Source organism: Euzebya sp. (assembly GCF_964222135.1).
Lineage (GTDB): Bacteria > Actinomycetota > Nitriliruptoria > Euzebyales > Euzebyaceae > Euzebya.
In genome coordinates this window covers 55,297-107,729 of record NZ_CAXQBR010000021.1, presented here as the reverse complement: position 1 = coordinate 107,729, position 52,433 = coordinate 55,297, and the positions used below count along the sequence as shown (strand labels likewise).

The 52,433-nt window shown below is 73.6% G+C and carries 42 protein-coding genes and 1 tRNA gene (1 of these 43 running past the window's edge); 24 read left to right on the top strand and 19 right to left on the bottom strand.

All coding sequences use genetic code 11. From position 1 onward, the window contains the following. From ACEQ2X_RS05700 to ACEQ2X_RS05670, 7 genes are all read left to right on the top strand, one after another. Positions 1-745 (top strand): type I glyceraldehyde-3-phosphate dehydrogenase (locus ACEQ2X_RS05700; RefSeq protein WP_370324821.1); only part of this gene is annotated, 745 nt, incomplete at its 5' end. Between the two features lie 25 nt (positions 746-770). After that, the gene (pgk, locus tag ACEQ2X_RS05695; RefSeq protein ID WP_370324820.1) at positions 771-1,979 is read left to right on the top strand and encodes a phosphoglycerate kinase; all 1,209 of its coding nucleotides are present in this window, start codon (positions 771-773) and stop codon (positions 1,977-1,979) included. Between the two features lie 47 nt (positions 1,980-2,026). Beyond that, positions 2,027-2,782 (top strand): triose-phosphate isomerase, encoded by a 756-nt coding sequence (gene tpiA, locus ACEQ2X_RS05690; RefSeq protein WP_370324824.1) that lies wholly within the window; start codon positions 2,027-2,029, stop codon positions 2,780-2,782. 82 nt (positions 2,783-2,864) lie between these two features. After that, the gene (locus tag ACEQ2X_RS05685; protein WP_370324819.1) at positions 2,865-3,272 is read left to right on the top strand and encodes a BlaI/MecI/CopY family transcriptional regulator; all 408 of its coding nucleotides are present in this window, start codon (positions 2,865-2,867) and stop codon (positions 3,270-3,272) included. A 48-nt stretch (positions 3,273-3,320) separates the two neighbouring features. Beyond that, entirely contained in the window at positions 3,321-4,775 is a 1,455-nt protein-coding gene (locus ACEQ2X_RS05680) for a M56 family metallopeptidase (RefSeq protein ID WP_370324818.1), read from the top strand. Positions 4,776-4,874: 99 nt separating this feature from the next. Further along, positions 4,875-5,105 (top strand): preprotein translocase subunit SecG, encoded by a 231-nt coding sequence (secG, locus tag ACEQ2X_RS05675; protein WP_370324817.1) that lies wholly within the window; start codon positions 4,875-4,877, stop codon positions 5,103-5,105. Positions 5,106-5,185: 80 nt separating this feature from the next. After that, positions 5,186-6,814 (top strand): ABC transporter substrate-binding protein, encoded by a 1,629-nt coding sequence (locus tag ACEQ2X_RS05670; RefSeq protein ID WP_370324816.1) that lies wholly within the window; start codon positions 5,186-5,188, stop codon positions 6,812-6,814. Positions 6,815-6,836: 22 nt separating this feature from the next. On the opposite strand, the gene ACEQ2X_RS05665 is transcribed toward ACEQ2X_RS05670, so the two are convergent. Together ACEQ2X_RS05665 and ppk1 are read right to left on the bottom strand one after the other, a co-directional pair. Beyond that, on the bottom strand, positions 6,837-8,336 hold the full coding sequence (locus ACEQ2X_RS05665; RefSeq protein ID WP_370324815.1) for an ABC transporter substrate-binding protein: 1,500 nt from the start codon (positions 8,334-8,336) through the stop codon (positions 6,837-6,839). A 9-nt stretch (positions 8,337-8,345) separates the two neighbouring features. Further along, positions 8,346-10,502, bottom strand: coding sequence for a polyphosphate kinase 1 (ppk1, locus tag ACEQ2X_RS05660; protein WP_370324813.1), 2,157 nt, complete (start codon positions 10,500-10,502; stop codon positions 8,346-8,348). A 104-nt stretch (positions 10,503-10,606) separates the two neighbouring features. Between ppk1 and ACEQ2X_RS05655 the strand changes: the two genes are divergently transcribed. Beyond that, on the top strand, positions 10,607-12,202 hold the full coding sequence (locus ACEQ2X_RS05655; protein WP_370324812.1) for a sulfite oxidase: 1,596 nt from the start codon (positions 10,607-10,609) through the stop codon (positions 12,200-12,202). A 6-nt stretch (positions 12,203-12,208) separates the two neighbouring features. Here the strand turns inward: ACEQ2X_RS05655 and ACEQ2X_RS05650 are convergent, their stop codons facing one another. Together ACEQ2X_RS05650 and ACEQ2X_RS05645 are read right to left on the bottom strand one after the other, a co-directional pair. Next, on the bottom strand, positions 12,209-13,453 hold the full coding sequence (locus tag ACEQ2X_RS05650; RefSeq protein ID WP_370324811.1) for an MFS transporter: 1,245 nt from the start codon (positions 13,451-13,453) through the stop codon (positions 12,209-12,211). A gap of 80 nt (positions 13,454-13,533) precedes the next feature. After that, a complete protein-coding gene (locus ACEQ2X_RS05645; protein WP_370324810.1) occupies positions 13,534-13,701 on the bottom strand; it encodes a hypothetical protein in 168 nt (55 codons plus the stop codon). Positions 13,702-14,199: 498 nt separating this feature from the next. Here ACEQ2X_RS05645 and ACEQ2X_RS05640 point away from each other — a divergent pair, with 498 nt between their 5' ends. Beyond that, a complete protein-coding gene (locus ACEQ2X_RS05640; RefSeq protein ID WP_370324809.1) occupies positions 14,200-16,719 on the top strand; it encodes an EAL domain-containing protein in 2,520 nt (839 codons plus the stop codon). Positions 16,720-16,749: 30 nt separating this feature from the next. Beyond that, on the top strand, positions 16,750-17,958 hold the full coding sequence (locus ACEQ2X_RS05635; protein ID WP_370324808.1) for an acyl-CoA dehydrogenase family protein: 1,209 nt from the start codon (positions 16,750-16,752) through the stop codon (positions 17,956-17,958). A gap of 16 nt (positions 17,959-17,974) precedes the next feature. Here ACEQ2X_RS05635 and ACEQ2X_RS05630 read toward each other — a convergent pair whose 3' ends face one another. Beyond that, positions 17,975-19,960 (bottom strand): AAA family ATPase, encoded by a 1,986-nt coding sequence (locus ACEQ2X_RS05630; protein WP_370324807.1) that lies wholly within the window; start codon positions 19,958-19,960, stop codon positions 17,975-17,977. A gap of 207 nt (positions 19,961-20,167) precedes the next feature. Between ACEQ2X_RS05630 and ACEQ2X_RS05625 the strand changes: the two genes are divergently transcribed. Then, complete coding sequence (locus ACEQ2X_RS05625; protein ID WP_370324806.1) at positions 20,168-21,250, top strand: saccharopine dehydrogenase NADP-binding domain-containing protein; 1,083 nt, start codon at positions 20,168-20,170, stop codon at positions 21,248-21,250. A 17-nt stretch (positions 21,251-21,267) separates the two neighbouring features. On the opposite strand, the gene ACEQ2X_RS05620 is transcribed toward ACEQ2X_RS05625, so the two are convergent. Further along, entirely contained in the window at positions 21,268-22,782 is a 1,515-nt protein-coding gene (locus ACEQ2X_RS05620; protein ID WP_370324805.1) for an SGNH/GDSL hydrolase family protein, read from the bottom strand. A 275-nt stretch (positions 22,783-23,057) separates the two neighbouring features. On the opposite strand from ACEQ2X_RS05620, the gene ACEQ2X_RS05615 reads away from it, so the two are divergent. Continuing rightward, positions 23,058-25,394, top strand: coding sequence for a CapA family protein (locus ACEQ2X_RS05615; protein WP_370324804.1), 2,337 nt, complete (start codon positions 23,058-23,060; stop codon positions 25,392-25,394). A gap of 122 nt (positions 25,395-25,516) precedes the next feature. On the opposite strand, the gene ACEQ2X_RS05610 is transcribed toward ACEQ2X_RS05615, so the two are convergent. After that, positions 25,517-25,960, bottom strand: a complete 444-nt coding sequence (locus ACEQ2X_RS05610) for a hypothetical protein (RefSeq protein ID WP_370324803.1) — start codon at positions 25,958-25,960, stop codon at positions 25,517-25,519. Positions 25,961-25,978: 18 nt separating this feature from the next. Then, positions 25,979-27,424, bottom strand: coding sequence for a PspC domain-containing protein (locus tag ACEQ2X_RS05605; protein ID WP_370324802.1), 1,446 nt, complete (start codon positions 27,422-27,424; stop codon positions 25,979-25,981). Positions 27,425-27,596: 172 nt separating this feature from the next. Here ACEQ2X_RS05605 and ACEQ2X_RS05600 point away from each other — a divergent pair, with 172 nt between their 5' ends. Together ACEQ2X_RS05600 and ACEQ2X_RS05595 are read left to right on the top strand one after the other, a co-directional pair. Next, positions 27,597-28,838, top strand: a complete 1,242-nt coding sequence (locus ACEQ2X_RS05600; RefSeq protein WP_370324801.1) for a PspC domain-containing protein — start codon at positions 27,597-27,599, stop codon at positions 28,836-28,838. Then, positions 28,835-29,548 (top strand): LuxR C-terminal-related transcriptional regulator, encoded by a 714-nt coding sequence (locus ACEQ2X_RS05595; RefSeq protein WP_370324800.1) that lies wholly within the window; start codon positions 28,835-28,837, stop codon positions 29,546-29,548. The genes ACEQ2X_RS05600 and ACEQ2X_RS05595 overlap by 4 nt, the downstream gene beginning before the upstream one ends. Positions 29,549-29,570: 22 nt before the next feature. Here ACEQ2X_RS05595 and ACEQ2X_RS05590 read toward each other — a convergent pair whose 3' ends face one another. Then, positions 29,571-30,545, bottom strand: coding sequence for a GNAT family N-acetyltransferase (locus tag ACEQ2X_RS05590; RefSeq protein WP_370324799.1), 975 nt, complete (start codon positions 30,543-30,545; stop codon positions 29,571-29,573). A 53-nt stretch (positions 30,546-30,598) separates the two neighbouring features. Here ACEQ2X_RS05590 and ACEQ2X_RS05585 point away from each other — a divergent pair, with 53 nt between their 5' ends. Beyond that, on the top strand, positions 30,599-31,339 hold the full coding sequence (locus tag ACEQ2X_RS05585; protein ID WP_370324798.1) for a glycosyltransferase family 2 protein: 741 nt from the start codon (positions 30,599-30,601) through the stop codon (positions 31,337-31,339). A 3-nt stretch (positions 31,340-31,342) separates the two neighbouring features. On the opposite strand, the gene ACEQ2X_RS05580 is transcribed toward ACEQ2X_RS05585, so the two are convergent. Both ACEQ2X_RS05580 and ACEQ2X_RS05575 read right to left on the bottom strand, forming a co-directional pair. Next, the gene (locus ACEQ2X_RS05580) at positions 31,343-31,579 is read right to left on the bottom strand and encodes a hypothetical protein (protein ID WP_370324797.1); all 237 of its coding nucleotides are present in this window, start codon (positions 31,577-31,579) and stop codon (positions 31,343-31,345) included. Between the two features lie 18 nt (positions 31,580-31,597). Further along, the gene (locus ACEQ2X_RS05575; RefSeq protein ID WP_370324796.1) at positions 31,598-32,434 is read right to left on the bottom strand and encodes a sulfurtransferase; all 837 of its coding nucleotides are present in this window, start codon (positions 32,432-32,434) and stop codon (positions 31,598-31,600) included. A gap of 107 nt (positions 32,435-32,541) precedes the next feature. Between ACEQ2X_RS05575 and ACEQ2X_RS05570 the strand changes: the two genes are divergently transcribed. Together ACEQ2X_RS05570 and ACEQ2X_RS05565 are read left to right on the top strand one after the other, a co-directional pair. Further along, on the top strand, positions 32,542-33,900 hold the full coding sequence (locus ACEQ2X_RS05570; protein ID WP_370324795.1) for a mycothione reductase: 1,359 nt from the start codon (positions 32,542-32,544) through the stop codon (positions 33,898-33,900). Between the two features lie 5 nt (positions 33,901-33,905). Continuing rightward, entirely contained in the window at positions 33,906-34,466 is a 561-nt protein-coding gene (locus tag ACEQ2X_RS05565) for an MOSC domain-containing protein (RefSeq protein ID WP_370324794.1), read from the top strand. 221 nt (positions 34,467-34,687) lie between these two features. Here the strand turns inward: ACEQ2X_RS05565 and ACEQ2X_RS05560 are convergent. From ACEQ2X_RS05560 to ACEQ2X_RS05550, 3 genes are all read right to left on the bottom strand, one after another. Further along, a tRNA-Leu gene (locus ACEQ2X_RS05560) sits at positions 34,688-34,770 on the bottom strand. Between the two features lie 48 nt (positions 34,771-34,818). Further along, positions 34,819-36,303 carry a M15 family metallopeptidase gene (locus tag ACEQ2X_RS05555; RefSeq protein ID WP_370324793.1) on the bottom strand — a complete coding sequence of 495 codons (1,485 nt, stop codon included), beginning with the start codon at positions 36,301-36,303 and terminating at the stop codon, positions 34,819-34,821. Between the two features lie 132 nt (positions 36,304-36,435). Continuing rightward, a complete protein-coding gene (locus ACEQ2X_RS05550) occupies positions 36,436-37,017 on the bottom strand; it encodes a DUF1802 family protein (RefSeq protein ID WP_370324792.1) in 582 nt (193 codons plus the stop codon). 21 nt (positions 37,018-37,038) lie between these two features. Here ACEQ2X_RS05550 and ACEQ2X_RS05545 point away from each other — a divergent pair, with 21 nt between their 5' ends. The 7 genes from ACEQ2X_RS05545 to ACEQ2X_RS05515 all read left to right on the top strand — a co-directional run bounded on the left by ACEQ2X_RS05545 (position 37,039) and on the right by ACEQ2X_RS05515 (position 48,912). Further along, positions 37,039-39,597, top strand: coding sequence for a CocE/NonD family hydrolase (locus tag ACEQ2X_RS05545; protein ID WP_370324791.1), 2,559 nt, complete (start codon positions 37,039-37,041; stop codon positions 39,595-39,597). 13 nt (positions 39,598-39,610) lie between these two features. Continuing rightward, positions 39,611-40,813: an ATP-binding protein gene (locus tag ACEQ2X_RS05540; protein WP_370324790.1), complete on the top strand. Its 1,203-nt coding sequence runs from the start codon at positions 39,611-39,613 to the stop codon at positions 40,811-40,813. Continuing rightward, on the top strand, positions 40,810-41,676 hold the full coding sequence (locus tag ACEQ2X_RS05535; protein WP_370324789.1) for a tRNA (adenine-N1)-methyltransferase: 867 nt from the start codon (positions 40,810-40,812) through the stop codon (positions 41,674-41,676). Before ACEQ2X_RS05540 ends, ACEQ2X_RS05535 begins: the two co-directional genes overlap by 4 nt. A 136-nt stretch (positions 41,677-41,812) precedes the next feature. After that, positions 41,813-44,386: a S8 family serine peptidase gene (locus ACEQ2X_RS05530; RefSeq protein ID WP_370324788.1), complete on the top strand. Its 2,574-nt coding sequence runs from the start codon at positions 41,813-41,815 to the stop codon at positions 44,384-44,386. A gap of 84 nt (positions 44,387-44,470) precedes the next feature. Beyond that, the gene (gene arc, locus ACEQ2X_RS05525) at positions 44,471-46,219 is read left to right on the top strand and encodes a proteasome ATPase (protein ID WP_370324787.1); all 1,749 of its coding nucleotides are present in this window, start codon (positions 44,471-44,473) and stop codon (positions 46,217-46,219) included. A gap of 52 nt (positions 46,220-46,271) precedes the next feature. Then, on the top strand, positions 46,272-47,453 hold the full coding sequence (locus ACEQ2X_RS05520; RefSeq protein WP_370324786.1) for an EAL domain-containing protein: 1,182 nt from the start codon (positions 46,272-46,274) through the stop codon (positions 47,451-47,453). Between the two features lie 70 nt (positions 47,454-47,523). Next, positions 47,524-48,912 carry an APC family permease gene (locus ACEQ2X_RS05515; RefSeq protein ID WP_370324785.1) on the top strand — a complete coding sequence of 463 codons (1,389 nt, stop codon included), beginning with the start codon at positions 47,524-47,526 and terminating at the stop codon, positions 48,910-48,912. Positions 48,913-49,080: 168 nt separating this feature from the next. Here ACEQ2X_RS05515 and ACEQ2X_RS05510 read toward each other — a convergent pair whose 3' ends face one another. The 5 genes in view from ACEQ2X_RS05510 to ACEQ2X_RS05490 are tightly spaced (at most 57 nt apart) and all read right to left on the bottom strand, a layout consistent with a single transcriptional unit that may run on beyond the window. After that, the gene (locus ACEQ2X_RS05510; protein ID WP_370324784.1) at positions 49,081-50,358 is read right to left on the bottom strand and encodes an O-acetylhomoserine aminocarboxypropyltransferase/cysteine synthase family protein; all 1,278 of its coding nucleotides are present in this window, start codon (positions 50,356-50,358) and stop codon (positions 49,081-49,083) included. Between the two features lie 7 nt (positions 50,359-50,365). Further along, entirely contained in the window at positions 50,366-50,575 is a 210-nt protein-coding gene (locus tag ACEQ2X_RS05505) for a hypothetical protein (RefSeq protein ID WP_370324783.1), read from the bottom strand. A gap of 16 nt (positions 50,576-50,591) precedes the next feature. Continuing rightward, the gene (locus tag ACEQ2X_RS05500) at positions 50,592-50,882 is read right to left on the bottom strand and encodes a hypothetical protein (RefSeq protein ID WP_370324782.1); all 291 of its coding nucleotides are present in this window, start codon (positions 50,880-50,882) and stop codon (positions 50,592-50,594) included. Positions 50,883-50,916: 34 nt separating this feature from the next. After that, complete coding sequence (locus ACEQ2X_RS05495; RefSeq protein ID WP_370324781.1) at positions 50,917-51,756, bottom strand: hypothetical protein; 840 nt, start codon at positions 51,754-51,756, stop codon at positions 50,917-50,919. Between the two features lie 57 nt (positions 51,757-51,813). Further along, positions 51,814-52,433: the 3' portion of a LuxR C-terminal-related transcriptional regulator gene (locus ACEQ2X_RS05490; RefSeq protein WP_370324780.1), read on the bottom strand. It continues 661 nt past the right edge of the window; only the last 620 of its 1,281 coding nucleotides appear in the window; the start codon falls outside the window, past its right edge; the stop codon is at positions 51,814-51,816.

The window sequence follows — 52,433 nt, the reverse complement described above, 5'->3', positions numbered from 1 at the left end:
CGACCTCGGCGCCGAGGACGTCATCGAGTCGCCGGGCCTGTTCACCGCCCGCGACAAGGCGGCCGCCCACCTGGAGGGCGGCGCGAAGAAGGTCATCATCTCCGCGCCCGCGAAGGGGCCGGACGCCACCCTCGTCCCGGGCATCAACCTGGACACATACGACCCGGGCTCCCACGACGTCGTGTCGATGGCGTCCTGCACCACCGGGTCGGTCGTGCCGCTCGCGAAGGTCCTCGAGGAGGCCTTCGGCATCGAGAACGGCTTCATGACGACGATCCACGCCTACACCAACGACCAGGGCACCCAGGACGCGCCGCACAAGGACCTGCGCCGCGCCCGCGCCGCCGCGGTCAACATCGTGCCGACCACCACCGGTGCGGCGAAGGCCGCCTCGGAGGTCCTGCCGTCGCTGAAGGGCAAGCTCGACGGCATGGCGGTCCGCGTGCCCGTGCCGGACGGCTCGGTGACCGACCTGGTCTGCAACCTCAGCCAGGAGGTCACCGTCGACCAGGTCAACGAGGCGTTCACGGCCGCAGCTGACGGCGACCTGAAGGGCGTCCTCGAGGTGGCGACCGACCCGATCGTGTCGTCCGACATCGTCGGCAACCCGCACTCCTGCATCATGGACAGCATCGCCACGATGGCGAGCGGCCGGATGGTGAAGGTGCTCGGCTGGTACGACAACGAGTGGGGCTACTCGAGCCGCCTCGTCGACCTGTCGGTCTTCATCGGCTCGAGCCTGTAGCCACGCCGCACCCCGAGGAGCAGCCATGACCGGCCGTGTCCCCGGCCTGGACCAGCTCGACGCCGCCGGTCGGGTCGTCCTGGTCCGCGCCGACCTCAACGTCCCCCTGGCGGGCGATCCGCCGGAGATCACCGACGAGCTGCGCATCGTCGCCTCGCTGCCGACGGTCCAGCGGCTCCGCGAGGTCGGGGCTCGGGTGGTCCTGATGAGCCACCTCGGCCGCCCGAAGGGGCCCGACGACGACGCGCTCCGCCTCGGACCCGTCGCCGCCCGCCTGTCGACGCTCCTCGAGACCGACGTCCGCTACGCCCGCGACATCGTGGGGGAGGAGGCGCGGGCGACCGTGGCCGACCTCGCCGACGGCGACGTGGCCCTGTTGGAGAACCTGCGCTTCGACCCCGGCGAGACCGCCAACGACCCCGACTTCGCCGACGCCCTGGCCGGGCTCGGGGAGATGTACGTCAACGACGCGTTCGGGGCCGCCCACCGCGCCCACGCGTCGGTGGTCGGGATCCCCGAGCGGCTCGACCAGCACGTCGCCGGGCACCTGCTGACGAGCGAGCTGGACGCGCTGTCCCGCCTGCTCGACGCCCCGGAGAGCCCCTTCGTCGCCATCCTCGGCGGCGCCAAGGTCAGCGACAAGATCGCCGTCATCGAGAGCCTCCTGCCTCGCGTCGACCACCTCGTGATCGGCGGGGCGATGTGCTTCACCTTCCTCAAGGCGATGGGTGCCGACGTCGGCGCCTCGCGCGTCGAGGAGGACCACCTGTCCACCGCCGAGGACCTCGTCCGCAAGGCGGAGGCCGCCGACGTCCGGCTGCACCTCCCCGTCGACGTGGTCGCCGCCGACGGCTTCGCCGAGGACGCCGACCACGAGGTCGTGGGCGCCCAGGTCGTGCCCGACGGCCGCATGGGCCTCGACATCGGCCCGGAGACCACCGCCGCGTACGCCGACGTCGTGGCCGGCGCCAAGATGGTCTTGTGGAACGGCCCGATGGGCGTGTTCGAGTGGGACGCGTTCGCCGCCGGCACCCGCGGGGTCGCCCGAGCCCTCGCAGACCTGGCCCTCGCCGACGCGGATGCGTTCACCGTCATCGGCGGCGGCGACAGCGCGGCCGCGGTGCGCCAGATGGGCCTGTCCGACCGGATGAGCCACGTCTCCACCGGCGGCGGGGCCTCCCTCGAGTTCCTCGAGGGCAAGGACCTCCCCGGCGTCGCCGCGCTCCGCGCCTGACCGACAACCCCGCCACCGAGAGGACACCCGTGCCCCGCAAGCCGCTGATGGCCGGCAACTGGAAGATGAACCTGACCCACCTCGAGGGCATCCAGCTGGTCCAGAACCTCGTGTACCACCTCACGCCGGAGGACTACGAGTCGACCGACGTGGCCGTGATCCCGCCGTTCACTGCCCTCCGCTCGATCCAGACGCTGATCGACGGCGACGGCCTGTCCCTCCAGCTCGGTGCGCAGAGCTGCCACTGGGAGGACTCCGGCGCCTACACCGGCGAGATCGCCCCGTCGATGCTGGCCGCGCTCGCGTGCGACTACGTCCTGGCGGGCCACTCCGAGCGCCGCACCCTGTTCGGGGAGACCGACGAGGTCGTCAACAAGAAGGTCAAGGCGATCCTGGCCGCCGGGATGACCCCGATCCTCTGCGTCGGCGAGACCGAGGCGCAGCGGGACGCCGAGGAGACCGAGGAGGTGCTGACCCGGCAGGTCACCGACAGCCTGGCCGGCATCGGCGCCGACGCGGTCGCGGGCATGGTGATCGCGTACGAGCCGATCTGGGCGATCGGCACCGGCCGGACGGCGCTCCCATCCGACGCCGACGCCGGCTGCGGCACGGTCCGCGCGACCGTCCGGTCCCTCCACGGCGACGCCACGGCGGACGCGGTCCGGATCCAGTACGGCGGCAGCGTGAAGCCCGGCAACGTGCGCGAGCTGATGGACCAGCCCGAGATCGACGGCGCGCTCGTCGGCGGGGCGAGCCTCACCGCCGACGACTTCGCGGTGATCGCCCGCTTCGCCCGGCTCTGACGCCTGCCCCGGGCCGCCGGTCGGTAGTAGGCTGTGGTTCGCGCGCGCGCGCCACCACCGCACGACGACCGGGGTCATGACCATGGCGAAGCGAAACAAGCCCCTCCAGGGGCTGCTGGGTCCGCTCGAGACCGACGTGATGGAGACCGTCTGGCGCCTCGGGGACGCCACCGTCCGCGATGTGCACGCCGAGCTCGTCGACCGGCGCGACCTGGCCTACACGACCATCATGACGACGATGGCCCGCCTGGCCGCCAAGGGCCTGCTCGAGCGCGACACCTCGGGGCTGGCGCACCGCTACCGCCCGACCGTGAGCCGCGAGGACTACGCGCGGTCCACGGTCACCTCGGTCGTGGACTGGCTGGTCCAGTCCTTCCCCGAGCCGGCGATGAGCTACTTCGTCGAGAAGATCGACGACACGGGGGACGCGACCACGCTGGCGACGCTGCGGGCCAGCATCGACGCCAAGCGGGCCGAAGAGGGGGAGTAGGCCCGATGTCCGCGCCCTCGACGTCGAGCTGCGGAGACCGCTGACCGGATGGAGAGCTCCCCGGCCGGGATCGCCGACATCGCCGAAGGCCTCGGCGTGGCCATAAGCATGCAGTCCTTCGCTGCGCGCGCCCTCCTCGGGTCCGTCGTCGCCGCGGTGTTGGCGGCGGTGGCGGCCAAGCTCGGGGTGATCAAGAGCGGGCGTGCGCGCCGGACGCTGGTGCTGGCGCCGGTGATCGCCGCCGCCGCGGCCGCGCTGGCCTGCACGGCCCCCGGATCGAGCTTCCTGCCGGCGCTGCTCGTCAGCTCGGCCGAGGGCCAGCCGATCGAGGTGTTCGGCGCCGAGGTGACCGTGCGCCGCCTCGAGTGGCTGCTCGTCGCCTACGTCGGGATCGCGTCGTATCTCGTGATCCGCCGACTGCTCGGCCACTGGGTGATCGCCCGGTACGTCGCGCTCGCCCAGCGCTGCGACGACCCGCAGATGACCGCGCTGGTCCGGCGGATCTCCTCGAAGCTCGGGATCGAGGCACCGCCGCTGCTGCTGGTCCGGCGCTGCCCCGGCGGCGCGTTCACCGCCCGGCTCCGCCGTCCCGTCGTCGCGGTCGACCCCGACCTGCTCGACGAGCTCGACGCCCGCGAGCTCGAAGGCCTGCTCGCCCACGAGCTCGCCCACCTCGCCCGCCGCGACGTGCTGGTCAACACCGTCGTCGGCGTCATCCGCGACCTCACCTTCTTCATCCCCCCGATGAACCTGGCGGCCCGCTGGCTGCGCCACGAGCAGGAGCACTCCGCCGACGACCTGGCGTCGGATGCCACCGGCCGACCGGCCGCGCTGGCGTCGTCGATCCTCAAGGTGTGGCAGGGCTCCAAGGACCACGCCAGACCCCAGGTCGCGGCGATGGCCTGCGCGACGATGGTCCCCTCACCGGCGTTGCCGGTGCCCGCGGGTCTGCCCACGCGCCTCCTCCGGCAGGGATCGCTGTCGCGCGGCGCGAAGCAGATCGCCGAGCGCGTCGTGCGCCTGATCGAGCGCGGGGCACCGCTGACCCTCCGGCGCCAGCGCATCGAGTTGACCGCCGCCATGGCCGCCGTCGTGGTCGCGACCGGGATGACGGTCCTGCTGCCCGCGCAGGTGAACGGCGAGCTGCTGCTGGCCCAGTGGACCCGCCCGCCCGCCCAGCCGGTCGTCTCACCCGCCATGGCCACGTTCGGGGCGCTGGCCGCCAACCCCTCGCCGCTGGCCGAGGCGTCCGAGGCGGTCGCCGGCTACACGGCCTCGACGGCCGAGACCTGCACCGACTGCGTGCTGCTCGAGTCCGGGGCCGAGTGGCGTAGCCAGACCGCCCCGACCCTGCCGCCGCGCGCCCCGGGCTGGCAGGCCGGCGGGCGGGTGTGGCAGCCGTCGGTGGGCGGTGCGCCGACGCCGCCGAGCGCCCAGCCGCTGTGGGGGGTCGAGGCATCCGGCAGCCGCGTCGGCTTCTTCCTGGTGCACCCCCAGGGATGACCGGCAGGGGGTGACCGGCAGGGGGTGACCGACGGCGCGTGCTCGGGCTAGGATCGACGGTCGCCCGTCGACCCGCCATCCCGCCGAAGGCCGTCCCAAGTGCTCACCATCGCCCTCGTCGTCCTGCACGTCATCGTGTCCCTGCTGCTGATCCTCTTCATCCTGCTCAAGTCGGGGAGGGGCGGCGGGCTGTCGGACATGTTCGGCGGCGGCGCGGTGGGCAGCGCTGGCGGGTCCACCATGGCGGAGAAGAACCTCGACCGCCTGACCGTCATCACCGCGGTCGTCTTCGCGATGACGACGATGGTGCTGGCGCTGCGGCTGGTGTAGGGACCAGGTCCGCGGGTGGGCCGCCCCCCGGCGTGATCCCTCCGCGGGGTCGCGGGTGCAGGGGCTGGCGCGCCGTCGCCGTGCTGGTCGCGCTGGTCGCCACGACCGCAGCCTCGTGCACCGCGGCGCCTGACGGCCCGGCCGTCCCGACGGGGCGCGACGAGCCGATCGCGACCCCGACCGGACCCGGCGGCGGGACGTTCCGCTACGGCATCGGGTCGCCGACGGCCATCGTCCCCCCGCTCGCGGCGACCCCGGACGACCAGGCGGTCGTGGACGCGGCCTTCGACTCCCTGACCGCCTGGGACGACGCCGGCAGCCCGCAGCCGTCCGCGGCGACCACGTGGTCGGCTGACGACGCGTTGGTGGAGTGGCGCTTCACCCTCCGGCCGGGCGCGTCGTTCCACGACGGGACATCGGTCACGGCGGCCGACTTCGCCGCGGCTTGGGCGACGCTGGTGGCCGAGGGCGGCTACGGCTACCTGCTCGCCGACGTCGTCGGCTACGAGGCCGCGCGCGACGGGGACGGCGTCGACCTGGCCGGCGTCCGCGTCGTGGACGACCTGACGCTCGAGGTGTCCCTCACCCGGCCGCGCGCGGACTTCGCCACCGTGGTCGGGCACCCGGCGCTGGGTCCGGTGCACCGCGGCCAACGCGAGCGGGACGAGGAGGGGTGGCGCAGCCAGCCGCTCGGCAACGGCCCCTTCGCGCTGACCGAGCCCTGGGCGAGGGGTGACTTCATCCGCGCCGCCGCGTGGGAGGGGTGGCGCAACGGCGATCGGGCCGAGGGCGGCATCGCGGAGGTGCTGTTCCGCATCGGCGACCTCGACATCAACTACCTCGCGTTCACCCAGGGACGACGGGACCTCTCGCCGGTGCCGAGCGACGCGCTGGCGCTGGCCGCCGAGGAGTACCCGGCACGGGGAGGGGAGTGGGACGGTCCGGGTCTGATCACCGGGCGGCGGCCGGAGGTGTACCTCCTGGCGATGAACCCGGCGGTGCCGCCGTACGACGACGTGGCCGTCCGCGAGGCGGTCAGCCTGGTGGTGGACCGGGCGGGCCTGGCGGCGGCGAACGAGGGCGGCAACCTCGACCCCGCCACCGGTCTGCTGCCCCCGTCCCTCCCCGGCGCCCGTGCCGACACCTGCGAGCTGTGCACGTTCAACACGACGGGTGCGCAGCAGCGGCTGGAGGACGCCGACGTCGACGAGCTGGCGATCTGGTTCAACGCCGAGGGTGGCCACGAGCGCATCCGCAACGCGATCAGGGCGGCGCTGAGCGGCATCGGGGTCCGCCTCGTGTCGAACGGCCGACGGCCCCCGCCGGACCTCGCGGCGTACCAGGACCTGCTCGAGACCGGGGAGGCCGGTCTGTTCCGCCTGCCCCTCGTCGCCGACGTCCCGTCGGGGCTGTCGGTCCTGTACCCGCTGCTGCACGGCGACGAGGTGCCGGCTCGCGGCGGGATGAACTACATGCGCTACGACAACGCCCAGGTCAACAGCCTCCTGGACCAGGCCGCCGCGACCGGCGACGACCAGCAGCGCCAGGACCTCCTCCGCCGGGTCGAGTCGCTGGCCCTCAACCGCGACCACGTCGTGGTCCCGCTGTTCACCTACCGCCACGCGGTGGTGGTCGCCGAGCGTGTGCGGGATCTGCGCTACGGGCCGATGGGGCTGGTGGACCTGACCCGCGTCAGCCTGGTGGGCTGACGGGGTCCCGTCCGCCGCACGGTCATCCGCCGAGTGCGGTCCAGTCCAGCCGGCCGGCGCCGTCGAGACCGACCCCGGTGACGTCGGCCGAGGCGGCCAGCGGGATCGTCGAGAACCACAGGGGGATGACCGCCACCTCGTCGAGGACGGCCTGCTCGACGGCTGCGTAGCCCGCGAGGCTGTCGTCCAGGTCCCGCTCGCCGCCGGCCCGGGCCAGGAGGTCGTCGATCGCCTCGTCGCGGAGCCTGACGTCGTTGGCCGCTCCCTGGGAGGCGAACAGCGGCTCGAGGACCCGGACGGCGGCGGGCACGTCGGCCTGCCAGGTGAGCCGGAACGGACCGGTGACGTCGCCGTCGGCCAGCCGGCCGAGCAGGTCCGCGCCGGGTTCGCTGGCCAGCTGGATGTCCTCGACGCCGAGCACCTCCCGCCACGCCCCGGCGACGGCGTCGACCAGCTCGTCGTGCCCGCCGTCGCTGGCGAACCACAGGGTGAGGGGGCCGTCGATGCCGTCGCCCCACAGCTGCCTCGCCCGCTCGGGGTCGTGCCGGCAGGCCGCGCAGGTCACGTCGTCATCCCTGGGGAGGCCCGGGCCGATCAGGCGGTCGGCCGGGATGACCGCGTCGCCCGCCACGTCGGCAGCGATCGCCGGGACGTCGAGCGACAGCGACAGGGCCGTGCGCACGTCGACGTCGGCGAAGGCAGGTTCGTCGAGCGGGAGGCCGAGGTGGGCCAGCTGCCGTCCGGGTGCGCGGACCAGCGCAGGCCGGTTGGCGGCGCCGATGCCCGCCGGCGGGGTCGGCTGACCGTCGTCCCCGACGGCCACGTCGACGTCCGGGCCGGGCTCTCGTGTCGTGTCCACCAGGATGGGGGTGGCTGCACCGTCCGCGGCGAGCGGGTGGTCGGCCACGAGGGCCAGGACGAGCCGGTCGTCGGATGTCTCGACGACCGCGTAGGGCCCGTCGCCGATCGGCTGATCCTCCGCCGCCTCGGGGTGCACCGGCAGGAAGGCCTGGTCGCCGAGCAGCAGGGGGAGCTGACCGAACGGTGCGGTCAGGCGGACGGCGACCGTCCGGTCGTCGACGGCGCGCAGCCCCTCGACCGTCGACAGCAGGGGCACCCCGCGGTCGATGGACCGCTCCCACCCCCGGACCAGGTCGGCGGCGGTGATCGGGGTGCCGTCCGCCCACCGGCGCCCCTCGGTGATCGTCAGCTCCCAGCGCTGCAGATCGGGGCTCGAGATGGCGGAGAGCAGGGCTCCGGGCACGTCGGGGCCCCAGGTGGGCAGTCGGCTGGCCGGATCGGTGGCGACCAGCGGGGTGGCGATCGCCGCGGCGAGGTGCGGGGAGGTGTCCTGGGGGTGCAGGCTGTCCTGGGGACCCAGCCACACGGTCAGCTCGGCGGTGCGGTCACCGACGATCCCCGTGCGGAGCGACGTCCGGGGCGGCGGTTCGGAGCACGCCGCCGTGCCGAGCGCCAGGGCGGTGCCCACGACCAACCCGACCAGCGCACGTGGTGGCGGCACGGCGGTCCCTCATCCCTCGCCGTGGGCGGCCTGCGCGGCGGCCGTGGCCTCCGCCATGAACACCTCCTGGCTGGCGGGCCCGGCGCTGGCGTCCGGACGGGTCCAGGACCCGTCGGAGCGGAGGTGCCACGCCTGGCGGCCGTCCTCCCAGGTGCGGTCGAGGATCTCGCGCAGCTCGTCGCGGAGGTCCGGGTCGACGATCGGCACCATGGCCTCGACGCGGCGGTCGAGGTTGCGCGGGAGCCAGTCCGCCGAGCCGATCCAGATCCGATCGCCGAACTGGAGGATCCGCTCGTGCTCGAGGAGCCGCCCCACGACGGAGATGACCCGGATCGTGTCCGACACCCCGGGGATGCCGGGCCGCAGCCCGCAGATGCCGCGGATGATCAGGTCGATGCGGACCCCTGCGCGGCTGGCTCGGTACAGGTCGGTGATGAGCTGGCGGTCCGCCAGCGAGTTCAGCTTCAGCCGGATCAGGCCGTCGGATCCCTTGGCGGTCTCGGCGGCGATCAGGTCCCGCAGGCGATCCCGGAGGGCCACGGGGGCCACCAGCAGGGCCTGGTAGTCGTCGTGGCGGGCGTAGCCGGTCAGGTAGTTGAACAGCTGGGTGACGTCCTCGGCGATCGCCTCGTCGTCGGTGAGCAGGCCGAGATCGGTGTACAGCCGGGCCGTCTTCGGGTGGTAGTTGCCCGTGCCGAGGTGGACGTAGCGCCGGATGTGGTCGCCCTCGCGTCGGACGACGAGCGACGTCTTCGCGTGGGTCTTCAACCCGACCAGCCCGTAGACGACGTGGACGCCCGCGCGCTCGAGCACCCTGGCCCAGCCGATGTTGGCCTCCTCGTCGAAGCGGGCCTTCAGCTCCACCAGGGCGACGACCTGCTTGCCGGCCTCGGCGGCGTGGGTCAGGGCCGTCACGATCGGTGGGTCGCCCGAGGTGCGGTAGAGCGTCTGCTTGATCGCGAGGACGTCGGGGTCCTCCGCGGCGGCCGTGATGAACCGCTCGACGGAGCTCGCGAAGGACTGGTAGGGGTGGCGGAGCAGCAGGTCGCCCGCCGTGATCTCGGCGAACATCTTCGCCGGGCCCACCGGCGTCCCGTCGTCAGCCGGCAGCAGCCGCGGGTGCGGGACGGGGGACCAGGGCTCGTACCGCAGGGTCGGCTGGTCGAGGTCGGCCAGCTGGGTGAGGTCCGCGCGGCCCATCAGACCCCGGACCGCGTAGGTGTGGACCGGGGAGATCTCGAGCTCCTCCTGCAGCCGGGCGACGGTCTCCGCGGGCATGTCGTCGGCGACCTCGAGGCGCACGACCGCGCCGAAGCGGCGCCGTGACAGCTGCTCCTGGATGGCGAGGAGCAGGTCCTCGGCCTCGTCCTCGTCGACGGCGACGTCGGCGTTGCGGGTGACCCGGAACAGGTGCGCGTCGACGACCTCCATGCCGGGGAACAGCGCGTCGAGGCGCCAGCGGATCAGCTCCTCGAGCGGCACCCACGCCCGGGAGGTGCCCGGCACCTGCCAGAAGCGCGGCAGCACCGCCGGGATCTTCACGCGGGCGAGCTTCACGTGCCCCGTCTTCGCGTCGCGCACCGTCACGGCGAGGGAGGTCGCCAGGTTCGAGATGTACGGGAACGGGTGACCCGGATCGACCGCGAGCGGCGTCAGGACGGGGAACACCTGCTCGGCGAACACCTGCTCGAAGCGGTGCAGCGCCCGCTCGTCGAGGTCGGCCACGTGCACGACCCCCACCCCGCGGCGGGCGAGGAGCGGGAGGATCTCCTCGTGCACCAGGTGCGTGGACTGGTCCAGCATCGGCCGGACCCGGCGGGAGATCGCCTCCAGCTGCTCGACCGCGGACATCCCGTCGGGGGTCCGCTTCTGCAGGCCGGCGGCGACCTGGTCCTGCAGGCCGGCCACCCGCACCATGAAGAACTCGTCCAGGTTGCTCGAGAAGATGGCGATGAACCGGAGCCGCTCGAGGAGCGGGATGGAGGTGTCCGCGGCCAGCGCCAGGACCCGGCGGTTGAACTCGAGCCAGGACAGCTCGCGGTTGCTGAACAGCGAGGGGTCGTCGAGGTCGACCGTCGGGGTCCGTCGGAACCTGCCGTCCGGGCCGCGGGGCTGGGGCGGTCGCGGCGACCGGTGTCGCGGGGTCGGCGGGGTTGACGTCGTCACGGCGCTGGTCACCCTAGACGCGCGGAGAAGTCATTACAGACCGATCACAGGCGCATCAGGACCGGCGGCGGGCCCCTCCGCGCGCGGGCACTGTGGGGCGTCTGATGACCGTGACCACCGACGCGCCGTCGCGGCCGCCCGCGGCGCCCCCCCGCGCCCCGGCCTGGGCGAGCCTGCTGACCGGCGCGGTCGCCGCGGCCGTGGCGCTCGGCACCTCCGAGCTGCTGGCCGGCCTGATCGGTCCGGCACCCTCCCTGGTGCTGTCGGTCGGCAACGGGGTCGTCGAGCTCGGCGCCGGCACGCCGGTCAAGGACGTCGCGATCGCGCTGTTCGGGACCGGGGAGAAGACCGCGCTGGTCATCGGCACGGTCGTGCTGGCGCTGGTGTTCGGTGCGGTGCTCGGGTGGGTCGCCGACCGCGTCTCGGTGGTGGCCGCCGGTGCCGGGCTCGTCGCCTTCGGGCTGCTCGGCGTCGGCTCGACGCTGGCGAGTCCCCTCGACTCGACGGCGTGGGCGGTGGTCATCGCGGCCGCGGCGGTCGCCGCCGGTGTCGCGGTGCTGGTCAGGCTGCAGGCGCGCACCGCCCGCCTCCACCTGGGAGGTGCGTCCACGGCGGGACCGGGGGAGGGGGCGGCGGGGGCGCGGCGGGAGTTCCTGCGCATCGCCCTGGGCCTCGCCGCCGTGGGCGGGGTCGTGGGGGTGCTGGGGCGCACGCTCAACGGGCGATCCCGCGTCGCGAGCGTCCGCTCCACCGTCACGTTGCCGCCTGCGGCGACGGCGCCGGAGGTGCCCGAGGCGGTGTCCTTCGAGGGGATCGACGGCCTGACGCCCTTCTTCACGCCGAACGAGGACTTCTACCGGATCGACACCGCGCTCATGGCCCCGAGCGTGGACGTCGCCACGTGGTCGCTGCGGGTCCACGGGATGGTCGACACAGAGGTCTCGCTGACCTACGACGACCTGCTGGCGCTCGAGCAGTTCGAAGCCGACGTCACCATCGCCTGCGTGTCGAACGAGGTGGGGGGCGACCTGATCGGGACCGCCCGCTGGCAGGGCGTGCGCCTGGCCGACGTGCTCGCCATGGCCGGCGTCCAGGACGGCGCGGACCAGGTGGTCGGGCGGGCCGTCGACGGGTGGACCGCCGGGTTCCCGACCGAGGTCGCCCTCGACGGGCGCGACGCGATGATCGCCGTCGCCATGAACGGCGAGCCGCTGCCGGTCGAGCACGGCTTCCCCGCCCGGCTGATCGTCCCCGGGCTCTACGGCTACGTCTCGGCCACCAAGTGGCTGCAGGACATCGAGCTGACGACCTGGGAGGCGTTCGACGGCTACTGGGTACCCCGCGGCTGGGCGAAGGAGGGTCCGGTCAAGACCCAGTCCCGGATCGACGTGCCCCGCCGCGGCGCCGACGTCCAACCCGGACGGGTCGTCATCGCCGGCGTCGCGTGGGCGCAGCACCGCGGCGTCGCGCGGGTCGAGGTCCAGATCGACGACGGCCCGTGGCAGGCGGCCGAGCTGGCCGACGAGCTGAACGTCGACACCTGGCGCCAGTGGCGCCTCGAGTGGGACGCCGCCGAGGGGGACCACCTGATCCGGGTGCGGGCCACCGACGCGGACGGCATGACGCAGTCCGAGGCCCCCGTGCCCGTGGCGCCCGACGGCGCCGAGGGCTACCACGCCCGCTCGATCAGGGTCGCGTGACGGTGATCAGGGGCGGGTGACCTCCGCGCCGTCCGCGAGCACCTCGTCCGGTCCGCCCGAGCCGAGCTGACGCATCAGGGGCACGACCATGACCCCGACCACCACGAGCTGGGCCGTCCCGGCGAGGACGATCGCCTGACCCACCCCGACCACGCCGGCGACCTGACCGCCGAGGAAGGCGCCGAGGGGCATCGCGGCGAAGAGGACCATGCGGTACGCGGCGCCGACGCGTCCGAGCAGGTCGCGGGGGATGACGCGCTGGCGGAAGCTCACCGTCGTGATGTTCCCGATCGCGAGGGCGATCCCCTCGACCAGGTAGGCGCCGCCCGCGACGGCGACCGATCCGGTCGTGCCGATCGTCAGGTAGGCCGATGCGGTGACCGCGCCGGCGACGATGACGACGAGGTCCACGCGGGCGCCGTCGATGCGCTCAGCGGCGGTGGCGCCGAGGATCTGCCCGACGGCGCCCAGTGCGAGGAAGAGCCCGAACTGCCCCTCGGACAGCCCGAGTCGATCCGTCGCGAGCAGCACCAGCAGCGACAGGACGGCGGCCTGGAAGAACGCGAAGCTGCCGATGACGCCCGCGAGGAGCCGCAGCGCCCGGTGGCGGCGGAACCAGCCGAGGCCCAGGCGGACGTCCGCGGTCAGCGAGGTCCGGGGACCGTCGGCGGCGTGGGCGGGCACGGCCGGCAGGACCAGCGCGAAGATGGTGGCCGAGACGAGGAACGAGACGCCGTCCACGAGGAACGGCAGCGCGGTGGCCCCTGCGACGAGCAGCCCGCCGATGGCCGGGCCGACGAACATGTCGCCCGCCACCTGCGTGGTCTCGATCCGGCCGTTCGCACGGCCGAGCTCGTCGTCGGGGACCATCGCCGGGATCGCGGCGTGCAGGCCGGAGGCGATGATCGTGTCCCCCGTGCCCACGACGAAGGCCAACCCGTAGAGCAGGGCCAGCGGCAGGTCGCCGGTCAACGCGACCAGCGCGACGGCGAGGAGGGCCGCGCCGCGCACGGCGTCGACGGTCGACAGGAGGCGTCGCGGTGACGTGCGGTCGACGAGCGCGCCGCCGTGCAGGCTGAACAGCAGCCAGGGCAGGCGCTGCGCGACCAGCACGCCGGTGACGAGGCGGGGGTCGCGGGTCAGCGAGGCGGCGATGAGGGGGAGCGCGACGAGGAGGACGCCGTCGCCGACGCCAGAGACGGCAGACGCGCCGAGCAGACCCCGGAATCGTCGCTCTGGCGTGTTGAACACGTGTGACACAGCTGTCTCAGGCCCCCCGCCCGGTGAGCGCTGGATGGTCGACGGCCCCATGACGGGCCGTCACCAGTGTGTCAGGCGCGCGCTCCGTGGAGCAACCGGACCCGCACCGAGCGCAGCGCGCGTGCGAGGCCCTCCACCGCGGTGGAGGTCGCCGCGGTCACGTGCGCACGGACGCGGACGGGCCGGACAGGGCGCGTCGGACGCCCGCCGGCGATCGACTCGTCCAGGATCAGTGCCATGCTCGTCCTCGAGGGGTGTCGGGGTGAGGTGTGCCGGAAGACGTACGCAGAAAAGTGCTCAAGTGCGTACGTCGCCGGTCGATAGGTGGGGTGCGGAGCCGTGAACTCCGCACCCCCGAAGACCTGCTACGTCCAGCTCCACCCATCGAGAGAGGTGACCGTCCAGCTCCACCCGTCGAGTGAGGAGACAGTCCAGCTCCACCCATCGGGTGAGGCCTGAGGTGTCGTGCCGAGCTTTTCCATGATGTACTCCCTGCGTGGAATTCGAGCGCACGATGGCCGTGAACCTGTCGAACGCTCTGTGTGTGGATGAACCAATGTGCAGCCGTGGCTGCCCTACAACGATCCAGATGTACGACGGAGTGAGTCGCCAAACCCTCTCTGTCACCTGCACTACTCGGAGCAGTCCATTATCTGCGCCGAGTCACTGGCGTTTGTACCACGAGACGCCAATTTCCTTCCCCTGAGCACATGAATCACTAGTTAGGAGCGCGTGTGATGGCACACGTCCGGCTGCGGAGGTCGATGTACCTCGCCGTCGGTGTGTCCACGCTCGGGCTGGTGCTCTGGACGGCCTTCCCTCCCCCGTCCCCACCCGTGAGCGCCGATGCCGTCCTGTGGGGGTTCCTCGCGGTCGCGGTGCTCTACGCGCTCGTGGAGACCTGGCCGCTCGTGTTCGAGGTCCGCGGGGAGACCCCGGTCTTCACGCTCACCGGGGTGCCGCTGGTAGTCGGACTCGTCTTCCTGGGACCGGTGCCGACGATGCTCGCGCGGGTTGTCGGCACGGGACTGGTGCAGGGTCTCTGGTGGCGCATCAACCCGCTGAAGTGGGCCGTCAACATCGCCGGTGTGGTCGTGGAGGTCTGGATCGCGGGGTGGGTCCTCGGATCGATCGGGGGCGCGGAGTTCGCACACTTCTCGTTGCGGGGATGGATCGCCGTCGGAGCGGCGGGGTTGGTCGCCGACCTCAGCAGCGGTCTGGTGGTCATGGTCGCCATGCGCTTGACGGCTGGGCCGCTGGGTCCGGGATCGCTCAGGAGCTTCGCCATCGGGTCCGCGGTGAACAGCGGCGTCGGGACGCCCCTCGCGATCCTCGCGGTGCTGACGGTCGCCGTCGACATCCGCGCGACGCTCGTCCTCGCTCCGGTCGCGCTGCTGCTCGTCACCACCAACCGGGCGCGCCACCACCTGTCGCAGCGGTACTCCACCGTCCAGCAGCTGTACCGCTTCATCACCGACCTGTCGGGCTCGCGGACCACGAAGGAGGTCATCGACCTGGTCCTGCGGCGGGCCGAGCAGGCCACCGGGGCGACGCGCTCGCAGCTCATCCTGGTCGGCCGGACCGACGCTACGAGCTGGTCCCACCACGGTGACCACCTGGTCGGCGAGGAGGTCGACCTGCTCGCGGCCACGACGCTCATGCACGCGGCCTACGGCGGGATGCTCCTCGGGCCGGGCGACACCGTCGACCCGATCATGCAGCCGCTCCTCCCCGAGGGGTACGAGCAGGTCCTCGTGGGCCGCTTCGCCAACGCCGAGCTGACCGGTGCCCTGGTCCTGGCCGATCGGGCCGGGACCCTGGCGCTGTTCGACGAGGACGACGTGCAGATGATCGTCGCGCTGGCCGGACACGCCGGGTCGGCCGTCGGCGAGTCGCGCCTGCTCGACCGGGTGCAGGCCGAGGCCGCGCGCCGCGAGCTGATGGCCCTGACGGACCGGACCACCGGCCTGAAGAACCGCGCCGGGCTGATCGACAGCATGCCGCGGATGGAGCGCGGGGTGGTCTTCGTCATCGGGGTGCGGGACATCAACGAGATCAGCACCGGCTTCGGCCACTCCGTCGCCGAGCGGGTGGCGACGAGCGTGGCCCAGCGCCTCACCGCCTCCTCCCAGAGCCGAGGGGGTGAGGTCGCGCGCCTCAGCATGGGGCAGTTCGCCGTCTGCATCCCGAGGACGCTGGACGACGCCGAGACCTCCGACGTGGCGAACTCGCTGGTGCGCGACGCCTCGGGCGCGGTGGAGCACGGTGGCCTGCGGATCAACGTGGCGGTCCGCGTCGGCGTCGCGCACGCCCCGGTCCACGGCGTCGAGATCGTCGAGCTGGTCCGCGCCGCCGAGCGTGGCCTGTCCGAGGCGGCCGAGACCCGCCGGACCATCGGCGAGTTCGACTCCGAGCGCGACCGCGAGACCAAGCACCGCCTCGAGCTGGCCAGCGAGCTGCGCACCGCCATCGACGAGTCGCACCTGCGCGTCGCGTACCAGCCGAAGGTCGACCTCGCCAGCGGTCGCGTGACCGGCGTCGAGGCGCTGTGCCGCTGGCCGCACGCCCAACGGGGGTACATCAGCCCGGCGGAGTTCATCGACGTCGCCGAGCGGACCGGCCTGATCCAGCCCCTCACCCTGTGGGTGACCGAGCGGTCCCTCGACCAGTGCCTCCGGTGGCGGGCCGAGGGCCTCGAGCTCTCGGTGGCGATCAACCTGTCGAACGCCGCGCTGCTCGACCCCGACGCCGCGCGCGAGATCGTCGCCATGATCGACGCCCACGAGCTCCCGAACACCTCCGTGGTGCTCGAGATCACCGAGACCCAGCTGATGGAGGACGTGCAGCTCGGCGGGGCGGCGCTGTCGGTCTTCGACGCGGCCGGGGTGGAGCTGTCGATCGACGACTTCGGCACCGGCTACTCCTCCCTCGCGCACCTGAAGGACATCCCGGTGCGGGAGATGAAGATCGACCGCGCGTTCGTCGCCGAGGCCGGACGTGACCAGACCCAGCAGGTGATGTGCCAGGCCATGATCACCATGGCCCACCAGCTCGGCCTGCGCGTGGTCGCCGAGGGCGTGGCGGACGCCGAGTGCGCCGACGTGCTCCGCGGGCTCGGGTGCGACGTCGCGCAGGGCTTCTACTACGCGACCCCCGTGCCGGCGCCGCAGATCCGCACCACCATCGCGGAGATCGAGGCGATCACCGTCGACGGCACGCTCCGCCGGCTGGGACAGCGGGGGCTGCGCGGCAACTGACCCGGGTCAGGTCTCTAGTACCCTCCTGCGATGGACTTCGCCCCGACCGCCCGCGTCCGCGAGTACGCCGAGCGCGTCTCCGCGTTCATGGACGCCCACGTGTACCCCGCCGAGGAGCTCTTCGAGCGCCAGATCGCCGAGAGCGGCAACCCGCACCACCACCCCCAGATACTCGAGGACCTGAAGGCGAGGGCGAGGTCGGAGGGCTTGTGGAACCTCTTCCTGCCCCACCCGGACTTCGGTGCCGGGCTGACCAACCTCGAGTACGCCCCGCTGGCCGAGCTGATGGGTCGCGTGCACTGGGCGTCGGAGGTCTTCAACTGCGCCGCGCCTGACACCGGGAACATGGAGGTGCTCGCCCAGTACGGCACGCGGGAGCAGCAGGAGCGCTGGCTCACGCCGCTGCTCGAGGGCGAGATCCGGTCGTGCTTCTCCATGACCGAGCCGGAGGTCGCGTCGTCGGACGCCCGCAACATCCGGTCGAGCATCGTCCGCGACGGCGACGAGTACGTGATCAACGGGCGCAAGTGGTGGACCTCCGGGGCGGGGCGGGACCGCTGCGAGATCTCGATCTTCATGGGCGTCACCGACCCGGACGCCGATCCCTACCACCAGCAGTCGATGATCCTGGTGCCCCTCGACACGCCGGGGATCACCGTGGAGCGCAACCTCGAGGTGTTCGGCTACACCGACTACGAGGGGCACATGGAGATGACGTTCACCGACGTCCGGGTCCCGACGTCGAACCTGCTGCAGGAGGAGGGGGACGGCTTCCGCATCGCCCAGGGGCGTCTGGGCCCGGGCCGGATCCACCACTGCATGCGCACGATCGGCGTGGCGGAGCGGGCGCTCGAGCTGATGGTGCAGCGGGTCTCCGAGCGCGAGGCCTTCGGCAAGCCGCTCGCCGCCCAGGGTGTGATCCAGGAGTGGATCGCCGAATCGCGGATCGAGATCGAGCAGGCCCGGCTGTTGACCCTCAAGGCCGCCTGGATGATGGACACCGTCGGGAACAAGGCCGCGAAGACCGAGATCGCCGCCATCAAGGTGATCGCGCCCAGCATGGCCCTGCGGGTGATCGACCGGGCGATCCAGGCGCACGGCGGCATGGGCGTGTGCCAGGACACGTTCCTGCCCAAGGCCTACGCCGGCATCCGCACCCTCCGCCTGGCCGACGGCCCCGACGAGGTCCACAAGCGCTCGATCGCCAGGCAGGAGCTCAAGCGGAGCTTTAGCTCCTGAACAGGCCGGAGGGCGGTCAGGCGGGTTCGGGCCTGACCGCGTCGTCCACCTCGACGGTCAGGTCGTCGTGGACCGGGGGGCCGGCGGCGGCGATGACGTCGAGGATCTCGTCGCCGATCAGCTCCTCCCGGTCGAGCAAGGCGTCGCGGAGCGCCTCGACCAGGTGGCGGTTGGCCTCGAGCGCCGTGGTCGTGCGCGCCAGCGAGTCGCTCAGCAGCCGATCGACCTGGGGCCGTGTCACCGAGTCCGCGAGCACCCGGCCGACGATGTTCGTGCTCGAGACCGAGGACTGCTGCACCGCGGCCAGGCTCACCAGCGAGTCGCCCATGCCGTGCAGGCCGATGATCTCGCACGCGGTCTTCGTGGCGGCTGCCAGGTCCGATCCCGGTCCCGTCGACGCCGACCCGAACCAGATCTCCTCCGCCGCCTTGCCGCCCATCGCGATGTCGACCAGGTCGTACATCTGCTTGCGGGTGCGGGTGAACACCTCCTCGGTGTCGCCGTGGGCGAGGAGGCCGAGCGCGGCCTTCCGCTTGATGATCGACAGGATCTCGAGGCGGCGGTGGCCGGACAGGAACGCCATGACGGCGTGCCCGGACTCGTGGGTGGCGACCCGCAGCCGCTCAGCGGTCGTGTACGGCGCGGGCGTCGCCAGGCCGATCTCGATGTCCAGCCTCGCCTGGTGGACGTCCGCTGACGTCATCCCGTCCCGGCCGTGCTTGAGCGCGACGATCAGCGCCTCGTCGAGCAGGTTCTCGATCATCACCGGCGTGTAGCCGAGGGTCTGGCCGGCCAGCACGTCGCGGGCCCGGTCGTCGTCGAGATCGGGGCCGTGGGCCTTCCGGGCCAGGAAGTGGTCGATCAGCGCCCGCCGCTGGGGCTGGGCGGGCGCCTCGAACGCGAGCTGCTTGTCGACCCGACCGGGCCGCAGGAGCGCGGGGTCGTGGTCGGCGGCCCGGTTCGTCGCCGCGATCACGAGGATGTTGTGGTACGGCGACGGCCGGGCCGCGATCTGCCGGTGGGCGGGCAGGAACGCGTTGACCTTCGCGGCCAGCCAGTTCCGCACCCGGATGCCCGTCGGCGGCGTGTCGAAGCTCTGCAGCTGCACGAGCAGCTCGTTGACGACGCCTGACGCCCCGTCGCTCGAGCCGAAGTGGGAGACGGCCATGCCGGGGTCGGGCCCGCCGATCGGCCCGGCTGGCTGGTGCAGGCAGCTGGCGGCCACGGCCGTGTCGACAGCCGGCTGGCTCGCGGCCCGCATCCCGCTGCGGGACTGGGCGATCGCGTCGATCTCCTCGATGAACCCGATCGCCCCGCCCTCCTCGCGGGCGGCCTTTCGCAGCGCCGCGAAGTAGCTGCGGATCTTCCGCGCCGTCGCGCCGTACCACATGGACTGGAACGACGTCGCGGAGACGAACAGGAACGGCACCCCGGCCTCGCGCGCCATCGCCTTCGCGAGGTGCGTCTTGCCGGTGCCCGGCGCGCCCTCGAAGAGCACGCCGCGGCGTGGCGTCCCGCCCAGGGCGTCGCGGTAGAGCTTGTGGCCCATGAAGGTGTGGAGGGTCCGGGTCACCTCGTCGACCACCCCGTCCAGGCCGACCACGTCGGCGAACGTCAGGTCGATCTGCTCGGGTTGGACCCGCGCGTGGGGGGACCGCCCGCTGAGGAACGGCATGGCCACCGCGATGCCGATCGCGATGACGATGACGATCGGGAGCACCCAGATCAGCGCGTCCTCGCCCAGGTCGGGGACCTGCAGGACGTCGATCGCGCGGCCGTCGAGGATCCGCCACCACAGGTAGGCGGTGGGCACGCCGAGGACGACGGCCAGGACGCGCAGACGGCGGAGCCGGGCCCGCTCCCGCGACGCGCCGACGCCGGCGTGGTGCGCGCCGACGAGCCCGCCGCCGAGCCGGGCGGCGACCGCGCCGGCCGCCGCGGAGCGCCCCCCTCCCGCGTCGGTGTCGTCGTCGCGGACCCCGTCGCGGTGCACCTGGGCCATGTCGCCACCTCCGTCCGTCGGGCTCGGGTCACCGCGCCCGGGGCGGAGCCGAGGGCCGTGCCGAGGACGTGGTGTGGGGACACCCTAGGGAGATCTGACCCGGCGCAAGCCCGCATCTACGTGACGTGCCGCGTTCTTCACGGTACGTGATCGATCCGTTCGCCTCGCGGGGTGCGCCCCTCACCTGGGCGCGGCAGCCTGACGCGGGTGCGACGACGCATCGTGGTGTACGGGGCGACCGGCAGGGTCGGCCGGCTGGTGTCCGAGGAGCTCGCGGGCTCCTCCGGGGTCCTGCTGGCGGCGCGGGACCCGTCGGTGGAGCGCACGGGCGCGGCGCTCGAACTGCCGGTCGCCGTGACCGACATCGCCGGGCTGGCGGGCGTCCTGCAGCCCGGCGACGTCCTCGTGAACCTCGCCGGTCCGTTCGACCTGTCGGGTGACACCGTCGTCAGCACGGCCATCACCAGCCAGGTGACGTACCTCGACGCCGCCGTGGAGCCGGCGTTCCTCGACCGGCTGCACCGTGACCAGGGCCCCGCCGCGGTCCGCGCGAGGGTCACCCTCCTGCCGTCGATCGGCGTGGCCGCGCTGGTCGGGCACCTCGTGGCCCACGAGGCGGTGGTGGCCGCCGCGGGCGATGCCCGGTCGGTTGCGGTCGCCTACCTGTCGGTCGCAGGTCTCGACGTGGACGAGGAGGCGGGCCGTCGAGCGCTGGTGCGGGCGTTGACGCGGGACACCGTCGCCTACCGGGGTGGTCGGCGGGTGCACGAACCCGTGGCCCGCCGTCGACGGACGGTCCAGGCCGGTGGCCACCGGCACGACGTGGTGTCCCTCGGCGGCGCCGAGGTGTGGAGCCTCCCGGGCCTGCACCCCGAGCTCGAGGAGGTGGAGGTGCTCACCGGCGCGCTCGGGATCCTCGGACCGGGTCTCGCCGTCCTCACCACCCCGATCGCGCCGCACCTGACCTGGCCCCTCCGCCTGGGCGCGGTGGAGGGGCTGGTCGACCGCGCGGCGGCTCTCGCGCCCGGCGTCGGACTCGGCGGGCGGGAGCGCGCGGTGACCCGCGTGGTAGCGCAGGTGGCGGGTGCTGACGGCCAGCCGCTGTCGCGTCGCGAGGCAGTCGGGGGCGATCCGGTGCTGGTCACCGCCCGCCTGGCCGCCGCGTCGGCGATCCGGGTGGCCGAGCGGGACCTCCGTGACCTGCCGGTCGGCGTGACCGATCCCATGGCCGTGCTCGGCGTCGACGGGGTGGCGGACATGTGCAGCTGGGCGGGCGTGGTCGTGATGTGAGTCCGTCCCGACCGGGCTCAGCGGCCGTGCCCGAGGGCGGTCAGCAGCGCGTTGGCGAGGACGTCGTGGCCGGCGGCGTTGGGGTGGATGTCCGGTTGGGCGTCCAGCATGTGCGTCGTCGCGGCCGTCGTGCCCTGGAGGGGTGAGAACCCGTCGGCGACCACGACCCCATGTGCCGCCGCGACGTCGGCCGCCACGGCGTTGAGTTGGCTGACGTACTCGGAGGACCGGACCTCCTGCTCGCTCTCGCCGAGGCCGAGGCTGAAGGGGTTGTAGGTCGTCAGCAGCACGACGGTCGCGTCCCCCGCGGCGGACCGCAGCCGGGGGAGGACGACGTCGAGGTTGGCGCGGTAGGACGCCAGGGTCTGCTCGACGCGCTGCTGGCAGGCCGGGCTGCGGAGGTCCGCGCCGCAGTCGGGGGACTGGAGGTGACCGAGCAGGTCGTTCGCCCCGACATCGAGGGTCACGTACGCCGCGGGACGTTCGGCGAGGGCCGCCTCGGCTCGCGCCAGCTGCCCCGAGGTGAGGAGGCTGGCGGACGTCTCGCCGCTGACGCCGAGGTTCACGAGCCCGTAGCTGACGCCGTCTGCCTGGCCGATCGCGGTGTGGAACCGCGACACGTACCCGTCGCGGGGCTCGGCGACGCCCACGCCCTCGGCCAGGGAGTCGCCGAGCGCGAGGACGATCGGCTCGCCCGGGGCCTCCCGACCGTTGACCTCCCCCGGTCCGACGACCTCCGGCGGCGCCTGGACCTGGTCCACCGCGACGGCCGCCTGGTCCCGGATCGCGTCCAGCAGCTCGTTGCCGGTCAGGGCGGGCGCATCGGGGAGCTGGCCGCCACGCGTCCCGGTGATGACCAGCAGGTCGTCGGTGACCTCGATCGCGTCCACGGTGGCGCCGCGCGACTCGAGCGCGGCGTTCAGGTCGGTCACCGCGCCGAGGAGCGACTCGACGGCCCCGCCGGCCACGGCGGGCACGGCGATGGGTCCGAAGTCGAGCGGCCCGAGGTCGAGGTCGACGCCCCCGTCGACGGCGCGCACCGCCGCGGTGCCGGTCGCCTGGACCGACCCGGACTTGAACGTGGCCGTGAAGGCCGCGTCGGCGGTGGCGCCCCGCAGGTCGAGGTCGACCCTGCGGATGGGCAGGTCGGGATCCTGGGCGATGCCGTCCTGGATGACCGCCTCGAGCTCCGGCTCGGTCAGCTCGATCCGGAACCGCCCCTCACCCAGCCCGTCGAGCTTCGCCTGGGCTGCCGCGAGCGCCGCCGGGTCCGCCGGGTCCGCCGGTCCGCTCGCACCTGAGACCGCCTCCAGCACGTCGAGGGCCACCACCCCGCCCCAGCTGCCGCCAGCCAGCAGCGCGAGCAGGAGCACCGTGCCGATCAGTCGCCGTGGCGTCCCCCCGGCCCGCTGCGCGGCGATCCCCGTGAGCAGGATCAGGCCGGCGATCCCCACTCCCACGGCCGGGGTGATGGCCAGCGCGGCGAGGCCACCGAGCACGAGTGCGGCGATCAGGGCGAGGACGACGACCATGGGCACCCCATCATCGGTCGCCCGCCACCCCGCTGCCGTACGCTGCCGGCGTGTCGCCCCGCCACGCCGTCCCCCGCGCAGACCGCAGCGGTCGCCGCACACTGGGGTCTGTCACCTTCGTGTCGGTCCGCGCAACGAACCTGACGGACCTGGGGGGTAGGGGCCGGTCCCGGGCGGAGGTCTGTCGGGTCTGTTCCGCGGGCCGCAACGAAGCCGACAGACCCCGTCCATGGGCGCGCACGACGCGGGGTCGCCGGGTCTCCCTGCCGCTCGTCGTGCTGCTCGTCGTGCTGAGCGCGGTGCCGGCGGGGCTGCCGTCCGCAGCGGTGTCGTCGGCGGCGGCGCAGGTGACCCTCGCGACCGACGTGCCGCCGCCGCGGATCGCCGGCGGGGACCGGGTGGCGACGGCCGAGGCGGTGGTGGGGGAGTGGCGTCGCCGCGGCGGGACCGCGTCGACGGTGGTGGTGGTCCCGCGGGACCAGACCGCCGTCGCGCTCGCCGCCGCCGGGCTGGCCGGGCGGGCGCAGACCGCTGTCCTGCTGTCGGACCTGCCCCCGAGCGCATCGACGGTCGCCGCCGCTCGTGGGGTCGGGGCCTCCCGGGTGCTCGCCGTGGGCGGCGGGCAGGCCTTCGCCGACGCGTGGGCCGGTGCGGGCTTCGAGGTGACGTCGGTCCACGCCGAGGGGGGTCCGCCGGCCGTGGCCGCCGCCATCGGCCGCCACCTCCACGCGGATGGGCGAGGCGAGACGGGGCCGCGGCACGCCTACCTGGCCGGGACCGGTGGGCTTCCCGACGCCCTGGCGGCGGGTCCGCTCGCCTACGCCGACGGCGACCCCCTCCTGCTCACCGCCGCCGGGGCCCTGGACCCCCACACGCGCTTCCTGGTCGAGACCGACCAGATCAGCGCGATCACCGTCCTCGGCGGCGAGGCGGTGGTCGGGCCTGCCGTCGTCGACGAACTGGTGGCCCTCGGCGTCGCGGTGGACCGGATCGCCGGGCCGGATCGCGAGGCGACCGCCCTGGCAGTGCTCGCGCGCTCCGCCGAGCGTGGTCTGGCGCCGTCGGGGATCCTCCTCGCCGCAGGCGACGACCCCGCGGATGCGGCTGCTGCGGCGCCGCTGGCGCACCGCGCCGGCCAGGCGGTCCTCCCGCCTGGTCCGACCACCCGGGCGTGGCTGGCCGCCCGGTGCGGCAACGCCCCGCCCCTCACCACCCTGGGTGGTCCCGCTGCCATCGCCGCTCGCGTGGACGCCGACCTGCGCGCCGCGGCGCAGCGCTGCGGCGGACCGCGGGACCCGATGGTCGTCCGCGTCGCCGTCGCGACCCCGGCCGCCCCCGGTGCCGAGCAGGAGGTCCTCGTCGCGGTGACCGGGCCGGGTGGTTGGCACAGCCGACGCGTCCGGTTCCTCGGCGTGGCCGACGCCCCGCACCTCGGCGTGCTGGTCACCGACGGCGTCTGCGGCGACGCGGCGATCTGCCGCCGTGGCCGGGACCTCCACGTCGACGCGGAGGCCTGGCGGTCAGCCGATGCCGACGGCCGACGCCGTCTGGTCAACGACGCGGTGGGCACCTGGCTGGGAGTGGCCGTCCGATCCGGCTGCACCGGGTCGGTGATGGACCCCGTCGGGTGCGCGGCGGCTCCCGGGCCGTCCCCCGCCGAGGTGGCCGCGGTGGAGGACCGGTACGTGCCCTCCGCCACCCTCGCCTTCGGCGGTGACGTGCACGGCGAGCGCCACATCGCGACCGCGGTGGCGGAAGGGCGCAACCCGCTCGGCCCCGTCGCCGAGCTGCTCAGCGCGGCCGACCTGGCGGTCGTGAACCTCGAGACGCCGCTGTCGACCCGGGGGACCCCGGCGGCGAAGACCTACACCTTCCGCGGCCCGCCGGGGATGGCTGCGGACCTGGCCGAGGCCGGCGTCGACGTCGTGACCCTCGCGAACAACCACGCCCTCGACTACGGCGTCACCGCGCTGGCCGACACCCTCGACCACGCCCGGGACGCCGGACTGGCCACCGTCGGAGCCGGCCTCGACGCGTCGCAGGCCTACGCCGCCCACCTGACCGACACCCCGGCCGGACGGGTCGCCGTCGTGGGGCTCACCCGGGTCCTCCACACCCGCGCCTGGGAGGCCGGTCCAGGACGGCCGGGCCTGGCGAGCGGCTACGACGAGTCCGCCGCGATCGCCGCCGTCCAGGCCGCCCGGGACACCGCCGACCACGTCGTCGTCGCCGTCCACTGGGGCACCGAGCGCGCCGACTGCCCCGACGCCGGGCAGGGGCGGTTGGCGCGGCTGCTCATCGAGGCGGGCGCGGACGTCGTCGTCGGCCACCACCCCCACGTGCTCCAGGGCGTCGAGGTGCGCGACGGCGACGCGCTGGTGGCCTACTCCCTCGGGAACTTCGTCTGGTACCACACCGCGGTGCCCAGCCGGTACACCGGCGTCCTGGCGGTGGAGCTGCCCCTCCTCGACGAGCCGCAGTGGTCCTTCACCCCTGCGGAGATCCGCGCCGACGGATCCCCCCACCCGGTCGGGGGCGCCCTCGGCGACGCGATCGCGGCGCGCGTGCGGGACCGGTCGCCGGGCGGCTCGCTCGGCTGCGCGTTCCCGTGACAGCCTTCCATGTGCGGCTGGCGCCGCACACTCCGGTTCGACGACCTGAATCGGCCCGCGCTCCTCGCTGGCGCTCGTCGTGCGGGACGATTCACGTCTCAGGGCGGCGGACCGGCGTCGGATCAGGTGGTCGCCGGTCCTCCCGCGGCGCTGTCGTCCTCCCCCTCGACCGGCTCGGTCCCGGCTGACGGGGTGAGGCGACCGTCGTCATCACCGAAGGTCTCCCGGTAGGCCCGGTCGAGCTCGTCGGGGTCGATGGCCGGTCCGAAGAACAGCTCGTCCGGAACCTCCGGCTTGGGCTCTGGAGGGGGAGGGGGCAAGGTCAGCGCCGGCTGGGGCGCACGGACGGCCTGCCGGTGGGCGGCCCGCTGGGCGGCACGGCCGTGGACGTCGCCCATGGCCAGGCTGCCGGCGATGCCGACGCCGCCGGCCAACGCGAGCAACCCGAGGACCAGCGCGGCGTCGAGCCCGTCGATGCCGCCGGGGTTGGCCAGGAACACGATGCCGAAGACCAGGAAGGCGACGCCGAACGCGAAGCTGAGGATGTCGGGGCGGTGGGGGTACATGGCAGGGTCCTCTCGAGATCAGCGCGGTCCGTCGGCTGCCGGGGGCTCGGGTGCCTCGGGTGCGTCCGGTGCCTCAGGTGCCTCGGGTGCCTCGGGTGCGTCCGGTGCCTCGGCGTCGGCGGGAGGGGCGGATTCGACGACGATCTGGCCGAGCACGACGTCGACGTCGAGGTGGATCTCCCCGCGGTCGGGGTCTCCCCCCTGCTCGGCGTCGATGGTCAGGTCGGTCCCGTTGTTCTCCTGGTCGAAGACGGTGTACTCGCCTGCCTGGACCGCCCCGACCACCGTGACGGGCACGTCGTCGGGCACCACAACCGTCAGCTTGCCGGCGATGATCGACGCCTCCACCTCGGCCAGCTCGCCGTCGAGGGCGAGCTCGGTCAGGTCGATGGTCTGCTCGCCGGCGGTCAGGTCGTAGCGCTCCGCGATCTGGTCGACCGTGGCGGGCCGGTGGGACCGCTCGCCGACCCCGCTCCCGAGGTCGGTCCCGGTGGTGGTCAGGACGTTGAGGGGGATCAGGAGCACGACGAGCACGACACCCCAGCCGATCAGGCCCCGGGCCCGTCCGAACACCGTCCCGACCATGAGGGTCGCGCCGATGACGACGAGGGTGATCGCCGCGCCGGCCAGCGGGGTCAGCTCGGCGACGCCGACGCGGTCGAGGAGCAGGACGAGGCCCATGACCGCCAGCCACACGCCGAACCCGAGCCGTCCGAGGATGGACCGGAGCCGCGTCGGTCCCCCCTCGGAGGGATCGGGCCGCCAGGCTCCCGCGTAGGGCTTGTACGCGCTGTGGGTCGTCGAGCGCGACCTGTGCCCGGGACCGCCGTGGCCCGAGCCACCGGACCCCCAGCCACCATGCCCCCAGCCGGGCCCCCAGGAGCCCCAGGGACCGCAGGCGCCGGTCCGGGACCCCGACGCCGCGGTGTCAGCGCCCGGAGCCGGTGGCGCGGGGGCCGCGGGTGGGGCCGGTGGGGGAGGGGGCGCGGTGGGCGGCGCGCCGAACGCCGCGTGGTGCTGCGGTGCACGACCCGTGCGCGGCCCGGACTCGGAGAAGAGCAGCACGCCGATGCCGATGAAGATCGCCGCGGCCAGCACCTGGCTGCTGAACAGGTCCACCTGCCCGATCAGGATCACCCCGGCCAGGATCGCGAGGGCGAGCACCGCGATCGACCGGCCGTCACGCTCCTTCGGCGGCGCCGGGGTGCGGGGGTCCGAGCTGGTCGCCGCCGGCAGCAGCACCCAGGCCGCGATGTAGGCCGGGATGCCGAGGCCCGTGGCGACGGTCAGGACGACGAGCCCGATGCGGACCAGCACCGGGTCGATCCCGAAGTACCAGCCGATCCCCGCGGCCACCCCGGCGATCTTCCCCTGGTCGGTCAGGCGGACCAGTCGACGGGGCGGGCTGCCGGGCGGCGAGGTGGGCGCCCGTGGCGGTGCGGGGGGCGGCGGAGGCGTCTGCATGGTCCGTAGGGTCCTCCCGTGGCCCTCGCGCGTCAGTCAGGGATGCCCCCAGGATGCCCCTGAGAGGGCCTCCACCCATGGAGATCGCCCCGCGACGTGGGACCATGGGGCCATCACCGCACCGACCGCGCCACCGCCGCCTCCGCCGAGCCGTCCGCCCGGCCCTGTCGGCGTGCGCTCGTGGCCGACGCCGGAGGCGCTCAGGATCGCCCGCCCGACGCGGGGGCGGGTCCTCGCGGGGGTCGCCGCGGGGACGGCCGGCCGGCTGGGGGTCGACGTCCTGATCGTGCGCCTGGCCCTGGTGGTGCTCGCCACCGCCGGCGGCTTCGGCGCGGTCCTGTACATCGCGGCCTGGCTGTGGGTGCCCGAGGAGTCGCCGGACCGACCGGTGGAGCGGCGCGACCCGACGGCCAGGCACGCCCTGGCGATCGGGTTCCTCGTCGCCGGTGCGCTGCTGCTCCTCCGCTCGGCGGGTGCGTGGTGGTCGGACACGCTGACCTGGTCCATCGCGCTCGCGGCGCTCGGCTCGGGGGTCGTCTGGACCCAGGCGTCGGAGCGGGAGCGGGCGGAGTGGCACGCCGCGGTCTCGAAGGCCGTGGGCGAGCGGGCCCTGCCGGACGCCAGCCTGATCGGACCGATCCGCCCGGTGATCGGCGGCTCGCTGGTCGTCGCCGGCGTGATCACGTTCCTGTTCAACTCCCCGTTCACCGCAGGTGACACCGGCGCGGTGGTCGACGTCGTCATCGCCTCCGGCGTGACCCTCGTCGGCGTCGGCCTGGTCATCGGCCCGTGGTTGCAGCGCCTGGGCAGCCAGGTCGCCGACGAGCGGCGCGAGCGGATCCGCTCCGAGGAGCGCGCCGAGATGGCCGCCCACCTGCACGACTCGGTGCTCCAGACCCTCGCACTGATCCAGCGGGCGGACTCCCACGAGGAGGTCACGCGGCTCGCCCGCAGCCAGGAGCGCGAGCTGCGGTCCTGGCTGTTCGGCCGTGCGCCCGACGACGCCCCCTCGAAGCTCGGCGAGGCGGTCCAGGACTGCGCCGCCAAGGTCGAGGAGCGCTTCGGCGTGCCGGTCGAGGTGGTCCTCGCCGGCGACGTCGCCCTCGACCCCTCCCTCGCGGCCATGGTCGAGGCGGCCGGGGAGGCGATGGCCAACGCCGCGAGGCACTCGGGCGCCGACCACGTCGACGTCTTCGTCGAGGTGGAACCCCAGCAGGCGACCGTCTTCGTCCGCGACGAGGGCAAGGGCTTCGACGCCGCCGCGGTGGCCGGGGACCGCCGCGGCCTGAGCCACTCCATCATCGGCCGGATGCACCGCCACGGCGGTGCGGCCACGATCCACTCCGACGCCGGGGAGGGGACGGAGGTCGAGCTGACCCTCCCCCTCGACGGCTCAGCAGAGGAGGACGCATGACACCCGACACCGCCGAGACCCGCACCGACCCCGAGCGCATCCGGGTCTTCATGGTCGACGACCACCACATGTTCCTGACCGGGGTGCAAGCCGAGATCAACGCCCGGGTCGAGGTGGATGCAGCCGCCACGCAGATCGACGTGGTGGGCACGGCCCAGACGGTGGAGGCGGCGGTGGCGGGGATCGCCGAGACCGAGCCGGACGTGGTCCTCCTCGACGTGCACATGCCCGACGGCGGTGGGCTCGCGGTCATCACCGCGGTGCGGGCCGACCGGCCTGACATCCAGTTCCTCGCGCTCAGCGTGTCCGACGCCGCCGAGGACGTGATCGCGATCGTCCGCGCGGGCGCTCGCGGGTACCTGACCAAGACGGTGTCGGCGGACGACCTGGTGGAGGGCATCGCCCGCGTCCACGGCGGGGATGCCGTGTTCAGCCCGCGGCTGGCCGGGTTCGTGCTGGACGCCTTCAGCGGATCGCCGCCCCCCACCCCGGAGGGCCAGCCCGACGAGTCCGATCTCGACGTGCTCACACCGCGGGAGCGGGAGGTCCTCCGCTACATCGCCCGCGGCTACGCCTACAAGCAGGTCGCCAGCCGGTTGCACATCTCGATCAAGACCGTCGAGAGCCACGTGTCGGCAGTGCTCCGCAAGCTGCAGCTGTCCAGCCGCTACGAGCTGACCCGCTGGGCGACGGACCGCAAGCTCGTCTGAGCGCGCCAGCACCCGTGGCGCCTCAGCGCGGGAGCTCGAGGTCCAGCTCGTCGCGGATGGCGATCCCGTCGTGGCCGAGGGCCGGGATCTCCGGCTTGAGCGCCCGGGATCGCTCGACGGCGCCCGGCCGGAGCGCCGCCAGGTGCCAGCCGGCCAGCTGGTAGGTCCGCAGCGCCGGCAGGTTGTCGTTCGTGGTCATGAGCCACAGCCGCCGCCAGCCGGACCGCCGCGCCAGCGCGTCGATGCCGCTGAGCAACGCGGTCCCGACGCCGCGGCCGGGCTGCAGCGCGTCGATCGTCACGACCTCGGTGTCGACGCCGGGCCGCGGTCGGAACGTCAGCAGCCCGATGCGGTCGGTGCCGTCGACGGCCACCAGCGCCGGCATCTCGGCGGGAACCATCAGCTCGCCGTGGCCCGCGACCACGCCACCCCACCGCTCGTCGAGGACCTGCGCAGCCCAGTCCCGCTCGTCCGAGCGGAGCTCGCGGACCTCGATCCCCTCGGCGACCGCCAGCGGGCGGGGCACGTCGGGATCGGGGAAGCGCACGGTGAACCGTTCCAGCGCCACGGCCATGTCCGGGTCGAAGGCCTGCCCGATCGCCGGCAGCGTCCGGTTCCAGTAGCCGGTGTGCTGCGCCAGCCAGTCCTCGTAGGTGCGGTCGCCCTCTCCCTCGTCCCAGGCGAACGCCGGGTCGAGGGTGGTGGCCAGGGGGCCGACGCGCACCTCGGTCGTCTCGATCAGCACGACCGGCTGGCCGGCGCCGTCGTGCACGACCCACCGCTGCCCGGGCTCGGGCAACGGCTCACCCTCGGCCTCGTACTCGACGATCGTCCCGGCCGTTGCCCGCTTCGGCCCGGTCCGGACCAGCTCCGCGAGCTCGTCCGCCAGCCCGGGGGAGTCGCCGAAGCAGAACGCACCGGCGATCGGCGCGTCGTCGCCGGTCTGGTCCCGGTAGCGCTGGACGAAGGCGTCGATCGCCGGCTGGTCGGGCGTCATCGCGCGCACGCTACCGCGGGGCCGGCCGACCGGGGAGGCCCTACGGTGCACCCATGCCCCTCCTCAGCGTCATCACCCCGACCCAGGCGCACAACGCCGACCACATCGGCGAGGTGTGGGCGGGGCTGGTCGACCAGCCGCTGCCGACGGGCTGGGAGGTCGAGTGGGTCGTGCAGGAGGACGGCGACCGCCCGGCGGTGGCCGACCGGCTCCCCGACGACCCCCGGATCCGCTACGACGCCCTCGGCGTGCAGATCGGGTCCCCTGCCACCCGGACCCACGCGCTCGCCCGGGCCCGCGGTGACGTGGTCGCGGGGATGGACCACGACGACCGGCACCTCGACGGGGGCGTCGCCGGCCTGATCCAGCCGTTGGTCGACCACCCCGACGTCGCCTGGTCCTGCGGACGGTGCCGCTGGGTGATGGCGGACGGCTCGACGTGGGTCAAGGACGACGTCCTCCCGGCCGGGCGCGTGCCCGCCCGGGCCGTGACCGACCACTTCCTCGCCACCGACGACTTCCCGTTCCCGGCGGCCGTCGCGGCGTACCGTCGCACCCACCTGGTCGCCCACGGCGGCTGGCCGGCGGTGGCCCGGTCGACCGACGCGGTCCTGCTGGCGGCGTTCAGCGACCGGTGGGACGGCTGGTGGGTCGACGTCGAGGTGGCGATCTACCGCCGTTGGCCGGCCCAGAAGACCGTGCAGCCCCAGGACTGGGCCATCCGCGACCTGCCGCACGTCCGGGGCGTCATCGCCCAGCAGCGGGCGGCCCGGGACGAGCTCTTCGGCGGGTGATCCTCAGCGCGCGGACAGGCGCTGGACTGCCGTGACCTCCTGGCCGCCGTCGGTGATCGCGCCGTCCTGGACGACCTCCACCAGGTCGCCGGGCTCGGCGTCGATCGTCGCGTGCACCCCCTCGGCCAGCCGGACCGGCCGTCCGGTGCCGACGGCGCCGGGGCTGGTCTCCACCAGCGCGGCACCTGGCGGGACGACCCCGGCGGCGGCGAGGGCCGCGGTCAGCCGGCTGATCCCCATCCCTCCCCCTCTGCGGTCCTAGTGCGGTCGCCCGCCCCCGCGATCGTCGTCGCCCGTCGCGACCGGCCGTGACGGATCGGTGATCCAGTGGCTCCACGACCCGACGTACAGGCGTGGCAGCCCGAGGCCGGCGTGCTCGATCGCGAGCAGGTCGTGACAGGCGGTCACCCCCGACCCGCAGTAGGCGATCGCGTCGGCGTCGACGCCCAGCGGCGCGTAGCGGTCGTGCAGCTTCGGGGGCGCCCGGAACAGCCCGTCGGGGTCGAGGTTGTCGACGAACGGTGCGTTCACCGCGCCCGGGATGTGCCCGGCGACGGGGTCGAGGGGCTCGGTCTCGCCGCGGTAGCGCTCGGCGGCCCGGGCGTCGAGGACCACCCCGCCCGCCGACAGGTGGGCCTGCACCTCCTCGGCCGAGACGAGCGCGGCCGGCCAGGCGCGGGGAGCGCGGTCGACGGGGTCCACGTCCGGTGGCGGACCGGTCGCGAGCGCCTCGGTCCAGCCCGCCAGCCCGCCGTCGAGCAGCGCGGCGTCCTGGCCGAGCACCCGCAGCAGGTACACCAGCCGTGCCGCGCTGGCCCCACCCTCACGGTCGTAGGCCAGCACCGGGTCGTCCCAGCCGATCCCGGCCGCGCCGAGGGCCGCCGCGAACGCCTCGGGGGAGGGGAGGGGGTGGCGTCCGTCCCCGGGTCGCCGCGCCGCTGACGTCACCGCGTCCCGTTCGACCAAGCGCGCCTCGGGGAGGTGGCCCGCGGCGAAGGTCTGGCGGGCCGCCTCGGGGTCACCGACCTCGACGTGGACGATCACGGCGTCGACGGGCAGCGCGGCGGCCGTGGCGGCGGTGACGATCGGGCCCATGGCCTCACCGTACCGCCGCGGGAAGCGTGCGGGCGCCGCTACGGTTCTCCCCGGTCGGGGTGCCCCTCCTGGCCCCTTCCGACGCTCCGACCGAACGGACCAGACGCATGACCCGCCACTTCGACCTCGCGATCCTCGGCACGGGATCGGGCAACTCCGTGCCGACCGAGGCGATGGCGGACTGGTCGATCGCCGTCGTGGAGCCAGGCGAGTTCGGCGGGACCTGCCTCAACCGCGGGTGCATCCCGTCGAAGATGTTCGTCCACGCCGCCGACGTCGCCCGGACGATCCGCACCGCTGGCACCTTCGGCGTGAGGGGCACGTTCGACGGGGCGGACTTCCCGGCGATCCGCGACCGCGTCTTCGGCCGGATCGACCCGATCGCCGCCGGCGGGAAGGCCTACCGGCGGTCCCAGCCGCACGTCACCGTCTTCGACCGCCCCGGTCGGTTCACCGGCCCGAAGCAGATCACCGTCGGCGACGACACCTTCACCGCCGACCGGATCGTCCTGGCCGTCGGGTCCCGTCCATCCATCCCACCGATCGAGGGGATCGAGGACGTCGGGTACCACACGTCCGACACGATCATGCGCCTCGACGACCTGCCCGGGCACCTCATCGTCGTCGGCGCCGGCGCGGTGGCCTGCGAGATGGCCCACGTCTTCGAGGCCCTCGGCAGCCGCGTGACGCTGGTCAACCGCAGCGAGCGGCTGCTCATGGGCGAGGAGCCCGAGATCGGGACCGCCCTCGGCCGGGCGTTCGCCGCCCGCGGAATCGATCTGCACCAGTCCGCGACGGTCCGCAGCGCCCGCCAGGGCGGTCGCGACATCACCGTCGAGCTGTCCGACGGGGCGACCGTGACGGGTGACACCCTGCTGATCGCCACCGGCCGGACGTCCAACGGAGACGCACTCGGCCTGGACGTCGCGGGCGTGGACGCCGACACCCAGCACCGCCCGACGGTCGACCGGTTCATGCGCACGTCGGCGCCGGACGTCTGGGCTCTGGGTGACCTGACCGGCCACCACCAGGACCTCAAGCACATCGCCAACGCGCACGCGAAGGCGATCCGCCACAACCTCGTTCACCCCGAGTCGCCGATCGCCCCGGTCGTCCCCAACCAGCCGCGCGCCACCTTCACCGATCCCGAGGTGGCGTCGGTCGGGCTCACCGAGGCCGAGGCCGTGGCCGACGGCCACAGCGTGTCGGTCGGCCGGCGCGAGTACGCCGCGACCGCCTACGGGTGGGCGCTCGAGGACACCACGTCCTTCGCGAAGGTCGTCGTCGACGCCGAGTCGCGGGCGATCCTCGGCGCGCACATCATCGGGCCGATGGCGTCGATCCTGATCCAGCCACTGGTGCAGGCCATGACGTTCGGCCAGACCGCCGACCAGGTCGCCACCGAGGTGGTCTGGCCCCACCCGGCGTTGACCGAGCTCATCGAGCAGGTCCTGTTGGAGGCCTGAGGCCGATGCGCCACCGCACCACCGCCGAGCTGCAGGCCGCGCTGCCGCACCTGACCGTCGCGCCCCCGGACGGCGGGACGGTCGAGTGGCTGGTCCGCCGACCCCAACCGGGGGAGCGGGAGGTGATCGACCGCGCCGGCGTGGACCTCGTCACCGGGTTGGAGGGGGACACCTGGTCGACCAAGCGGACCAGCAGCACCCCCGACGGCACCCCCAACCCCCTCCACCAGATCACCCTCATGAGCACACGCGTGATCGACCTGGTCGCGGGCGGCGACCGCGAGCGGTGGGCACTGGCAGGGGACCAGATCTACGTCGACATGGACCTCAGCCACCAGTCGCTGCCCTCGGGCGCACGGCTGGCCATCGGGTCGGTGGTCCTCGAGGTCACCGCATCACCGCACCGCGGCTGCGTCAAGTTCGCCGACCGCTTCGGCGTCGACGCGTTGCGGTTCGTCAACGTCGGGCTGGGGAGGGCGCACCGGCTGCGGGGCGTGAACACCCGCGTCGTCACGCCGGGCGAGGTGGCCGTCGGGGACGTGATCCGTCGGGTTGACGTCCGCTGACCGTCGGGGCCCTGCGACTCAGCTCTGAGCCGCGGGTGCACCGGCGGTGCGACGACGGCGTCCCCGGCCTCAGCTGAGGGGGCGGCGATGTGCAGTTGCGCCACGACGGCGGTCGACGTGCACATCCTGTCGGTCGCGCGCACGCACTCGCCGCCCAGGACGACGATCGCCCCGGCTCGTGAGCCGGGGCGATCTGGGAGTTTCCGCTGGTCAGCGGTCTGTGTCGGCGAGAGGACTTGAACCTCCACGAGCTGAGCTCATACGGCCCTCAACCGTACGCGTCTACCAATTCCGCCACGCCGACGGGAGCGGGGAGTGTAGCCGGTGTCCCCGAGCGTCTCCACCACCGGTGCTACCGGAAGAAGCCCTCCGGCACCGGGACGTCGATGACGGCGCCCAGCTCGAAGTGCATGCCGTCCGGCCGGTTCCACCGGCCGCCCCACACGAAGCCCCAGCGGTCGAAGATCTCGACGATCCTGGGGTCCATCGTCGGGCGGGCGCCCAGCTGGTTGGTCGACACGTTGAGGTCGACGGCCAGGCCCCAGCCGTGCATCGAGATCGGCTTGGTCGGGTTCCAGTCGATGTGCCGGGCCACCCAGCACCCGCCGTACTGGCTGGGGTCGATCAGGTCGCCCAGCCCGGCGGCCTGGACCTCGGACATCGCCGCGTAGAGCTGCTCGAGGAACTGGCGGTGGCACGTCACGGTCCCGTTCAGCAGCGGGATCATCGTCGTCGAGGCGATGTTGCGGTCCACCCACCCCTGGTCGATCGTGATCAGCCCGTCGCCGTGGTCGATGTAGTCGAACGGCTCGAAGAAGTTCCGGGCCTCCGCGCCGACCAGGAACGCCCCGAAGGTGGTGGTCTGGGTCTCCGGCGGAGCGATCTCCTCCACCTCGACCCCGGTCAACGCCGCGATCGCGTCCCTGACCGCCGCCTCGTCGACCCCCTCGCCGACGCCGACGTACACGTCCGCCGGGCCGGTCAGGCCCAGCTGCGCCCCGACCTCGGTCGACACCAGCGCGTCGGCCACCGGCGGGATGCCGTTCGAGGCCAGCGCCCCCAGCCGCAGGTCGGCCACGCCCGCCTCGTCGCTGGTGGGAGCGGTCGCCTGCGAGGTCGGCGGGACCACCTGCTCCGTCGCCGGGGGTGGGGTGACCGCGGGGACGTTGCCCTCGCCCGACGCACCCGCCGGCTCGTTCGTGCCCGGTGCCGACGCGGTGATCGTCGACCCGAGCGGCACAGTCAACCGGGTGCCCGCGTCGTGGGTGAAGGCGGCGTCGCCGGCGACGAGCCGCTCCCACACCGCCGGCTCGTTCGCGGTCATCTCCGGGGTCAGCGGCCGGAACGCGGTGGGCTCGACCGCCGCGACCGACACGGTGCGCGTCCCGCCGGGGACCGACACGGTGATCTCGCCGACCGTCGCGCCCGCGGCGGCGGTGACGCCCTCCACCTGGGCGATCTCGGCCGCCATGGCCGGATCGACTCCGCGGACGACCAGGGCCGGCCGGACCGCGGTGACGGTGTCGGGGAGGTCGACGGGTGCGGCGGCCGGCGCGGGCGCGGTCTGGCCGGGCACGGAGGGGATGTCCGGGGGACCGGCCGCGACGGCGACGGCCCCGTGCCCCTCGCCGTGACCCTCCGGCGAGCGCATCTGCTCGAACAGGTCCGCGAAGGTCTGGTCCTGGTCGCCGTTCGTGGTCGTGACCGCCGCCTCCTGGGCGTCGACGTCCTGCGGGGTCGGCGCGGTCCCGAGCGCGGCCAGGACGGCCAACGACAGGCAGGCGGCGGCCAGTGCCGGTCGGGCCGTTCGGCGGGGGCGGTCGGGCAGGCGGCTCAAGGGGGGTCCAGGAGAGGTGTTCGTCGCGTCGCGGATCGGCGGGAACAGCCCACGACTGTATCGCCGGCCAACCCGCGGTGGCTGCGGTTCGTCGCCCAGCGTTCCCCGGATGTCACCGTTCGAACGCGCCGATCACCCGACGGTCTGCCGCACCCGATCGAGGTCGTCGGCCAGGCGGGCCCCGTCGTGGATGACCCGTCCCTCCCCCGCCCAGGGTGCGTGGACGTCGATCCAGGACCGGCACCCGCCGTAGGCCTCGATCCGCGGCAGCGTGACGGGGTCGGGCAGCGCGACGGCCTGGACCACCAGGACCTGCAGCGCCTTCTTCGGGCGGAAGTCGACGCGGTCCGCCTGGATCGACGCGTCGGTCCAGATGTGCAGGTCGGCGATCTCCGGGAGCCGGTCGGGCCGGGCCACGTCGACCGCACCGACCAGCCGCATCGCCGCACGGATCGTCACGGCATCCTCCGCCACGTCGGCGTCACCGCGCGCCAGCAGGTCGTGGTGCTCGGGACGGGTCCGCTCGGCGTGGGTGTGCGCGACGGTCGGGAACAGCAGGAACCCGCCGCCGGCCTCCGGCGTCACGAACGCCTTCTCGTGGATCCCGCCCTTGCGCAGCAGGATCGTCTGGCGGCCGTCGAGCAGCGCGTGGATCGCCGCGCCCCACTCCTTCAGGGCCAGCGCGGTCGCGGTCGGGCTGTCGGTGGTCGTCATGCCGGCTCTACGGTACGTCCCATGAGAGCCGTCGCAGTCCTCGTCGTCCTCGCCGTGCTGGTCCTCCCGGGCCCCGCCGGCGCCCAGCTGCCCACCCCGGGGGAGGGGGAGGGAGGGGAGGTCCGCGACGCCGTCGTCACCGGCGTGGAGGACACCCCGATCGTCACAGACCTGCACCTGCCGGCGGGCGCCTCCGCGGACGCGCCGGTGCCGGTGGTCCTCTCCGGTCACGGGTGGGGGGCGACGCGGGACACCGCGCTCGGCTCGACGACCGATCTGCTGCTCGCCCAGGGCTACGCGGTCGTCGTGTGGGACGCCCGCGGGTTCGGCCAGTCCGGCGGCACCGTCCAGGTCGACGCGCCCGAGTTCGAGGGGCAGGACGTCTCGGCGATCCTCGACTGGCTGGCGACCCAGCCCGAGATCGCCCTCGACGGGCCGGGTGACCCGGTCGTCGGCATGGTGGGCAACTCCTACGGCGGGGGGATCCAGCTGGCCACGGCGACGTTCGACGCACGCGTGGACGCGCTCGCCCCGCAGATCACCTGGCACGACCTCAACCGCGCCCTCCAGCCGCAGGGCGTCCTCAAGCTGGTCTGGCAGCTGCTCCTGTTCGGCCTCGGCGGTGCGACCGGCACGATCGTCGGGCTGGACCCCTCCGGACCGGCGTTCCCCCAGACGGGCACGGTCCCGCCCGAGCTCGCCGACGCGCTCACCCAGGCGCTGACCGCGAACGCCTTCGACGAGGAGCTGACGCAGTTCTTCGCCGCCCGGTCGTTCAGCGACTACGGCCCGTCGGGCCAGCTGGACGTCCCGACGCTGCTGTTCCAGGGCTCCGTCGACACCCTCTTCACGATCGACGAGGCCGTCGACACCTTCACCCACCTCCGCGACACCGGCGTGCCCACCAAGCTCGTCGTCTTCTGCGGCAGCCTGACCGACGCCGCGACCGGTGGCGCGATCACGCACGGCCAGTGCCCCTCGTTCTACGCCGACGCGGGCGACCAGCCGCGCATCGACGACATGGTGCTCCGCTGGTTCGACCGGCACCTGCGCGACCTCCCCGTCGACACCGGCCCCCCGGTCGAGTACCGCACCAACACCGGCGACTGGCACCGCGCGGACACCTGGCCGCCGCCGGGCACGGACACCCTGACCGTGCCGGTCGAGGGGACCGCGCTGACGACGAACACGCCCGGCAGCGGCCTCGGGATCCTCGCCCTCCCGGCGGTCCCGGGCAGCCCCACCGCCGTCACCGTCGAGGCCGATGCGCCCGAGCTCGCCGGCCGCCAGGTCGAGGTGGTGGGCCAACCCGTCGCCCGGCTGTCGGCGACCGGCACGGGTCTCGGCGCACACCTCTACGCGAAGCTGATCGACTCCACCCAGGGGGAGCTCCCGGCCGGCGGCAGCGCCGTCAACAACCAGGAGACGCCGATGCGCCTCGACGCGCTGTCGGCCGACCCGCAGGTGCTCGACCAGCCCATGGTCGGCGCGGCGTACACCTACGCCCCTGATGCGCCCGTGACCGTCCAGGTCGACACCCAGTCGCTCATGTACACCTTCCCGCGGACCGGGCCGGCGCAGATCGACCTGACCGGCGAGATGACGATCCCGTACCGGACCCTCGTGACCGATCGGATCGGCGGTCCGGACCGGATCGGCACCGCCGCGGAGCTCAGCCGCGACAGCGTCCTGGCCGCCGACACCGTCGTGATCGCGACGTCCACGGACTACCCCGACGCCCTAGCGGGCGCCCCGCTGGCGACCTCCCTCGGCGCCCCGCTGCTGCTCACCGGCCCCGACGCCCTGGCCGACCAGGCGCGGCGTGAGATCCTGCGGACCGGTGCGACCACGGCGGTGCTGCTCGGCGGCGAGGCCGTGATCGGCGCCGGTGTCGAGGAGGACCTGGGCGCGCTGGGCCTGACGGTCGAGCGCGTCGCCGGGCCCGACCGCTTCGCCACGGCCGCGGCCATCGCCGGGCGGCTCGACTCCACCACCGCGTACCTGGTCGAGGGCATCGACGCCGACCCCGCCCGCGGCTGGCCCGACGCGGTCTCCGCCGCCGCGCCCGCCGCCGAGGGCGGCGCGCCGGTGCTGCTGACCGACACCGACGTCCTCCCCGAGGCGACCCTCGACGCGCTCGCGGCCGGTGGCGTCACCGACGTGGTCATCGTCGGCGGCCCCGCGGCGGTGTCGAGCGCCGTCGAGGCGCACGTCGTCGACGCCGGCTACGCGGTCACGCGGCTCGGCGGCGCAGACCGGTTCGCGACCAGCGCCGCGGTCGCGGGCCTGACCCCGGGCGCGAGGACGGTGGTCGCCGCGACCGGAGGCGACTGGCCCGACGCCCTCGCCGCCGCCAGCGCCGCTGCGGCCTGGGACGCCGCGCTGGTGCTGGTCGACGGGGTGGACGCAACCCGCTCGGCGGCCACGCACGAGTTCGTCCAGACCACCGCGTTCGACCGGCTCGTCCTCGCGGGCCTGACCGCCGCGGTCGGCGAAGGGGCCGCGGCGCAGCTCACCGAGGCGGCGGACGCCGGGACCCCTCCCGCCGCGGCCGCTGTGGACCCCCCGCCCGAGCTCTAGCATCCTCACGACCATGCAGGTCAGACTCCGCAACCCCGATCGCACCGTCGAGGTGGCCGGCCCGCGCCGCGTGACCGAGGTCCTGGCCGAGCTCGACATCAACCCCGAGACCGTCCTGGTCATCGTCGGCGACGAGCTCGTGACCAGCCGGGAGACCATCGACGACGACGCCGTCGTCGAGATCCGGCCGGTGATCTCCGGCGGCGCCGGCGGAGGGGGCCGCTGCCGTCAGTGCGGTGAGCGCCCGGCGGTCATCGACATCGCCCGCCACCGGACGCGGTACTGCGGCCCGTGCTTCGTCGACCACGTCCGCACCCAGGTGCGCCACGCGATCGACGAGTACGGCATGTTCGGCTACGACGACGACATCCTCGTCGCCGTCAGCGGCGGGAAGGACTCGCTCGCGCTGTGGGACGTGCTGCTCGACATGGGGTACCGGGTGTCGGGGCTGTACCTGGGCCTCGGCATCGGCGGCTACTCGAACCGGTCCGAGCAGCTGGTGCGCGACTTCGCCGCCGCCCGCGGCGCCCGCCTGCACGTCGAGGACCTCGCCGACACCTACGGGTTCGACATCGGTGACTCCGTCGCCAACCCGCGACCGGGTGACCGGAAGCGCGGCAGGGTCGGCCGGGCCGCGTGCGGCACCTGCGGGCTGTCCAAGCGCTACGTCTTCAACAAGGTCGCGATCGAGCACGGCTACGACGTCATGGCCACCGGGCACAACCTGGACGACGAGGCCAGCCAGCTCCTCGGCAACGTCCTGCGCTGGGACACCGGGTTCATGGCCCGGCAGTCACCGTTACTGCCCGCGCGCGACGAGATGGCCCGCAAGGTCAAGCCGCTGTACCGGCTGACCGAGCGCGAGACCGCCGCGTACTGCGTCATCAAGGGCCTCGACTACGTGGTGGAGGAGTGCCCTCTCGTCGAGGGCAACACGGTCATGCGCTACAAGGACGTGCTGAACACCCTCGAGCAGGCCGCGCCGGGCACGAAGGCCCACTTCCTGTTCGGGTTCCTCGACCGCGTCCGCGACCAGCACTTCGCCGGCGCTGACGCCGCCGGCGGGACGCTCGTGCCCTGCGACGCCTGCGGGCTGCCGACCACCGCCCACGCGGAGGGTGAGACGCCCGTCTGCGCGTTCTGCCGCACCCGTGGGCGGCTGCTGGCGGTTCTCGGCGGTCCCGATCGGGATGCGCACGCAGAGGCCTCGGCATGACCCGCCACGCCGGGCACCCCGATCCGCTCAGCGTCGGGGACACCGTCATCCTCATGGACCGCAAGGGCCGCCGGTTCATGTTCGAGCTGGAGGCCGGAGGCGACTACCACTTCCACCGCGGGATCGTCCGTCACGACGACCTGATCGGCCAGCCGGAGGGGTGCACGGTCACCTCGACCATGTCGGCCGCCCTGACGGCCGTGCGGCCCACCACGACGGACTGGACCCTGAAGGCCCCCCGAGGCGCGCAGGTCGTGTACCCGAAGGACCAGGCGATGGTCGTCACCCTCGGCGACGTGGTGCCGGGTGCCGTCGTGGTCGAGGCGGGCGCCGGCTCCGGGGCGCTCACCTGCGCGCTGCTGCGGGCCGTCGGGTCCGAGGGCCGGGTGATCTCATTCGAGCGCCGCGAGGAGCACGCCGACGTCGCCCGCGCCAACGTGACCCGTCGGATGGGGGGCCAACCGGGCAACTGGGAGCTGCGCGTCGGCGACCTGGCCGACGGCCTCGCCGACCTGCGCTGCGACCGGCTGGTGCTCGACATGCTCGAGCCGTGGGCGCACCTCGACGCCGCGGCGTCGGCCGTGCACCCCGGCGGGCTGCTCATCGCCTACACGCCGACGATCACCCAGGTGATGCGCTTGCGCGAGGCCATGGACGCCGACCCCCGGTGGGGCCTGACGCAGACCAGCGAGACGCTGCTGCGCACCTGGCACGTCGACGGCCTCGCCGTCCGCCCCGACCACCGCATGGTGGCGCACACCGCGTTCCTCACCACCGCCCGCCGCATGGTGCCCCCGCCGCCGCCGGAGCCGGTCGACGCCGACGCGGTCGTCGCCGACCCCGGGCCGCGCCGACTCCCCTGACGCGGTCGGGCCGACGCCGCTCCTCAGGTTGCCGTCGTCGCGGGGGAGGTCGTCGCCCACGCAGCGTGACGCACGTACCGTGGCCGGAGGCCTTGACCCCGCCACCCCACCCTTCCCCGCACAGGGAGCCAGAGTCGTGTCACGTCCACCTGCGGCCGCAACCCGCACCCCGCGCCCGTGGGCGCACCGGAACCGGGTCGTCGGGGTCCTCGTCGTCGCGGTGCTCGTCGCCGCCGGCATGCCGGCCGCGGCCGCACCGGCCGGTGAGGTCGGGCCGCGAGACGTCCCCCGGCCGGCGGTGGACCGCGCCGCCGCGGCCGTGACCGGCGGCTACGAGCGGCTGCGCGACACGCCCGGCGCCATCCCCGGGGAGGTCCTCGTCACCTACGCCGACGACGTGGCGCAGCAGGTCGGGACCAGCGCGTCGTGGCAGTCCGTCGCCGCGGCGGGTGCCGACGACCTCCGGCCGCTCGCCGACCGGGTCGCGCTGGTCACCGCGGACGAGGCCGCCGTCGACGGGGTCGTCGCGGCGCTCGCCGACGACCCGGACGTCGTCGCGGTCGAGCCCAACATCCGGCGGGAGTTCCTCGCGGCCCCCGACGACACCAGCTACGACCTGCAGTGGGCGCACGCCCAGACCCGCGCGGAGGGGGCGTGGGACGTCGCCACCGGCCGGGGGGCCACCGCGCCGCTGATCGCGATCCTCGACTCCGGTGTCGACGCCACCCACCCCGACCTCGACGGGGTCGTGGTGTCCTCCCTCCGCTCCGTCGACGGCCGGGTCATCCCGGGCGCCCCGTCGAACGACCCGTGCGGCATCGGCCACGGGACCGCGGTCGCGGGGTCCGCGGCCGCCCGCGGCGACAACGACTTCGGGGTCGCCGGGGTGCTGTGGGAGGCGCGGGTGATCGACATCGCCCTGACCTCCCCGGAGAACGGCTGCCCGGGCGGTCCGTCCGACGACGACACGATCACCGCCATGGCTCACGTCACCCGGTTGGCGGAGCCGCCGCTCGCGATGAACCTGTCGCTCGGCGCCAGCCTCACGGCGTGCTCGCAGGCCTACCAGGCAGCGGCGGACCAGGCGCGGGCCGCGGGCATCGCCGTGGTCGCCGCTGCGGGCAACGACGGCACCTCGCGCACGTCGGTGCCCGCGTCCTGTGACGGGGTCATCTCCGTCGCCGCCACGACCGCGGACGGCACCCGCGCCAGCTACTCCCAGACCAACCCGCAGGTGGACTTGGCCGCCCCCGGTGGCGATCTGCGGGGACCGATCACGAGCTGCCCGACCTTCGAGCAGCTCGTCGCCCAGATGGTCGTCACCACGAGCGACCGGGACGCCGTCAGCGTCATCGGCGGCTGCCCTGACTACGTCGATCCGAGCGGCCACCGGCTGCGGGGCATCAGCGGCACGTCGTTCGCGTCCCCGTACGTGGCCGCCGCGATCGCGCTGATCCGCCAGGTCGCGGCGGACCGCGGGCAACCCCTCAGCCCCGACCAGGCCGAGGCGATCATCGAGGCGACTGCCCAGGACGTCGGCGCGCCCGGGCGGGACTGCGACCTCGGGTGGGGGATCCTCGACCTCGACGCCGCCGTCGACGCGACCGTCGCGGGTGAGCGCCCACCGCTCCAGCCGGACGCGCCGATCGGGACCGGTGGCTGCGGCCAGCCCGCCGCGTCCTGCAGCGGCGCCCTCGCGGCCGACGGCGGGCCGATCCGGCGCGTGGCGGACACCGGCAGCGCCACCACCCCCGTGTGCCAGGCGGTGGCCATGTCACAGGTCGTCCTGGCCGACGGGCAGTCCCCCTTCGCCGTCATCGCACGCAGCGACGACTTCGCCGACGCGCTGGCCGGCTCCGCGCTGGGGCTCGGCATCGGCCCGCTGCTGTTCACCTCGAGCACCGGCGAGCTCGACCCCCGGACCGAGGCAGAGCTCCGGCGGGTGCTCGACTTCGACGACGGCCGTCCCAGCGCGTTCATCATGGGCGGGACCGCTGCGATCCCCGCAGCGGTCGACAGCCGTCTCGAGTCCCTCGGCATCAACCCGGTCCGCATCGCCGGGGACGGACGTGAGGCCACGGCGGCCGCCGCCGCCCGAGCGGTGCGCCAGCTGGTCGCCGATGCGCCGTTCGAGACCCGCGACCACGCCTTCGTCGCCTACGGGCGCGACTTCGCCGACGCGGTGGCGGCCGGCCAGATGGCGGCCTACTACGGCATCCCGGTCCTGTTGACGAACCGCGACGGCCTGCACCCGGTCACGGCCGAGGAGCTCGCGCGGCTCGCGCCGGAGCGGGTGTGGGCCCTGGGCGGCGACGCGGTCATCGCCGACCAGGTCATCGACGACATCGACGACCTCGGGTTCAGCGTGGAGCGCCTGGCGGGCGACACCCGCATCGGGACGGCGATGGCGATCCGCGACGCCTACCTCGACGAGATGGCGGTCGACGGCGTGGACTCCGGTGGGGTCGTCAACGTCGCCGTGAACGTCCGCCACAACTTCAACGACGTCCTGTCCGCCTCGTTGCTCGGCGGGCACGGCGCGGTGTTCGTGCCGCTCGAGGACCCGGGCCCCACCTCACCGGTCCGCGATGAGGTGCGCGAGGGTGTCTGCGGGGCCGGTGGCAACCTGTTCGTCGTCGGCGGCCGCGACCGCATCAGCGACGCCACCGCCGACGAGGTGTACGCGATCACCCAGGGTCAGCGCTGCTGACGACGGCTGTCATACTGTCGGGCCAGGCCAGCTCGTGGGACCCAGCCCGTGAGGAGCCAGCCGGTGACGAAGAGGAGGCGTGAGATGTCCGCAAGTCCCTCTGACCACGACGCCGACGCACGCGACCAGGTGCGCGCGCTCCGCGAGCGCATCGCCCTGCTCGAGGAGGAGGCCGCGACGCTCCGCCGCCGGCTCGAGGACTCGCCGAGCCGCGTGCGCGCGCTCGAGGAGCGGCTCATGGACGCGAAGTCCCAGCTCAACGGCGCGATGGCCCAGAACGGCAAGCTGGCTGACACCCTGCGGGACGCGCGCGAGCAGATCGTCGGGTTGAAGGAGCAGGTCGAGAAGCTCGCCTCCCCGCCCAGCGGCTACGGCGTCTACCTGGGGCCGGGCCCCACCGACGAGACCGTCGAGATCTTCACCCAGGGCCGCAAGCTGCGCGTCAACGTCAGCCCCGACATCGAGGTGGCCGATCTGCGCCAGGGCCAGGAGCTCGTGCTCAACGAGGCCCTCAACGTGGTCGAGGCGGCCACCTTCGAGATCGTCGGCGAGGTCATGGCCCTGAAGGACGTCATGGGCGACGGCCGGCTGCTCGTCATCGGCCACACCGACGACGAGCAGGTCGTGCGGATGGCCGACCAGCTCGACGGGGTCCCCCTCCGGGCCGGCGACCACGTCCTGGTCGAGACCCGCTCGGGGTACGCCCTCGAGAAGCTCGAGCGGCCCGAGGTCGAGGAGCTCGTCCTCGAGGAGGTCCCCGACATCGCCTACACCGACATCGGCGGCCTCGGTCCGCAGATCGAGGCGATCCAGGACGCCGTCGAGCTGCCGTTCCTCCACGCCGACCTGTTCGTCGAGCACGAGCTCAAGCCCCCGAAGGGCATCCTGCTGTACGGCCCGCCCGGCTGCGGCAAGACGATGATCGCGAAGGCGGTGGCCAACTCCCTCGCCAAGCGGGTGGCGGAGAAGGAGGGCCGCGCAGACGCGAAGAGCTACTTCCTCAACATCAAGGGCCCCGAGCTGCTCAACAAGTACGTCGGCGAGACCGAGCGTCACATCCGGCTGGTCTTCCAGCGCGCCCGCGAGAAGGCGTCGTACGGCACGCCGGTGATCGTGTTCTTCGACGAGATGGACTCGATCTTCCGCACCCGCGGATCGGGGGTGTCCTCGGACGTCGAGACGACGATCGTCCCGCAGCTGCTGAGCGAGATCGACGGGGTCGAGACGCTGAAGGACGTCATCGTCATCGGCGCGTCCAACCGCGAGGACATGATCGACCCGGCGATCCTGCGGCCCGGCCGGCTGGACGTGAAGATCAAGATCGAGCGGCCCGACTCCGACGCCGCGCGCGAGATCTTCCGGATCTACCTGCACGGCGGCCTGCCGCTCCACCCCGACCTCGTCAAGGAGCACGGCTCCGAGGACGCCGCGTGCGATGCGCTGGTCGCCCAGACCGTCTACCGGATGTACGCCGAGGACGAGGCCAACCGGTTCCTCGAGGTGACCTACGCCAACGGGGACAAGGAGATCCTGTACTTCAAGGACTTCAACTCCGGCGCCATGATCGAGAACGTCGTCGCGCGGGCGAAGAAGCTCGCGATCAAGCGGTACCTCGACGAGGGGCAGAAGGGGATCAAGGCCGAGGACCTCCAGGTCGCGATCCGCGACGAGTTCAAGGAGAACGAGGACCTCCCCAACACCACGAACCCCGACGACTGGGCGCGCATCAGCGGCAAGAAGGGCGAGCGCATCGTCTACGTCCGCACGCTCATCGGCGACGGCACCGAGCCGGGCAAGTCGATCGAGAACGTCCAGACCGGCCAGTACCTGTAGGACCGCGCCGTGGCGCGCGGCCCGGATGACTCACGAGGGAGGGCGTGAGCCGGTGCACACCTCAGCTCCGGGCGACCACGAGGCCGCGGTCGACCACATGCTCGAGATCATCCGCTGCCACCTGGGCATGGACATCGCGTTCGTGTCGAGCGTCGGCCGGGGTCGCCGGGTGTTCCGCCACGTCGCCCCGGCCGAGGCGCACCCGGAGGTCAAGGTCGGTGCGAGCCACGCGCTCCAGGCGACCTACTGCACCCTGGTGATCGAGGGGGCGCTGCAGCCCCTGACCCCCGACACCGGTGCGGTCCCCGCCCTGGCCGAGATGCCCGTCACCGACGAGCTCGGGATCGGCGCCTACGCCGGCGCGCCGATCCGGCTCACCGACGGGCGGGTCTACGGCACCCTCTGCGCCTTCAGCCACGACCGCCACGACTTCGACGCCGAGGACGTCCACGCCCTCGAGCTGGCGGCCGCCCTCATCGCCCAGCGGCTGAGCGGCTTCGCGCCCCGCCGCGAGGACGTGGCGCCGCTGGACGGCCCCCCTCCCCGGCCGGCGTTCGAGGACCCGCTCCGGATGCTGTTCCAGCCCGTCGTGGATCTGCGGACCGGCGTCGAGGTGGGCTACGAGGCGCTGGCGCGGTTCCCCCGGGAGGCCGTCAACGACCCCTCGTCCTGGTTCGCCCTGGCCGAGCGGCTCGAGGTCGACGCCGTCTTGCAGGGGCATGCCGCCACCTCGGCGCTGGCCCAGCTCGGCTCGGTCCCCGAGGGGAGGTGGATGGCGGTCAACGTCAGCGAGCGTGCGCTGGTCGACCCCGCGGTGCGGGCGATCCTGGGGGATCACCCCGGCCAGCGGATCCTCCTCGAGCTCACCGAGCACGCCTCCACCCGTGACCAGCGCGAGGTCGAGGGGATCCTGGCCGGGTTGCGCTGCGCCGGCGTCCGGCTGGCCCTCGACGACGTGGGCGCCGGGTACTCCGGTCTCGACCGGGTGCTCCGGCTGCAACCCGACGTCATCAAGCTGGACCGCAGCCTGGTGACCGGCGTGTGGGAGGACGTACGCCGCCAGGCGATGGTGCAGGCCTTCACCACCTTCGCCCGCTCGACCGGGGTCGAGGTGATCGCCGAGGGCATCGAGACCCAGGAGGACGCGGACGCCCTGCGCGTTCTCGGGGTGCACATGGGGCAGGGCTTCTTCCTCGGCCGCCCGAGCGAGGCGCCCTGGGTCGACGTGATCTGACGGCCGAGGTTCGCCGGGTCCCGCCACGGGGTATGTGCGAGCGACCAGCACCAGGGGGAACGGGGATGTCATGGCCGTCGACGCGGCGGAGACGACGATCGACCGCTCGGACGAGGAGGGGACGGGCGCCCTCAAGCGGGTCGTGGGCAGCCGCCTGCTGTTCTTCTTCATCGTCGGGGACATGCTCGGCGGCGGGATCTACGCCCTGGTGGGGGAGGTCGGGGGTGAGGTCGGCGGCGCCATCTGGGCGGCGTTCCTCGCCGCCTTCGTCATGGCCTCCCTGACCGCCTTCGCCTACGTCGAGCTGGTGACCAAGTACCCCCGGGCCGCCGGTGCCGCCCTGTACGTCAACCGCGCGTTCAAGCGTCCGTTCGTCACGTTCGTCGTCGCCTTCATCGTGATGGCGTCCGGCCTGACCTCGGCAGCGACGTTGGCCCGCGGGTTCGCCGGCGACTACCTGACCGCGTTCGTCGACGCGCCGGTCGTGCTGTCGGCGATCGCGGTGCTGGTGGTCCTCGCCCTCGTCAACCTGTGGGGGGTCGGGGAGTCCGTCAAGCTCAACGTCGCCTTCACCCTGATCGAGATCGTGGGGCTCATGATCATCGTGGGCGTGGGCATCGCGGCGCTCACCGGGGGAGGGGGAGGCGGCTCGGAGGTCGACCTGTCCCGGAACCTCGAGTTCGCCGGGGACTCGAGCCCGTGGTTGGTCGTGCTCGCCGGGGCGTCCCTGGCCTTCTACGCACTCATCGGCTTCGAGGACTCCGTGAACCTGGCCGAGGAGGTGCGCCGCCCCTCCCGCGCGTTCCCGATCGCCCTGTTCGGCGGCCTGGTGGCGGCCGGGGTGATCTACGTGGTGGTGACCGTGGTGGCGTCCGCGGTCGTGCCGACCGATGCGCTGGCGGACAGCGACGGGCCGCTCCTCGAGGTCATCAGGCGGGGACCAGGTGGCGTGAGCGAGGAGCTGTTCAGCGCCATCGCCCTCTTCGCGCTGGCCAACGGCGCGCTGATCAACATGATCATGGCATCCCGGTTGATGTACGGGATGTCGGAGGAGGGGATCCTCCCACCGGTGTTCGGGAAGGTCCTGCCGGGCCGGCGGACACCGGTGGTCGCGATCGCGCTCAGCGCGGTGATCGCGATCGTCCTGGCGATCACGGGCGACCTGGGGGACCTCGCGGACACCACGGTCCTGCTGCTCCTGCTCGTCTTCGCCGTCGTGAACGTCTCGGTGCTGGTCCTGCGGCGGGAGTCGGTGGGCCACGACCACTACGTCGCCCCGACCGCGCTCCCGGCCCTGGGTGCCGTCGTCAGCCTCGGCCTCGCGACGCAGAACGAGGCCGGGACCTGGCTGCGCGCCGGCCTGCTGGTCGCCCTCGGACTCGTCCTGTGGGCGGTCAACCGCGCGCTCGGCGGGGAGGGGCGCCGACCGGACGCCGAGGAGATCACACTCGACGTGTAGGGCGGCGGGTGGTGGTCCGGGTCGGGGTCGGGGTCGGGGTGCCCATCCGGGGGTCTGTCGGGTTCGTTGCGCGGAACGAGACGAAGGCGACAGACCCCGGCGAGGTGGGGGCGCGACAGATCCCTGGGGTGGGGCGGGCACCCACGCCGGCCCCCCGACTCCGACCGATCAGCCCGACGAGGCCTTCAGCGCCTGCTCCAGGTCGGCCAGGATGTCGTCGATGTGCTCGATGCCGACGCACAGGCGGATCATGTCCGGGGTGACCCCCGCCGACGCGAGCTCGTCCTCGGTCAGCTGGCGGTGGGTCGTCGAGGCCGGGTGGGCGGCGAGCGACTTGGTGTCCCCGATGTTGACCAGACGGGTGAACAGCTCGAGGGCGTCGTAGAACCGCTCGCCGGCCTCGAACCCTCCCTCGATCCCGAACGTCAGCAGCGCCGACGGCCGGCCACCGGTGTACTTCTGCGCCATCTGGTGGTACCGGGAGGACTCGAGCCCGCCGTACTCCACCCACGTGACCCGCTCGTGGGCCTCGAGGAACTCGGCGACGGCCTTCGCGTTCTCGGTGTGCCGCTCCATCCGCAGGTTGAGCGTCTCGATGCCCTGCATGATCTGCCAGGCGTTGAAGGGCGACACCGCCGCGCCGGTGTTGCGCAGCGCGACCGTCCGGGCCCGGCCGATGAAGGCCGCCGGCCCGAGCGCGTCGGAGTACACGACGCCGTGGTACGCGGGCTCCGGCTCGGTGAACTGCGGCCAGCGGCCGGCGTCGGCGGTCCAGTCGAAGTTCCCGCCGTCGACGATGGCACCGGCCACCGTGGTGCCGTGCCCACCCATGTACTTCGTCAGCGAGTGCACGACGATGTTCGCGCCCCAGCTGATCGGCTTGAGCAGCGCCGGCGTCGGGACGGTGTTGTCCACCACGACGGGCACGCCCTTGGCACGGGCCATCTCCACGATGGCCTCGAGGTCCGGGAGGTTCCCGGCGGGGTTGCCGATCGTCTCGCAGTACACCGCTCGGGTGCGGTCGTCGACCAGGGCCTCCAGGTCCTCCGCCGAGTCGCTCTCGGCGAAGCGCACGTCGATGCCCATGTCCGGGAGCATGTGGGTGAACAACGTGAACGTCCCGCCGTAGAGCTGGGGGACGGTCACGATGTTGTCGCCCGACTTGGCGAGGGTCAGGATCGCGTAGGTGATCGCCGCCTGGCCCGAGCTGGTGGCGAGTGCCGCGACCCCGCCCTCGAGCGCGGCGACCCGCGCTTCGAGGACCTCCTGGGTCGGGTTCATGATCCGCGTGTAGATGTTGCCCGGCACCGCCAGGTTGAACAGGTCCGCGCCGTGCTGGGCGTTGTCGAACTCGTAGGCGACCGTCTGGTAGATCGGCACGGCCACCGACTTCGTGGTCGGCTCGGGGTCGTACCCGGCGTGCAGGGCGATGGTCTCGTCGCGCATGGGATCCTCAGGGCTCGGTGGATGGCTCCCCCGCAGCCTCGACGGTGCCGGCGTCGTCCGCCAGTGGGTAATCGGTGGGATCCCCACCCGAGCTCCGCAGCCCCTCGAGTCGAGCGGTCAGGTCCATCCAGCCGCAGAAGGGCTGGGCGTCCGAGCCGTCGAGCCGGGTGAGCGTCCCCTCGATGGGCGCTGCACCCGGCACGATCGTCAGGAGCACGCGGACCGGGTCGGGATCACCCGCCCTCGACACACCCCTGCAGCGCGGTGATGGCCGCCTCGGCGATCGCCGGGTCATCAGGTTCGGCGTCGAAGTTGCCGGCCAGCTGGTCGATCTGGTCGGCGTCGAGCTCCTCGGCGAGGGCGTCGTAGATGCAGCCCGCCGTCTCCTCGTCGAGCTCGCCGCCGCTGCCCTCTGCGGCCGCGTCGATGAACGCCTGCCGGTCGCCGTCGTCCGCGCCGCCGCAGGCGGCCAGGCCGAGGACCAGCGCCACGGCGGTCAGGAGGGTCGATGTGCGTCGGATCATGGGATGTGCCTTCCGTTCGGTGGTGGGTGAGGGGTCACGGCTGCTCGGTGACGGTCGCGACGAAGGCGCCGTCGACGTGGCGGACGGGGTTGGACGGCCCGGGCTCGCGCCCGGTGGAGGTCACGGTCCCGCAGATCACCCCGTCGCCGATGTGGGTGAGCTCGACGGCGTTGTCGCGGTTGAGGGGGCGGTTCGACCCGTCGGCGGTGAAGAGGTTGAGGGCCGACAGGCCCATGCCCTCTGTCGGCGCGAAGACGTCGTCGGTGAAGGTCACGCCGTAGGTGCCGAGCGGGAACTCCGTCGCGCCCTCCGGCGGTCCCTCGAAGAGCATCGTGACGTGCGCCTCCCCCTCGGGCGGTGCGCCCGGCGAGGCCCAGGACTCCCCGAGCGCCACCGGGTCGGCCGTGGGGTCGGTGGTCAGCGTGCCGCCCAGGGTGGGCCCGAAGCCGCTGCCGTCCAGGTCGAGGACGAAGTGGCCGCCGGCGAAGGTGGTCTCGGGGAGGAGCTCCTCGTCCGGGAAGTCCAGGCTGACCTGGGTGATCGACAGCGTCGTCTCCGCCGGGCAACCCTCCACCCCTTCCCCGGGACCGTCGCCACCCGCCGCGGCCACCTCCTCGGTGGGCACGGCGTCGGTCGCGACGGCGTCCGTCGCCGCCGCGTCGGCCTCGACCAGGGTGCCCGTGCCGGTCGTGTCCGTGGCGGACGGCGATGCCTCGCCGGCGGTCGACGTCGATGCGGGGTCCACCTCGTCGGGCGGGCCGGCGTCAGCCGTGCGGTCGTCGCTCCCGCCGCACGCGGTGAGGATCAGGACGGTGGTGAGGCCGAGGGCGAGGTGCCGCCCGCGGTGGCCTGGTCGGTGGGTGTGGGATGCCATGGCGGCAGCATCCCGTCGCGCCGGCGCGCGGGCATCAGGGACCCACCCCTAACCTGGTCAGCCGAGCGCGTCGGGGAGCTCCTGCCGCGAGGCGATGCCGAGCTTCCGGTAGGTCGCCGACAGGTGCACCTCGACGGTCTTGCGGGTCACGTAGAGCGTCTCGGCGATCTCCCGGTTCGATCGCCCCTCCACCGCCAGCCGCGCCACCCGCAGCTCGGAGGGGGTCAGCGCATCGCGGCCGCTGATCGCGAGTCGGGGTTGGCGCGCCCCTGAGGCCTCCAGCTCCTCGACCGCCGAGCGGGCGAGGGCGGCGGCTCCGGCGGTGCGGGCGGCGTCGAGTCCGGCTCGCAGCACCTCCCGGGCCTGGCGGCGGCGGCCGGCACGGCGGAGCGCCGCACCGCGCGCCACCTGCACGCGCGCCTGCTCGAGACGGGCCTCGGACCCCTCGACGACCCCCTCCGCCTCATCGAGCGCCGTGATCTGCTCGTCGAGGTCGGCGGACACCGCGGCGACCGCCCGCAGGGCGGCCGCCAGGGGGCGTGCGGCGCCGAAGTGACGGGCTCGCCCCAGCTGCTCGGCGGCGAGGTCGACCGCGACGCCGTGATCTCCGCCGGCCCGCCGTGCGCGAGCCAACCCGTTGCGCCAGTCGTGCACCGGTCCGTCCCCTCCGGCGGCCG

Coding starts and splice junctions, on each gene's coding strand:
- pgk (WP_370324820.1), top strand. CDS start 771: ATGACCGGCCGTGTCCCCGGCCTGGACCAGCTCGACGCCGCCGGTCGG.
- ACEQ2X_RS05495 (WP_370324781.1), bottom strand. CDS start 51,756: ATGGCATCCCACACCCACCGACCAGGCCACCGCGGGCGGCACCTCGCC.
- ACEQ2X_RS05595 (WP_370324800.1), top strand. CDS start 28,835: ATGACACCCGACACCGCCGAGACCCGCACCGACCCCGAGCGCATCCGG.
- ACEQ2X_RS05540 (WP_370324790.1), top strand. CDS start 39,611: ATGCAGGTCAGACTCCGCAACCCCGATCGCACCGTCGAGGTGGCCGGC.
- ACEQ2X_RS05610 (WP_370324803.1), bottom strand. CDS start 25,960: ATGTACCCCCACCGCCCCGACATCCTCAGCTTCGCGTTCGGCGTCGCC.
- ACEQ2X_RS05575 (WP_370324796.1), bottom strand. CDS start 32,434: ATGGGCCCGATCGTCACCGCCGCCACGGCCGCCGCGCTGCCCGTCGAC.
- ACEQ2X_RS05620 (WP_370324805.1), bottom strand. CDS start 22,782: ATGGTCGTCGTCCTCGCCCTGATCGCCGCACTCGTGCTCGGTGGCCTC.
- ACEQ2X_RS05680 (WP_370324818.1), top strand. CDS start 3,321: ATGGAGAGCTCCCCGGCCGGGATCGCCGACATCGCCGAAGGCCTCGGC.
- ACEQ2X_RS05500 (WP_370324782.1), bottom strand. CDS start 50,882: ATGATCCGACGCACATCGACCCTCCTGACCGCCGTGGCGCTGGTCCTC.
- ACEQ2X_RS05635 (WP_370324808.1), top strand. CDS start 16,750: ATGGACTTCGCCCCGACCGCCCGCGTCCGCGAGTACGCCGAGCGCGTC.
- ACEQ2X_RS05585 (WP_370324798.1), top strand. CDS start 30,599: ATGCCCCTCCTCAGCGTCATCACCCCGACCCAGGCGCACAACGCCGAC.
- arc (WP_370324787.1), top strand. CDS start 44,471: ATGTCCGCAAGTCCCTCTGACCACGACGCCGACGCACGCGACCAGGTG.
- ACEQ2X_RS05645 (WP_370324810.1), bottom strand. CDS start 13,701: ATGGCACTGATCCTGGACGAGTCGATCGCCGGCGGGCGTCCGACGCGC.
- ACEQ2X_RS05605 (WP_370324802.1), bottom strand. CDS start 27,424: ATGCAGACGCCTCCGCCGCCCCCCGCACCGCCACGGGCGCCCACCTCG.
- ACEQ2X_RS05570 (WP_370324795.1), top strand. CDS start 32,542: ATGACCCGCCACTTCGACCTCGCGATCCTCGGCACGGGATCGGGCAAC.
- ACEQ2X_RS05640 (WP_370324809.1), top strand. CDS start 14,200: ATGGCACACGTCCGGCTGCGGAGGTCGATGTACCTCGCCGTCGGTGTG.
- ACEQ2X_RS05655 (WP_370324812.1), top strand. CDS start 10,607: ATGACCGTGACCACCGACGCGCCGTCGCGGCCGCCCGCGGCGCCCCCC.
- ACEQ2X_RS05580 (WP_370324797.1), bottom strand. CDS start 31,579: ATGGGGATCAGCCGGCTGACCGCGGCCCTCGCCGCCGCCGGGGTCGTC.
- ACEQ2X_RS05510 (WP_370324784.1), bottom strand. CDS start 50,358: ATGCGCGACGAGACCATCGCCCTGCACGCCGGGTACGACCCCGAGCCG.
- ACEQ2X_RS05545 (WP_370324791.1), top strand. CDS start 37,039: ATGAGAGCCGTCGCAGTCCTCGTCGTCCTCGCCGTGCTGGTCCTCCCG.
- tpiA (WP_370324824.1), top strand. CDS start 2,027: ATGGCCGGCAACTGGAAGATGAACCTGACCCACCTCGAGGGCATCCAG.
- ACEQ2X_RS05630 (WP_370324807.1), bottom strand. CDS start 19,960: ATGGCCCAGGTGCACCGCGACGGGGTCCGCGACGACGACACCGACGCG.
- ACEQ2X_RS05685 (WP_370324819.1), top strand. CDS start 2,865: ATGGCGAAGCGAAACAAGCCCCTCCAGGGGCTGCTGGGTCCGCTCGAG.
- ACEQ2X_RS05590 (WP_370324799.1), bottom strand. CDS start 30,545: ATGACGCCCGACCAGCCGGCGATCGACGCCTTCGTCCAGCGCTACCGG.
- ACEQ2X_RS05565 (WP_370324794.1), top strand. CDS start 33,906: ATGCGCCACCGCACCACCGCCGAGCTGCAGGCCGCGCTGCCGCACCTG.
- ACEQ2X_RS05515 (WP_370324785.1), top strand. CDS start 47,524: ATGGCCGTCGACGCGGCGGAGACGACGATCGACCGCTCGGACGAGGAG.
- ACEQ2X_RS05550 (WP_370324792.1), bottom strand. CDS start 37,017: ATGACGACCACCGACAGCCCGACCGCGACCGCGCTGGCCCTGAAGGAG.
- ACEQ2X_RS05535 (WP_370324789.1), top strand. CDS start 40,810: ATGACCCGCCACGCCGGGCACCCCGATCCGCTCAGCGTCGGGGACACC.